Origin of the sequence: Streptomyces sp. NPDC013457 (assembly GCF_043089925.1) — a bacterium.
Taxonomy (GTDB): Bacteria; Actinomycetota; Actinomycetes; order Streptomycetales; family Streptomycetaceae; genus Streptomyces.
Genome location: NZ_JBICBL010000014.1, coordinates 1 through 56521 on the forward strand (window position 1 = coordinate 1; position 56521 = coordinate 56521).

Annotated in this window: 52 protein-coding genes (1 of these 52 cut by a window edge); 22 read left to right on the top strand and 30 right to left on the bottom strand. The window is 72.6% G+C overall.

Translation table 11 applies throughout. The features are described 5' to 3' along the window. A partial coding sequence (locus ACF1G2_RS30790) for a hypothetical protein (protein WP_361442438.1) occupies window positions 1–180 on the top strand: 180 nt, incomplete at its 5' end. Window positions 181–592: 412 nt separating this feature from the next. Beyond that, window positions 593–1591 (top strand): tryptophan--tRNA ligase, encoded by a 999-nt coding sequence (trpS, locus tag ACF1G2_RS30795; RefSeq protein ID WP_391801444.1) that lies wholly within the window; start codon window positions 593–595, stop codon window positions 1589–1591. Here the strand turns inward: trpS and ACF1G2_RS30800 are convergent. Continuing rightward, a complete protein-coding gene (locus tag ACF1G2_RS30800; RefSeq protein WP_391801445.1) occupies window positions 1558–2559 on the bottom strand; it encodes a GlxA family transcriptional regulator in 1002 nt (333 codons plus the stop codon). The two genes, trpS and ACF1G2_RS30800, sit on opposite strands and share 34 nt — an antisense overlap. A 75-nt stretch (window positions 2560–2634) precedes the next feature. Here ACF1G2_RS30800 and ACF1G2_RS30805 point away from each other — a divergent pair, with 75 nt between their 5' ends. Then, window positions 2635–3225 carry a cysteine hydrolase family protein gene (locus ACF1G2_RS30805; RefSeq protein WP_391801446.1) on the top strand — a complete coding sequence of 197 codons (591 nt, stop codon included), beginning with the start codon at window positions 2635–2637 and terminating at the stop codon, window positions 3223–3225. Between the two features lie 16 nt (window positions 3226–3241). Here ACF1G2_RS30805 and proC read toward each other — a convergent pair whose 3' ends face one another. The 6 genes from proC to ACF1G2_RS30835 form a co-directional block, all read right to left on the bottom strand. Beyond that, window positions 3242–4051 carry a pyrroline-5-carboxylate reductase gene (proC, locus tag ACF1G2_RS30810; RefSeq protein WP_391801447.1) on the bottom strand — a complete coding sequence of 270 codons (810 nt, stop codon included), beginning with the start codon at window positions 4049–4051 and terminating at the stop codon, window positions 3242–3244. A 135-nt stretch (window positions 4052–4186) separates the two neighbouring features. Then, complete coding sequence (locus ACF1G2_RS30815) at window positions 4187–4924, bottom strand: ABC transporter permease (RefSeq protein ID WP_391801448.1); 738 nt, start codon at window positions 4922–4924, stop codon at window positions 4187–4189. Continuing rightward, complete coding sequence (locus ACF1G2_RS30820) at window positions 4921–5712, bottom strand: ABC transporter ATP-binding protein (RefSeq protein ID WP_391801615.1); 792 nt, start codon at window positions 5710–5712, stop codon at window positions 4921–4923. The genes ACF1G2_RS30815 and ACF1G2_RS30820 overlap by 4 nt, the downstream gene beginning before the upstream one ends. Window positions 5713–5798: 86 nt before the next feature. Then, window positions 5799–6974: an NAD(P)/FAD-dependent oxidoreductase gene (locus ACF1G2_RS30825; RefSeq protein WP_391801449.1), complete on the bottom strand. Its 1176-nt coding sequence runs from the start codon at window positions 6972–6974 to the stop codon at window positions 5799–5801. Window positions 6975–7036: 62 nt separating this feature from the next. Further along, entirely contained in the window at window positions 7037–7570 is a 534-nt protein-coding gene (locus tag ACF1G2_RS30830; RefSeq protein WP_391801450.1) for a hypothetical protein, read from the bottom strand. 33 nt (window positions 7571–7603) lie between these two features. Then, window positions 7604–7915: a peptidase gene (locus ACF1G2_RS30835; RefSeq protein WP_391801451.1), complete on the bottom strand. Its 312-nt coding sequence runs from the start codon at window positions 7913–7915 to the stop codon at window positions 7604–7606. 153 nt (window positions 7916–8068) lie between these two features. On the opposite strand from ACF1G2_RS30835, the gene ACF1G2_RS30840 reads away from it, so the two are divergent. Continuing rightward, window positions 8069–10252: a PQQ-binding-like beta-propeller repeat protein gene (locus ACF1G2_RS30840; RefSeq protein WP_391801452.1), complete on the top strand. Its 2184-nt coding sequence runs from the start codon at window positions 8069–8071 to the stop codon at window positions 10250–10252. Between the two features lie 387 nt (window positions 10253–10639). On the opposite strand, the gene ilvD is transcribed toward ACF1G2_RS30840, so the two are convergent. The 4 genes from ilvD to ACF1G2_RS30860 all read right to left on the bottom strand — a co-directional run bounded on the left by ilvD (window position 10640) and on the right by ACF1G2_RS30860 (window position 15339). Continuing rightward, complete coding sequence (ilvD, locus tag ACF1G2_RS30845) at window positions 10640–12493, bottom strand: dihydroxy-acid dehydratase (RefSeq protein WP_391801453.1); 1854 nt, start codon at window positions 12491–12493, stop codon at window positions 10640–10642. 170 nt (window positions 12494–12663) lie between these two features. Further along, window positions 12664–13305: a TetR family transcriptional regulator gene (locus ACF1G2_RS30850; protein WP_391801454.1), complete on the bottom strand. Its 642-nt coding sequence runs from the start codon at window positions 13303–13305 to the stop codon at window positions 12664–12666. Next, entirely contained in the window at window positions 13302–14135 is an 834-nt protein-coding gene (locus ACF1G2_RS30855; RefSeq protein ID WP_391801455.1) for a sugar phosphate isomerase/epimerase family protein, read from the bottom strand. Before ACF1G2_RS30855 ends, ACF1G2_RS30850 begins: the two co-directional genes overlap by 4 nt. Before the next feature lie 271 nt (window positions 14136–14406). Beyond that, the gene (locus tag ACF1G2_RS30860; RefSeq protein ID WP_391801456.1) at window positions 14407–15339 is read right to left on the bottom strand and encodes a Ppx/GppA family phosphatase; all 933 of its coding nucleotides are present in this window, start codon (window positions 15337–15339) and stop codon (window positions 14407–14409) included. Between the two features lie 40 nt (window positions 15340–15379). On the opposite strand from ACF1G2_RS30860, the gene ACF1G2_RS30865 reads away from it, so the two are divergent. Further along, window positions 15380–16237 carry a hypothetical protein gene (locus ACF1G2_RS30865; RefSeq protein WP_391801457.1) on the top strand — a complete coding sequence of 286 codons (858 nt, stop codon included), beginning with the start codon at window positions 15380–15382 and terminating at the stop codon, window positions 16235–16237. 197 nt (window positions 16238–16434) lie between these two features. Here the strand turns inward: ACF1G2_RS30865 and ACF1G2_RS30870 are convergent, their stop codons facing one another. Next, window positions 16435–18156 (bottom strand): hypothetical protein, encoded by a 1722-nt coding sequence (locus ACF1G2_RS30870; RefSeq protein WP_391801458.1) that lies wholly within the window; start codon window positions 18154–18156, stop codon window positions 16435–16437. Window positions 18157–18329: 173 nt separating this feature from the next. On the opposite strand from ACF1G2_RS30870, the gene radA reads away from it, so the two are divergent. After that, window positions 18330–19733 (top strand): DNA repair protein RadA, encoded by a 1404-nt coding sequence (gene radA / locus ACF1G2_RS30875; RefSeq protein WP_391801459.1) that lies wholly within the window; start codon window positions 18330–18332, stop codon window positions 19731–19733. A gap of 335 nt (window positions 19734–20068) precedes the next feature. Continuing rightward, window positions 20069–21127: a DNA integrity scanning diadenylate cyclase DisA gene (disA, locus tag ACF1G2_RS30880; RefSeq protein ID WP_383222575.1), complete on the top strand. Its 1059-nt coding sequence runs from the start codon at window positions 20069–20071 to the stop codon at window positions 21125–21127. Window positions 21128–21244: 117 nt separating this feature from the next. On the opposite strand, the gene ACF1G2_RS30885 is transcribed toward disA, so the two are convergent. Continuing rightward, window positions 21245–22069 carry a hypothetical protein gene (locus tag ACF1G2_RS30885; RefSeq protein WP_391801460.1) on the bottom strand — a complete coding sequence of 275 codons (825 nt, stop codon included), beginning with the start codon at window positions 22067–22069 and terminating at the stop codon, window positions 21245–21247. Window positions 22070–22252: 183 nt separating this feature from the next. On the opposite strand from ACF1G2_RS30885, the gene ACF1G2_RS30890 reads away from it, so the two are divergent. The 6 genes from ACF1G2_RS30890 (at window position 22253) to cseC (ending at window position 27551) form a co-directional block, all read left to right on the top strand. After that, entirely contained in the window at window positions 22253–22906 is a 654-nt protein-coding gene (locus tag ACF1G2_RS30890; RefSeq protein ID WP_391801461.1) for a phosphatase PAP2 family protein, read from the top strand. Between the two features lie 33 nt (window positions 22907–22939). Beyond that, window positions 22940–23869 carry an A/G-specific adenine glycosylase gene (locus tag ACF1G2_RS30895; RefSeq protein ID WP_391801462.1) on the top strand — a complete coding sequence of 310 codons (930 nt, stop codon included), beginning with the start codon at window positions 22940–22942 and terminating at the stop codon, window positions 23867–23869. A 284-nt stretch (window positions 23870–24153) separates the two neighbouring features. After that, window positions 24154–24717: a SigE family RNA polymerase sigma factor gene (locus tag ACF1G2_RS30900; protein ID WP_383180754.1), complete on the top strand. Its 564-nt coding sequence runs from the start codon at window positions 24154–24156 to the stop codon at window positions 24715–24717. After that, window positions 24705–25412, top strand: a complete 708-nt coding sequence (locus ACF1G2_RS30905; protein WP_391801463.1) for a hypothetical protein — start codon at window positions 24705–24707, stop codon at window positions 25410–25412. The genes ACF1G2_RS30900 and ACF1G2_RS30905 overlap by 13 nt, the downstream gene beginning before the upstream one ends. A gap of 25 nt (window positions 25413–25437) precedes the next feature. After that, window positions 25438–26142, top strand: a complete 705-nt coding sequence (gene cseB, locus ACF1G2_RS30910; protein WP_391801464.1) for a two-component system response regulator CseB — start codon at window positions 25438–25440, stop codon at window positions 26140–26142. 92 nt (window positions 26143–26234) lie between these two features. Beyond that, window positions 26235–27551, top strand: coding sequence for a two-component system sensor histidine kinase CseC (gene cseC / locus ACF1G2_RS30915; protein WP_391801465.1), 1317 nt, complete (start codon window positions 26235–26237; stop codon window positions 27549–27551). 89 nt (window positions 27552–27640) lie between these two features. Here cseC and ACF1G2_RS30920 read toward each other — a convergent pair whose 3' ends face one another. Then, window positions 27641–29218, bottom strand: a complete 1578-nt coding sequence (locus ACF1G2_RS30920) for an MDR family MFS transporter (RefSeq protein WP_391801466.1) — start codon at window positions 29216–29218, stop codon at window positions 27641–27643. A 101-nt stretch (window positions 29219–29319) separates the two neighbouring features. Here ACF1G2_RS30920 and ACF1G2_RS30925 point away from each other — a divergent pair, with 101 nt between their 5' ends. Then, window positions 29320–29877, top strand: a complete 558-nt coding sequence (locus ACF1G2_RS30925; RefSeq protein WP_391801467.1) for a TetR/AcrR family transcriptional regulator — start codon at window positions 29320–29322, stop codon at window positions 29875–29877. Between the two features lie 13 nt (window positions 29878–29890). On the opposite strand, the gene ACF1G2_RS30930 is transcribed toward ACF1G2_RS30925, so the two are convergent. Then, a complete protein-coding gene (locus tag ACF1G2_RS30930; protein ID WP_391801468.1) occupies window positions 29891–30604 on the bottom strand; it encodes a M23 family metallopeptidase in 714 nt (237 codons plus the stop codon). Window positions 30605–31094: 490 nt separating this feature from the next. Here ACF1G2_RS30930 and ACF1G2_RS30935 point away from each other — a divergent pair, with 490 nt between their 5' ends. From ACF1G2_RS30935 to ACF1G2_RS30945, 3 genes are read left to right on the top strand one after another with little or no spacing between them, the layout of a single operon-like run. After that, window positions 31095–34202, top strand: coding sequence for an NACHT domain-containing protein (locus ACF1G2_RS30935; protein WP_391801469.1), 3108 nt, complete (start codon window positions 31095–31097; stop codon window positions 34200–34202). Beyond that, window positions 34199–34528 carry a trypco2 family protein gene (locus ACF1G2_RS30940; RefSeq protein WP_391801470.1) on the top strand — a complete coding sequence of 110 codons (330 nt, stop codon included), beginning with the start codon at window positions 34199–34201 and terminating at the stop codon, window positions 34526–34528. Before ACF1G2_RS30935 ends, ACF1G2_RS30940 begins: the two co-directional genes overlap by 4 nt. Beyond that, a complete protein-coding gene (locus tag ACF1G2_RS30945) occupies window positions 34525–37428 on the top strand; it encodes an NACHT domain-containing protein (RefSeq protein WP_391801471.1) in 2904 nt (967 codons plus the stop codon). The genes ACF1G2_RS30940 and ACF1G2_RS30945 overlap by 4 nt, the downstream gene beginning before the upstream one ends. Before the next feature lie 79 nt (window positions 37429–37507). On the opposite strand, the gene ACF1G2_RS30950 is transcribed toward ACF1G2_RS30945, so the two are convergent. Further along, complete coding sequence (locus tag ACF1G2_RS30950; RefSeq protein WP_352187788.1) at window positions 37508–40033, bottom strand: ATP-dependent Clp protease ATP-binding subunit; 2526 nt, start codon at window positions 40031–40033, stop codon at window positions 37508–37510. 462 nt (window positions 40034–40495) lie between these two features. On the opposite strand from ACF1G2_RS30950, the gene ACF1G2_RS30955 reads away from it, so the two are divergent. Next, window positions 40496–41146: an SCO3374 family protein gene (locus tag ACF1G2_RS30955; protein WP_391801472.1), complete on the top strand. Its 651-nt coding sequence runs from the start codon at window positions 40496–40498 to the stop codon at window positions 41144–41146. On the opposite strand, the gene ACF1G2_RS30960 is transcribed toward ACF1G2_RS30955, so the two are convergent. From ACF1G2_RS30960 to ACF1G2_RS31005, 10 genes are all read right to left on the bottom strand, one after another. Further along, complete coding sequence (locus ACF1G2_RS30960; RefSeq protein WP_147979058.1) at window positions 41125–41460, bottom strand: Lsr2 family protein; 336 nt, start codon at window positions 41458–41460, stop codon at window positions 41125–41127. The genes ACF1G2_RS30955 and ACF1G2_RS30960 overlap by 22 nt on opposite strands. A gap of 144 nt (window positions 41461–41604) precedes the next feature. Further along, window positions 41605–42132 (bottom strand): amino-acid N-acetyltransferase, encoded by a 528-nt coding sequence (locus ACF1G2_RS30965; protein WP_391801473.1) that lies wholly within the window; start codon window positions 42130–42132, stop codon window positions 41605–41607. Between the two features lie 9 nt (window positions 42133–42141). Further along, window positions 42142–42657, bottom strand: a complete 516-nt coding sequence (locus ACF1G2_RS30970; RefSeq protein ID WP_391801474.1) for a BlaI/MecI/CopY family transcriptional regulator — start codon at window positions 42655–42657, stop codon at window positions 42142–42144. Between the two features lie 109 nt (window positions 42658–42766). Further along, the gene (locus ACF1G2_RS30975) at window positions 42767–42943 is read right to left on the bottom strand and encodes a hypothetical protein (RefSeq protein ID WP_352187784.1); all 177 of its coding nucleotides are present in this window, start codon (window positions 42941–42943) and stop codon (window positions 42767–42769) included. 14 nt (window positions 42944–42957) lie between these two features. Then, window positions 42958–43527, bottom strand: a complete 570-nt coding sequence (locus tag ACF1G2_RS30980) for a hypothetical protein (RefSeq protein WP_391801616.1) — start codon at window positions 43525–43527, stop codon at window positions 42958–42960. Between the two features lie 138 nt (window positions 43528–43665). Continuing rightward, window positions 43666–44472: a type III pantothenate kinase gene (locus ACF1G2_RS30985; RefSeq protein ID WP_391801475.1), complete on the bottom strand. Its 807-nt coding sequence runs from the start codon at window positions 44470–44472 to the stop codon at window positions 43666–43668. Further along, window positions 44472–45491, bottom strand: a complete 1020-nt coding sequence (gene nadC / locus ACF1G2_RS30990; protein ID WP_391801476.1) for a carboxylating nicotinate-nucleotide diphosphorylase — start codon at window positions 45489–45491, stop codon at window positions 44472–44474. Before nadC ends, ACF1G2_RS30985 begins: the two co-directional genes overlap by 1 nt. Further along, entirely contained in the window at window positions 45488–47200 is a 1713-nt protein-coding gene (locus ACF1G2_RS30995; protein WP_391801477.1) for an L-aspartate oxidase, read from the bottom strand. Before ACF1G2_RS30995 ends, nadC begins: the two co-directional genes overlap by 4 nt. Next, complete coding sequence (panC, locus tag ACF1G2_RS31000) at window positions 47197–48231, bottom strand: pantoate--beta-alanine ligase (protein ID WP_391801478.1); 1035 nt, start codon at window positions 48229–48231, stop codon at window positions 47197–47199. The genes ACF1G2_RS30995 and panC overlap by 4 nt, the downstream gene beginning before the upstream one ends. Beyond that, on the bottom strand, window positions 48228–49142 hold the full coding sequence (locus tag ACF1G2_RS31005) for a Rossmann-like and DUF2520 domain-containing protein (RefSeq protein ID WP_391801479.1): 915 nt from the start codon (window positions 49140–49142) through the stop codon (window positions 48228–48230). The genes panC and ACF1G2_RS31005 overlap by 4 nt, the downstream gene beginning before the upstream one ends. A gap of 124 nt (window positions 49143–49266) precedes the next feature. Here ACF1G2_RS31005 and ACF1G2_RS31010 point away from each other — a divergent pair, with 124 nt between their 5' ends. Continuing rightward, the gene (locus tag ACF1G2_RS31010) at window positions 49267–50418 is read left to right on the top strand and encodes a threonine aldolase family protein (protein ID WP_391801480.1); all 1152 of its coding nucleotides are present in this window, start codon (window positions 49267–49269) and stop codon (window positions 50416–50418) included. Window positions 50419–50471: 53 nt separating this feature from the next. After that, on the top strand, window positions 50472–51560 hold the full coding sequence (locus ACF1G2_RS31015; protein WP_391801481.1) for a DUF5937 family protein: 1089 nt from the start codon (window positions 50472–50474) through the stop codon (window positions 51558–51560). Between the two features lie 11 nt (window positions 51561–51571). Here the strand turns inward: ACF1G2_RS31015 and ACF1G2_RS31020 are convergent, their stop codons facing one another. Next, complete coding sequence (locus ACF1G2_RS31020) at window positions 51572–52246, bottom strand: response regulator (protein ID WP_391801482.1); 675 nt, start codon at window positions 52244–52246, stop codon at window positions 51572–51574. A gap of 17 nt (window positions 52247–52263) precedes the next feature. Then, window positions 52264–53469: a sensor histidine kinase gene (locus ACF1G2_RS31025; RefSeq protein WP_391801483.1), complete on the bottom strand. Its 1206-nt coding sequence runs from the start codon at window positions 53467–53469 to the stop codon at window positions 52264–52266. 97 nt (window positions 53470–53566) lie between these two features. Here ACF1G2_RS31025 and ACF1G2_RS31030 point away from each other — a divergent pair, with 97 nt between their 5' ends. After that, a complete protein-coding gene (locus ACF1G2_RS31030) occupies window positions 53567–54562 on the top strand; it encodes an SAM-dependent methyltransferase (protein ID WP_391801484.1) in 996 nt (331 codons plus the stop codon). A 90-nt stretch (window positions 54563–54652) separates the two neighbouring features. Beyond that, window positions 54653–55795: an NADH-quinone oxidoreductase subunit D gene (locus ACF1G2_RS31035; RefSeq protein WP_391801485.1), complete on the top strand. Its 1143-nt coding sequence runs from the start codon at window positions 54653–54655 to the stop codon at window positions 55793–55795. A gap of 32 nt (window positions 55796–55827) precedes the next feature. On the opposite strand, the gene ACF1G2_RS31040 is transcribed toward ACF1G2_RS31035, so the two are convergent. Both ACF1G2_RS31040 and ACF1G2_RS31045 read right to left on the bottom strand, forming a co-directional pair. Next, window positions 55828–56307, bottom strand: coding sequence for a GNAT family N-acetyltransferase (locus ACF1G2_RS31040; protein ID WP_391801486.1), 480 nt, complete (start codon window positions 56305–56307; stop codon window positions 55828–55830). After that, window positions 56304–56521, bottom strand: partial view of a hypothetical protein gene (locus ACF1G2_RS31045; protein WP_391801487.1) — the end only. It continues 784 nt past the right edge of the window; the window shows 218 of its 1002 coding nt (coding positions 785–1002); its start codon lies off the right edge, out of view — the gene reads right to left on this strand; the stop codon is at window positions 56304–56306. The genes ACF1G2_RS31040 and ACF1G2_RS31045 overlap by 4 nt, the downstream gene beginning before the upstream one ends.

Below are 56521 nucleotides of genomic sequence, written 5' to 3' on the forward strand. Positions count from 1 at the left end.
CGTGTTTCCAGCTTAGCAGATCCGTTTTCCGTTTCTGCCACCCGCTGGAGCGGGCTGCCGGGCTGTTCTTCGCTTTCGCGTTTCCCTTTCCGGCGATTCCGACTCTATCAGATCCTTTCGGGCCTGATTCCCAGTCAGCGGGAGTTGTCTTCGCGGCTGTTGGGCCGTTCCGACGAGTGAGACTTTAGCGGATTCCGGGCCCCCGACGCTAATCGGGGACTTGCGTTCAAACCTTCGAACACGGATTCCTCATTTCGCAAAAACGCACGGAAAGCGTGACGGCACGACGAAGCACCATCAGCTGGTAGTGGATCTTGCGGAATGGTTGTCCGGGGCCGACCGGAGTCGGTGCTCACGTCGGACAACTCGGAGAACACTACGTATCGGGGAATCCCGTGTCAACCCCCGTCCTCTCCCGTAGCCTCTCCGTATGACCACGCATGCGCACACGAATCAGTGGTGGGCCGCCTGACAGGGCGGCCCCTACTGACGCATGCACTCAGCGGCCGCCGACTCGGCGGCCGTTCGCGTATCCCCCTCCGGGGCGTGCGGCCGACAGGTCGGCGTACAGGAGAGAGGGAGAACGGACGCGATGAAGCGGATCTTCAGCGGGATCAAGCCCACCGGGCATCTGACCCTGGGCAACTACCTCGGGGCCGTACGGCGGTGGGTCGAGGAGGACCAGCACCGGTCGGACTCGCTCTTCAGCGTCGTGGACCTGCACGCGCTGACCGTCGAGCACGACCCGGCCCGTGTGCGGCGGCTGAGCCGGCAGGCGGCCACGCTGTTGCTGGCGGCCGGCCTCGACCCCGGACTCTGCACCCTCTTCGTCCAGAGTCACGTGGACGAGCACGCCCGGCTGTCGTACCTGCTGGAGTGCACGGCCACCGACGGCGAGCTGCGGCGGATGATCCAGTACAAGGAGAAGGGCGCGCGGGCGCTGGCGGCGGGGCAGGGGGTCCGGCTGTCGCTGCTGACGTACCCGGTGCTGATGGCGGCGGACATCCTGGCCTATGGAACCGACGAGGTGCCGGTCGGCGACGACCAGACGCAGCATGTGGAGCTGACCCGGGATCTGGCCGTGCGGTTCAACCAGCGGTACGGGCATGTCTTCACGGTGCCGAGGGCGACGCGTCCCGCGGTGGCGGCTCGGGTCATGGACCTGCAGGACCCCGGTTCCAAGATGGGGAAGTCGCACGAGAACGCGGCGGGGATCGTCTATCTGCTGGACGACGAGACGACCGTGCGCCGGAAGATCATGCGTGCGGTGACGGACAGCGGACGGGATGTCGCCTACGACCGGGAGGGCCGGCCGGGGGTCGCGAATCTGCTCGATCTGCTGGCCGCCTCGACGGGTGGGAACCCGGAAGCCCTGGCCGGTGTATATGAGTCGTACGGATCCTTGAAGCGGGACACGGCGGACGCGGTGGTCGAGCTGCTGCGGCCGGTGCGGGAGCGGCACGCGGAGCTGGCGGCCGATCCGGGATATGTGGATCAGGTGCTACGGGACGGGGCCGAGCGGGCCCGGGGGATGGCGCGGCCGTTGGTGGACCGGGCCTATAGGGCGATCGGGTTGATGCCTGCCGTGTGACGGAAGGCGTTGCGGTAGTCGCGCGGGTTGGTGGCGAGGTGCGAGGCGAAGTGCTGGCGCATCGTGACCTCGCTGCCGAATCCGGCGCGGCGGGCGACTTCGGGGAGGGGGTGGTCGGTGAGTTCGAGGAGTTTCTGGGCGGCGGCGACGCGCTGGGTGATGAGCCAGTGCAGGGGGGTGGTTCCGGTCGTGGCGTGGAAGTGGCGGGCGAAGGTGCGTGGGGACATACCGGCGCGGGCGGCCAGGCCGGCGACGGTGTGCGGTTCGTCGAGGTGGGCGAGGGCGTAGGAGCGGACAGCGGCCAGGGCGTCGGCGTCGCGGTCGGCCCGGGGTGTGGGGCGTTCGATGAACTGGGCCTGGGTGCCGGTGCGGAAGGGGGCGGTGACCATCGAGCGGGCGATCGTCGCGGCGGCCTCGGCGCCGTGGGCGGTGCGGACGAGGTGGAGACAGAGGTCGATGCCGGCGGCGGTGCCGGCCGAGGTCCAGATGCCGGAGTCCTCGACGAAGAGGGCGTCGGGTTCGACGGTGATCCGGGGGTACCGGGCGGCGAGGGTCGGGGCGAGGTGCCAGTGGGTGACCGCGCGCCGGCCGTCGAGGAGTCCCGCCTGGGCGAGGACGAAGGCACCCGCGCAGAGGGAGGCGACGGGGGTTCCGGCGGCGTGGGCCCGGCGGACGGCTTCGAGGACGGGGGCCGGGGTCTCGTCGTCGGGGTTCTCGATGCCGGGGACGAGGACGAGGTCGGCCTGGGCGAGCCAGGAGAGGGGACGGTCGGGGGTGAGGGTGAGGCCGCCGCGGAGGGAGACGGGGGTGGCCGGGTCGGCTGCGACGCGGCGGAGTTCGAAGGGAGGGACGCCGCGGAGGTGGCGCTCGCTGCCCCAGACCTCGGTGATGACCGAGACGTCGAAGGCGCGGATGCCGGGGAAGGCCATCAGGGCGATGCGTCGGGGCTCTTCCGGGGCTGTCGGCATGGATGGCAGTAAACCATCGATCGCTGACTTCTCCCCCTCTGGGTGGGACTGGCCAGGGGCGGCAGCATCGGGGGTATGGAGATCGCGGAGAACGCAGCGCTGGTTGTCGTCGACGTACAGAAGGGCTTCGAGGAGGAGTTCTGGGGGAAGCGCAACAACCCTGCCGCCGAGGGGAACATCGCGGCACTGATCGACCTGTGGCAGGAGACGGGGCGGCCGGTCGTGTTCGTACGGCACGATTCGCCGGCCGAGTCGCGGTCGCCGTTGCGGGTCGGGCATGTGGGGAACGACTTCAAGGACTTCGTCGAGGAACGGAGGGGGAAGGGGCACGGGCCGGAGCTGCTGGTGACGAAGAGCGTGAACTCGGCGTTCTACGGGGAGCCGTCGCTGGACGTGTGGCTGAAGGGGCAGGGCATCGCGCAGATCGTGATCGTCGGGATCCAGACGAACATGTGCAACGAGACGACGGCGCGGATGGGCGGCAATCTCGGGTACGACGTGGTGTTTCCGCTGGACGCGATGCACACGTTCGACCTGGAGGGGCCGTTCGGATGGGCGGCGACGGCCGAGGAGCTGACCCGGGCGACGGCGGTGTCGCTGCAGGGCGGGCGGTTCGCCCGGGTCGTGTCGACGGAGGACGTGCTGAAGGGTGCTGCGGCCGGGTGAGGGGGCCGGGGGGCGTTCAGCCGTTGCCGGAGGCGAGCTCGCGGCTGCGGTCGCGGGCGGCTTCCAGGGCTGCGATGAGGGCGGCCCGTACGCCGTGGTTCTCCAGCTCGCGGATGGCGCTGATGGTGGTGCCGGCCGGTGAGGTGACGGCTTCGCGGAGCTTGACGGGGTGTTCGCCGCTGTCGCGGAGCATCACGGCGGCGCCGATGGCGGCCTGGACGATCAGGTCGTGGGCCTGGGCGCGGGGGAGGCCGAGGAGGATGCCGGCGTCGGTCATGGCCTCGACGAGGAAGTAGAAGTAGGCCGGGCCCGAGCCGGAGAGAGCGGTGGCGGCGTCCTGCTGGGACTCGGGGACGCGGAGGGTCTTGCCGACGCCGCCGAAAATCTCCTCGGCGTGGACGAGGTGGTCGGGGGTGGCGTGGCTGCCGCCGGAGATGACGGACATGCCTTCGTCGACGAGGACGGGGGTGTTGGGCATGACGCGGACGACGGGGGTGCCGGTGGTGAGCCGGTCCTCGATGAAGGAGGTGGGGATACCGGCGGCGGCGCTGATGACGAGACGGTCGGCGGCGACGTGGGGGGCCAGCTCGTCGAGGAGGCGGCCCATGTCCTGCGGCTTGACGGCGAGGATGAGGGTGTCGGCGCGCTTGGCGGCCTCGGCGTTGGTGACGGCCTCGACGCCGTAGCGGGCGCGCAGCTCTTCGGCGCGCTCGGCGCGGCGGGCGGTGACCACGAGGTTGGCGGGGCGCCAGCCGGCCCGGATCATGCCGCTGAGGAGCGCTTCACCGATCTTGCCGGTGCCGAGGACTGCGACGGTCTGGGTCATGGCTCTGTTCACCTCGCCGGAAGGGCATGTGCCGTGTCCATCCGTGTGGACGGTTCGTCCACACGCAGGGACATCCTCCCATCGTGCGGGTGGGGGCGGTGGGGGCGTCCGAGGGGCGGTACGCCCCCCGGCGCGTCAGGCGGTGCGGCGGCGGAGGGTGGCCGCGCCGAGGGCGAGGACGAGCACGGCGCAGCCGGCGACGACGAGGGCGTCGCGGACGAAGTCGCCGGTGATGTCGGGGTGGCGGAGGACCTCGTTCATGCCGTCGACGGCGTACGACATGGGCAGGGCGTCGGAGATCCCTTCGAGGACGGGTTGCATCTGGTCGCGGGCGATGAAGAGGCCGCAGAGGAGCAGCTGGGGGAAGATCACGGCCGGCATGAACTGGACGGCCTGGAACTCGGAGGCGGCGAAGGCCGAGACGAAGAGGCCGAGGGCGGTGCCGAGGAGGGCGTCGAGGAGGGCGACGAGAAGGAGGAGCCAGGGCGAGCCGACGACGTCGAGTCCGAGCAGGCCGACGGCGAGTCCGGTGGCGAGGGCGGACTGGACGATGGCGAGGAGTCCGAAGGCGAAGGCGTAGCCGCCGATGAGATCGCCCTTGCCGAGCGGCATGGCGAGCAGCCGTTCCAGGGTGCCGGAGGTGCGTTCGCGCAGGGTGGCGATCGAGGTCACCAGGAACATCGTGATCAGCGGGAAGATGCCGAGCAGCGAGGCGCCGATGTTGTCGAAGGTCTCCGGGCTGCCGTCGAAGACGTACCGGAGCAGGAGCAGCATCAGGCACGGAACGAGGATCATCAGGGCGATCGAGCGCGGGTCGTGGCGCAGTTGGCGCAGGACGCGGGCGGCGGTGGCGAGGGTGCGGGCGCTGCTCATCGCTGGTGCTCCTGGAGGGGTACGGCCGCGCGGGCGTCGGCGGCGTCGACGAGGTGGAGGAAGGCCTCTTCGACGGTGGTGGTGTCGTTGCGTCGCCGGAGGTCTTCGGGGGTGTCCTCGGCGAGGAGCTCGCCCTCGCGCATGAGGAGAAGCCGGTGGCAGCGCTCGGCCTCGTCCATGACGTGGGAGGAGACGAGGATCGCGGCCTCGCGCTCTTCGGCGATGCGGTGGAAGAGGTTCCAGAGGTCGCGGCGCAGGACGGGGTCGAGTCCGACGGTGGGTTCGTCGAGGACGAGGACCTCCGGCGTGCCGAGGAGGGCGACGGCGAGGGAGACGCGGCTGCGCTGGCCGCCGGAGAGGCGGCCCGCGAGGGAGTCGGCGTGGCTGCCGAGGTCGACGTCGTCGATGGCGCGGGCGACGGCGGCGCGGCGGTCTTCGCGGTGGGCGCGGCCGGGGAGGAGGACGGCGGCGAAGTAGTCGAGGTTCTGGCGGACGGTGAGGTCGTCGTAGACGGACGGCGCCTGGGTGACGTAGCCGATGCGGGAGCGCAGGGAGGCGTCGCCCGCCGGCCGGCCGAGGACATCGAGGGTGCCGGTGACGTGGGCCTGGGTGCCGACGATCGCACGCATCAGGGTCGACTTGCCGCAGCCGGAGGGGCCGAGGAGGCCGGTGATCCGGCCCGGGGGCACGGAGAAGTCGAGGCCGCGCAGGACGGTGCGGTCGCCTCGTACGACGGTGAGGCCGCGCGCCATGATCGCCGGGGCGGTGCCCCCTTCCGGGTAATTCATCATGCGTTGAATAATGCTCGCGGGGGGTCGGAGCGTCAAGCGGCGTGCCCCGGCCCCGTGGCCTTTTCGGCAGCGGTCCGTGAGGGTCAGCCGATACCGGGGATGTAGCGGACCAGCGAGGGCCGACGGGCCGCCAGGCGGAGGAAGCGGACCGTCGAGCGGACGACCTGCTCCTTCGTGGCGGCGGCGGCCCGGCCGGTGAGGAGGCGCTCGCGCGGGGAGTCGTCCGGGCGGACGAACTGGACCAGGCCGTCGTGGCGGCCGAGGCTGACGCACTGGATGAGATAGCCGAAGCCGAGAGGAGCCGGCTGCTCGCCCTTCAGCTCGCCGATGATCGACACCGCCGCGTGGGCGCCCGTCGGAAGCGCGGTCGCGCAGGCCATCCGGAGCGCTCCGGCGACGGGGGTGGTGGCGGCGCCCGCGTCTCCGGGGACGTAGATGTCGGGGTGCGAGACCGAGCGCAGGGAGGCGTCGACGGCGATCCGGCCGGAGGGCGCGAGGGCGAGGCCGGCGGAGGCGGCGAGTTCGGCGTTGGGCGCCAGGGCGGCGGCCCAGACGACCACGGCGGCGTCGACGTCCTCGGGGCGGGCGACCCGGTGGCCCTCCTCGATCCGCACCCCGCGGGCCCGCAGGACCGAGCGGACGTGGTCGGCGCCTCGGGACGCGAGGCCCTGGCCGAGGCGGTCGGCGGTCAGCAGGCGGACGGGCGTGCCTGCGGGACCGTAGGTCTCGGCGAGTTCGGCGGCCATCTCGATGCCGGTGAGACCGCCGCCGACGACGGCGACGGATCCGGGGCGGTCCCGCAGGTGCTTGTGGAGTTCGGGGGCCGTCTCGGCGGTGTAGGTGGCGGGGGCGGAGGCACCGAGCCCGGCGGAGGGGCCGCCGTCGGCCGCCCCGGCGCCGCCGCCCGGGAGGGCGGTGCGGCTGCCGAGGGCGTAGACGAGACGGTCGTACGGCAGGCTGCGGCCGTCGTCGGTCGTGACCAGCCGGGCCTCCGGATCGAGGGCGGTGGCCCGGGCGGCGATGTGCTCGATCCCCGTACCGCGCAGGAAGCCGGCGAGCGGGTGGGTGACGTCGGGGCGGCCGGCGGCGCGCTCGTGGAGCCGTACGCGTTCGGTGAACCGGTCGGCCGGGTCGACCAGGGTGACGTGGGCGTGCGGAGCCAGGCGGAGAGCGGCCATGAGACCGGCGTAACCGGCTCCGAGGACCAGGACGCGGCTGGCGGTGGCGTGCGGGCCGGGGTGGATCGGTGTCGTCTTCATGCACGGGGGACGGCCGGCCACCGCGGAATGTGACATGGGCGGGGCGTCGCCACCCCGCGCCGCTACCTGCGCTTGGGCTTGGGCTTCTTGCGGGCCGCCGGGTTGCCCGTCCGGGCGCCGCGCCGCTTCTCGTACTGACTGCGGGCCGTCTCGTACTCGGTGCGGTGCAGCTTCTCGCCCGGCGCCTCGACGAGGCTCCGGAAGAAGTAGGCCAGCAGCGAGCCGATGAAGCCGATCATCTTCAGGCTGCGCAGCGCGTCCTCACGGGCCGGGTCGGCCGGGCGGCGGACGAAGCCCTCCCAGGTCTTGCGGAACGCGATGGCGCTGCAGATCGCGAACATGAGCACCACGAGCAGGTTCACGAAGCCGCCGACCTCGGCGATCTCCAGACCCTGGTAGGCGAACCGCAGCACGAAGCAGCCCGCGGCCGCGGCGGCGAGCGCCCCGAGGGCGACACCGGCGCGGCGCAGGCCGTACTGCCCGTCGTGCTCCACCCAGGTCGTCCCGAAGAAACGGATCTCCTCGGGCTGCGGTCCGGCGGGGGTGGAGCCGGGCTCGGTGCTGCGGGGCTCGGCGGTCTGGTCTTCTTCGCTCACGAGGTCGATTATCCCCGGACGGCGAGGGAAGGGTCAGCCGCAGCGCGGGGCGACGTACCCGTCACTGCCCGTCTTCACATACGCGTCGGAGATGAACTCCCCGGACCCGATGTTGTCCCAGATGTTCGTCGTGCCGTACGGGCCGGTGATCGTCTGGCCGGGCGTCTGGCAGCGGATCGCCACCCAGGAGCCCGCGGGCAGGCTCCGCACCACCGCGTACTGCGTACCCGGGCCCGAGCGGACGTTGACGCGCGTCCCCGGGGCGATCGGGTACCGCACCCCGCTCAGCGCCGACACCGCGTCCAGTCCGGCGGTCGCCGCTTCCTTCGTGTCCTCCACGCCCATGGCGTCCTCCCCCGTGGAGCAAGCGCTCCGGTGCGATTCACTCCCTGCGACGCGCAGGCTAGCAAGCCCCACCGACATCCCAGGTGCCATCGACTAGGCTCCGTGCGTCGCGCACGCGCGCGAAACTCGACGGGGACCACACGGGGGTGGGCGATGCCGCCGTTGCGCAGGACCGGTGCCGACCGGGACGCGGAAGAGCCCGAGTACGCGGGCGAGTACCGCCTCCAGGCCGTCCTCGGCTCGGGCGGCATGGGCGTGGTCCATCTGGCCAGCTCCGCCTCCGGGCTGCGGCTCGCGGTCAAGGTGGTGCACGGACAGTACGCGGAGGACCCGGAGTTCAGGGCCCGCTTCCGCCAGGAGGTGGCCGCCGCGCGCCGGGTCAGCGGAGCCTTCACCGCGCCCGTCGTGGACGCGGACCCCGACGCCGAACGCCCGTGGATGGCCACGCTCTACGTCCCCGGCCCCACCCTCGCCGACCAGGTGAAGCGGAACGGACCCCTGTCCCCCGCCGAACTGCGCCGGCTGACGGCCGGACTCGCCGAGGCCCTGCGCGACATCCACCGGGCCGGTGTCGTCCACCGCGACCTCAAGCCGAGCAACGTCCTGCTCACCGACACCGGACCGAAGGTCATCGACTTCGGCATCTCCCGGCCGGTCGACAGCGATCTGCATACGGAGACCGGGAAGTTGATCGGGTCGCCGCCGTTCATGGCACCCGAGCAGTTCCAGCGGCCGCGCGAGGTCGGCCCGGCGGCGGACGTCTTCGCGCTCGGCTCCGTGCTGGTGCACGCGGCCACCGGGCACGGGCCGTTCGACTCCGACAGTCCGTACATCGTCGCCTACCAGGTCGTCCACGACGAGCCCGATCTGACGGGCGTCCCGGAGGCGCTTGCTCCGCTCGTCGCGCGCTGCCTGGCCAAGGAGCCGGCGGAGCGCCCGACTCCGGCCGAGATCATGGCGGCACTGCTGCCGCCCTCGTACGAGGCCGCGGCCTTCATACCCGCGCAGCGGCGGCCCACGCTGCCCGGCCGCCTCGCGAACCCTCCCGGCTCGGTCGTCGGATCCGGGGGCGGCGGGGCGCCGGCGGCGTGGGACGCGGACACGCCCGTACGCGCCCCGGCGCCGCGAACCCGCCGACGGCGGCGGTCGTCGGTCGTGGCCGCCGCCACGCTCGCCGTCCTCGCGGCGGGCGGCGCGTTCGTGGTCCTGCGCGCCGGCGGCGACGAGCCCGCGTCCCGGCCGGACCCGGCCCAGGCGGCCGTCGCCTTCGACGGCTGGCAGACCGTCCTGCGGAAAGACGGGGAGCCTTCCGCGCCGACCTGTGCCCATGGCGCCGGCGCCCTCTACTGCACGGGCGGGGGTACGGCCGCCGCCCGGCTCGACCCGGCGACCGGGCGCGTCCTGTGGTCGCACCCCGCCGCCGACAACGCCCCGTCCGCACCGCCCGTCGCGGCCCCGCCGTCCGTACTGCCGGGAGGCCTCGTCGCCGTCCCCTCGCCGAACGGCCCCCTGCGCACCTACGCGGCCACCGACGGCGCACCCGGCTGGCACACCGGCCCGGCCGTCGCCGAGCGGGTCGGGCCCGCCGGGACGGCCGTCGTCCTGTCCACCGGGACCGGCGGGATCCGGGCCGTCGACAGCTCCACCGGGCAGCGGCTCTGGAGCCACGGCCTCCCCGGTTTCACCGCGCCCCAGTTGGGGCCCTACGAGGCCAGCACCGGCCTTGTGACCGTCTCCGAGTCCTCCGCCGACGGAACCCGCACCCGCGTGGCCGCGCTGCGCCCCGCGACCGGCGAAGTGGTGTGGCAGCGGCGCCTGGAGGGCCACCTGACGCCGATCGGGAAGGCCGAGGACGGCGCGCTGGTCCTGGCGTCGCACCACCGCGGCATGGAGGTCGACGCCCTGGTCCGCTACGACCCCGCCGACCACTCCGTCCGCCGTACGGCTCTGCAGGTCCGGCTCTACGACGCGCGGTTCGCCGTGCGCGGCGACACCGTGTACGTCCTCGACCAGGCCGGTCACGTCACGGCCGTCGACACCGCCGCCGGCCCGTCCGGCCGTGTTCTGTGGGAGCTGGACACCGCGGCGGGATACGTCTCGGCGCCCGTCCTCGGGCCCGGCGAGCGGCTCTACCTCTCGGTGGCCGACGGGCGGTTGCTCGCCGTCGACACCGGGCGCGGGGCGCTGCTCGGGCAGACCGCGCCGCGTCTGCGGGACGGACGGCTCGGGTACACGACGACCGTGCCGGCGCCGGTCGTCGCCGGGGACAAGGTCTTCGGGACCGCGCCGGACGGGTCCGTGTTCGCCGTGGACGGGCGGGACCCCGCCGACTGGTGACGGCGGGCCGGCCGCCGTGCCTCACAGGGCCGGTGCAGCTGAACGTGACCGGGTTACGGGCCGCACGACGCGCTCCCCGTCCCGCGAACGGCGGGCGTGGGGAGCGGACGTCTCCGCCCCCTCCCCACGCCCGCCACCGCGTCCAGCCGACCGGCCCGAGACCGGCCAGGGACGACCGGGCCGCACGCCGCCGGTGCAGGCAGGGGTGCGGGCAGCGGTGCGGACCGCGATTCGTACCGTGGTTCGCACCGCGATTCGCACCTTGGTTTCGGGCTCCGGGCCGTGCCGGGCCGCCGGGCCGGGCACGGTCCGAGTCGGCCTCGTTTCGTCACGGCCCCGGGCTCACGGTGCAGACCGGTCCGGCCTGGGCGGGCCCTGGCCGGGCGGTCAGCCCAGCTTCGTCACGTCGCGCACCGCGCCCTTGTCCGCGCTCGTCGCCATCGCCGCGTACGCCCGCAGTGCCGCCGAGACCTTCCGCTGCCGGTTCTTCGGGGCGTAGACCCCGCCCAGGGCCTCACGGCGGGCCGCGAGCGTGGCGTCGTCGACGAGCAGTTCGATCGAACGGCTCGGGATGTCGATACGGATCCGGTCGCCGTCCTCGACCAGCGCGATCGTGCCGCCCGAAGCCGCCTCCGGGGACGCGTGACCGATCGACAGGCCCGACGTACCGCCCGAGAAGCGGCCGTCCGTCACCAGCGCGCAGGTCTTGCCCAGGCCCCGGCCCTTGAGGAAGGAGGTCGGGTAGAGCATCTCCTGCATGCCCGGGCCGCCGCGCGGGCCCTCGTAGCGGATGACGACCACGTCGCCGTCGGTGATCTGCTTGTTGAGGATCTTCTCGACGGCCTCGTCCTGCGACTCGCAGACGACGGCCGGGCCCTCGAAGGTCCAGATCGACTCGTCCACACCGGCCGTCTTCACGACACAGCCGTCGACGGCCAGGTTGCCGCGCAGGACCGCGAGTCCGCCGTCCTTCGAGTACGCGTGGGCCGCGTCGCGGATGCAGCCGCCGGCCGCGTCCGTGTCCAGGGAGTCCCAGCGCTCGGACTGCGAGAAGGCGGTCGCCGAGCGGACGCAGCCGGGCGCCGCGTGCCACAGCTCGACGGCCTCCTCGGAGGGGGAGCCTCCGCGCACGTCCCAGGTCCCCAGCCACTCCTTGATGGAGCGGGAGTGGACGGTGTGCACGTCCTCGTTGAGGAGGCCCGCGCGGTACAGCTCGCCCAGGATGGCCGGGATGCCGCCGGCGCGGTGCACGTCCTCCATGTAGTACGTGCCGCCGGGCGCGACGTTCGGCGCGACCTTGGCCAGACACGGCACGCGCCGCGAGACCTCGTCCATGTCGGAGAGGCCGTAGTCCAGCTCGGCCTCCTGGGCGGCGGCCAGCAGGTGCAGGATCGTGTTGGTCGAGCCGCCCATGGCGATGTCCAGGGCCATGGCGTTCTCGAAGGCCGCGCGGGTGGCGACCGAGCGCGGCAGGACCGAGTCGTCGTCCTCGTCGTAGTAGCGACGGGTGATGTCGACGACCGTGCGCGCGGCGTTCTCGTACAGCGCCTTGCGGGCCGTGTGGGTGGCGAGGACCGAGCCGTTGCCGGGGAGGGAGAGGCCGATGGCCTCGGTCAGGCAGTTCATCGAGTTGGCGGTGAACATGCCGGAACAGGACCCGCAGGTCGGGCAGGCGTTCTCCTCGATCCGGAGGATGTCCTCGTCCGAGATCTTGTCGTTGACCGCGTCGGAGATCGCGTCGACCAGGTCGAGCGTGCGGACCGTGCCGTCGACCAGCGTGGCCTTGCCGGACTCCATCGGGCCGCCGGAGACGAAGACCGTCGGGATGTTGAGGCGCAGGGCGGCGTTCAGCATGCCGGGGGTGATCTTGTCGCAGTTGGAGATGCAGATCAGGGCGTCGGCGCAGTGGGCCTCGACCATGTACTCCACGCTGTCCGCGATCAGGTCGCGGGAGGGCAGGGAGTAGAGCATGCCGCCGTGGCCCATGGCGATGCCGTCGTCGACGGCGATCGTGTTGAACTCGCGCGGGATGGCGCCGGCGGCCGTGATGGCCTCGGAGACGATCCGGCCGACGGGCTGGAGATGGGTGTGGCCCGGGACGAACTCGGTGAAGGAGTTCGCCACCGCGATGATCGGCTTCCGGCCGATGTCCGCGCCGGGTACACCGGAGGCGCGCATAAGGGCGCGTGCGCCCGCCATGTTGCGGCCGTGGGTGACAGTGCGGGACCTCAGCTCGGGCATCGTCGCTCGCTCCTCAGTGAAGGGTGTGCTTCTGTCGAGCGTACGCCGCGCGACCAAGATCTGGACGGCTTGTCCGCATGCCGGACACGCTGTTCAGCCTACGGTCAGGGTTCGGGTCGGTACTTCGGTACTTCGGTCAGCGTTCGGCTCAGGGTCGGGCCGGCGTCGGGTCACGACGTGGGTGACGGGTCCGTGAGGTAGCGCTGGAGCGTCGGGGCCACGTGGGCCACGATCTCCTCGGGGTCGGCCGAGGCCATCGGCTCGACCTTGATGACGTACCGCAGGATCGCGATCCCGATCATGTGGGAGGCGGCGAGTTCCGCGCGGAACTTCGGATCCGGTACGTCGAGATCCGCGGCGATCCGCTCCAGGAGCCGGCGCAGGACGAAGCCGCGCAGCACCTTGGCCGCCGCCTCGTGCGTCAGGGCGGAGCGGATGATCGCGAGGAGCGGGGCGCGGCTGACCGGGTTCTCCCAGACGCCGATGAAGTAGCGGGCGAGCCGCTCGCCGATGCCGTCGAGGGGGCCGCCGAGGATCGCGGGGAGGACGACGGCGGGCTCGAAGGAGACCTCGATCGCTGCGGCGAAGACCTCGTCCTTCGTACCGAAGTAGTGGTGCACGAGCGCCGGGTCGACGTCGGCCGCCTTGGCGATGCCGCGCACGGAGGTCTTGTCGTAGCCGCGCTCGGCGAACTGCGCGCGGGCGGCTTCCAGGATGCGCTCGCGGGCGCCGGGGCCGCTCTCCTCGTCGGTGCGGGAGGGGCGGCCGCGGCGGCGCGGGGCCGGGGCCGTTTTTTTGGCAGGTCCGGTCATGAGCGGGGCACTCGGGAGGACTTGGCGGCGGAGGCCAGGTGCAGGCGGGTGAAGGCGAGGGCCTCCGCGAGGTCAGCCTCGCGTTCCGCCGCGGACATCGCCCGCCGGGTGTTGACCTCGACGACCACGTGGCCGTCGAAGCCGTTGAGCGCCAGTCGCTCCAGGACCTCGGCGCAGGGCTGGTTGCCGCGGCCGGGGACCAGGTGCTCGTCCTTGGCCGAGCCCTTGCCGTCGGCGAGGTGGACGTGGCCGAGGCGGTCGCCCATCCGGTCGATCATCGCGAGGGCGTCCGTACGGGCGGTGGCAGTGTGGGAGAGGTCGACCGTGAAGTGGCGGTAGTCGTCCTTGGTGACGTCCCACTCGGGGGCGTACGCGAGCATCTCGCGGTCCTTGTACCGCCAGGGGTACATGTTCTCGACGGCGAACCGGACGTCCGTCTCGTCGGCCATCCGCCAGATGCCGTTGACGAAGTCGCGGGCGTACTGGCGCTGCCAGCGGAACGGCGGGTGGACGACGACCGTGGACGCGCCGAGCTTCTCCGCGGCCGCCTGGGCGCGCTGGAGCTTGACCCAGGGGTCCGTGGACCAGACGCGCTGCGTGATCAGCAGACAGGGCGCGTGGACGGCGAGGATCGGGACCTGGTGGTAGTCCGAGAGGCGGCGCAGGGCCTCGATGTCCTGGCTGACCGGATCGGTCCACACCATGATCTCGACACCGTCGTAACCGAGGCGCGCGGCGATCTCGAAGGCCGTCGCCGTCGACTCCGGATAGACCGAGGCCGTCGACAGGGCGACCTTCGCATCCGGGATGCGCACCACTGGTTCTGCCACGAAGGACAGCGTACGGGGCGGGGCGGGGGCCGGGGAGGTGGTTCCCGTCACGCTCGGTCGCGACAGGGGTGCGGGGGCACCGCGCGAGCCCCCACGCGCGCGTAGGGGCCGGGACTCCGTGGCGTACGGGCCGGGACACCGTGGCGTACGGGCCGGGACACCGTCGCGCACCGGCCCGGGCACCGTCCGGTACTGGTTCACGCGTGCGTGCGGCCCGGGCACCGTCCGGTACCGCTCCACGCGCGCGTGCGGCCCGGACTCCGTTCGGGGGCTACTCCTCCGGCAGGTGGTCCAGGCGGCGCAGGATCACGCCCTCGCGGAGCGCCCAGGGGCAGATCTCCAGCTCGTCCACGCCGAACAGGTCCATCGCGCCCTCCGCCACCAGCGCGCCCGCGAGCAGCTGGCGCGCGCGGCCCTCCGACACGCCCGGGAGGCCGGCGCGCTGGGCCGCGCTCATCGCGCTGAGCTTGGGAACCCACTCCTCCAGGGACGCGCGGGTCAGGACGCGTCGCAGATAGAGCCCCTTCTCGGAGCCGGCCGCTCCGGCGATCCGGGCGAGCTGCTTGAAGGTCTTGGACGTGGCCACGACATGGTCGGGCTTGCCGAAACGGCTGAATTCCCCGACCGTACGCGCGATCTGGGCGCGCGCGTGGCGGCGCAGCGCCCGTACGTCCTCCGCGTCGGGCGGGTCGCCCGGCAGCCATCCCGACGTCAGCCGGCCCGCTCCCAGCGGCAGCGAGACCGCCGTGTCCGGCTCCTCGTCGATGCCGTACGCGATCTCCAGCGAGCCGCCGCCGATGTCCAGGAGGAACAGCTTCCCCGCGGACCAGCCGTACCAGCGGCGCGCCGCCAGGAACGTGAGCCGGGCCTCCTCGTCGCCGGTGAGGACCTGGAGGTCGATGCCGGTCTCCCGCTTCACGCGGTCGAGGACCGCGTCGGCGTTGGTCGCCTCGCGCACCGCGGAGGTCGCGAACGGCAGCACCTCCTCGCAGCCCTTGTCCTCGGCGGCCTGCAGCGCGTCCCGGACGGTCGCGATGAGCCGCTCGACCCCGTCGGGGGCGATGGCGCCCGCCCCGTCGAGGAGCTCCGCCAGGCGCAGCTCGGCCTTGTGCGAGTGGGCGGGCAGCGGGCGGGCGCCGGGGTGGGCGTCCACCACCAGCAGGTGCACTGTGTTCGAACCGACGTCGAGGACTCCGAGTCTCATGGACGGAACGCTACTGCTCCCACCCGCATACGCTTGTCGTGTGCCAAAGACGAAAAAGGCGAAGCCGGGCAAAGACAGCACTGCCAAGGCTCAGAAGACCTCCAAGAAGCAGGGCGCGAGCTCCGGCCCGGGCGAACCGGACGAGAAGGGCCTCGACTTTCCGCGCGCCTGGGTCGAGTTTCCCGACCCGGCCGACGACGAGCAGGTCTTCCGCTGCGACCTGACCTGGCTCACCTCCCGCTGGACGTGCATCTTCGGCAGCGGCTGCCAGGGCATCCAGGCCGGCCGCGCCGACGACGGCTGCTGCACGCTCGGCGCGCACTTCTCCGACGAGGACGACGAGAAGCGGGTCGCCTCGCACGTGGACCGGCTCACACCCGAGCTCTGGCAGTTCCACGACGTCGGGACGGAGTCGGGCTGGGTGCAGCTCGACGAGGACGGCGACCGGCAGACCCGGCGCTGGAAGGGGTCCTGCATCTTCCAGAACCGCCCGGGGTTCGAGGGCGGCGCCGGCTGCTCGCTGCACATCCTGGCCCTCAAGGAGGGCAAGGAGCCGCTGGAGACCAAGCCGGACGTCTGCTGGCAGCTGCCGGTGCGCCGGACGTACGAGTGGATCGACCGGCCCGACGACTCCCGGATCCTCCAGGTGTCGATCGGCGAGTACGACCGCCGGGGCTGGGGCCCGGGCGGCCACGACCTGCACTGGTGGTGCACGTCGGCGACTTCGGCGCACGGGGCCGGGGAGCCGGTGTACGTGACGTACCGGCCCGAGCTGACCGAGCTGATGGGCAAGGCGGCGTACGACGTGCTGGTGGAGCTGTGCGAGGCGCGGCTGGCGGCCCAGCTGCCGCTGGTGGCTCCGCACCCGGCGGACCCGGCGGACCCGGTCGAGAAGTAGCCGGTAGTCGGGAGCCTGTAGCCGCGCCGACAGCCGGTAGCCGACAGCCGGCAACCGCGCCGGGCGGGCCGGCGGTCGCCGACCGCCGGCCCGCCCGGCAGCGGCCGTCCCGGTGCCGGGCAGCCGGTGTCCGGGCCGACGGCGAGTGGCGCCGGCTGCCGGTACGACCGACGGCCCCGGGCGGGAGCCGTGCGGCCCTAGGGCGGTGGCGGTGAGTCCGAGCCGCTGGGCGTGCCGGGGTCCGTGGACGAGGGCGGTTCGGTCGTCGGGGTGGGTTCCGTCGTGGGCGGAGGGGTCGTCGGCTCCTCCGTGGTCGGCGGCGGCTCCTCCGTCGTGGGCGGAGGGGTCGTCGGCTCCTCCGTGGTCGGTGGCGGCTCCTCCGTCGTGGGCGGGGGCTCTTCCGTCGTCGGGGGCGCCGGGGTCGTCCTCCCGTGGCCGTCGATCCGTACGACGGCGCCCGAGGGGTTGACCCCGACCCGGGCCGACCAGGCGCCCGCGGGCTCGCGCGCGGGGTCCACGGAGATCCGGACCGTCACGGACTCGCCGGGCCGCAGGGTGCCCGAGGCCTGGCTCACGTACAGCCAGGGCGCGTCCGACCAGAGCGACCAGTCGACCGGCGAGCCGCCGGAGGCGGTGAGGGTGAGCAGCGTCGTGGCGCCGTACCCCTGGGCCGTGACCGTGATCCGGCCGGGGCCGGCCTGACCGGGCAGCGACGGCCCCACGGGCCCACCGGGGCTGATCACCTCGACCGAGACGTCCGGGGACCTGCTGCCCCGGGTGAAGCGCGGATCGGGCGTGGTGCGGGCGTTGCCCGCGTTCTCGTAGTGGTCGTACGGAGTGCCGTCGAGGCCCGTGGGGTCGTCCGCCTCGCTGGCGCTGACCGGCGCGCCGGCGTGGTCGCCCTCCCCGACGGGGCCGCCTCGGTACGAGGCCCACAAGGCGAGCACCGGGGCCGCGACGACGGCCGCCACGACGGTCGTCGTCACCGCGCGGGCCCGCATCCGGTCGCGGCGGGCCGCGTGGTCCTTGGGGTCCAGGGGGAATCCGGCCGGCCCGAAGCGGGGGGCGACGGCACGCGCGCGTGGGACGTGCAGCATCGCCACGTACGCGGCCGCCCTCGGCGCCTCGACCAGCGGGAGCCGGGCCGGGGTGGGCGACGCCGCACCGGGCCACGGGCCGCCCGCGCCCGCCCGCTCGGCCGCCCGGCGGCAGCGCGGGCAGTCGTCGACATGGCGGACCAGCTCGGCCCGCAGGGTCGCGGAGAGCAGCACCTGGTGGTCGCCGGTGAGCCGGGCGACCGTGGGGCAGTTCCCGGTCTCGACGACCGCGAGCGCGGCGCGGGTGCGCTCGACCTCGCAGGCGGCCGAGGAGAGCAGCTCGCGGGCGGCGAGCGGGTCGAGGGAGAGCACGGCGGCGACCTCGCGGTGGCCGAGGCCGTGCCGGACGGCGAGTTCGAGCGCCTCGCGCTGCTCGGGCGTGGTGCCCGCGGCCTCCGGCCAGGCCAGCAGCGCCAGTTCGGCGCGGCGGCGCTCGGCGACCTCCTCGGAGACCCGGGGCGGCTGCGGCTCCTCGACGGCAGGGCGGCCGGTGTGCGCGCCCGGCCGGGTGCGGCGCTGCTCGGCGAGGCTGCGCAGACAGGCCCAGCGCGCGAGCGCGTACAGCCAGGCCTTGCGCCCGCCCTCGTCGGAGGGACAGCGGCCGCGGTGGCGCTCCGCGACGGCCAGGACGTCGCCGAGGACGGTCGTCGCGGCGTCGTGGTCGCAGAGCACGGAGAGGCAGTAGGTGAACAGACCGTCCAGATACGCCTCGTAGCGGGCGGGCGGGTGCTGACCGAGGGTGCGGGGACCTTCGGCCGCCCGCCGGTGCGCCCGGTGTGCGCCGGTGGTGTGGGTGGGGGGTTCCAGCCTGCTGCTCGTCACTGGGCGACCGTAGGCAAGGCAGGGCGGACTCTTCGTACCGGTTGAACACTTTTAATCCTTACGGGTGAAGGTATCGCTCGAAAGGGGACAGGAGCGGGCCATTCCGATGCCGTGGGGCCGGCGGGACTCCGGCCCGGCGTCCACTGTCAGTGGGGGCCGCTACGGTGTGGCGCATGGCTGCCCGTACGAAATCCGCCAAGGACCGGCCGTCCTACCGCTGCACCGAATGCGGCTGGACGACCGCCAAATGGCTCGGCCGTTGCCCCGAGTGCCAGGCCTGGGGGACGGTCGAGGAGTACGGCGCGCCCGCAGTCCGCACCACCGCCGCCGGCCGCGTCTCCACCGCCGCGCTCCCGATCGGCCAGGTCGACGGCCGGCAGGCCACCGCCCGCTCCACAGGCGTGGACGAGCTGGACCGGGTCCTGGGCGGGGGGCTCGTGCCCGGGGCCGTCGTGCTGCTCGCCGGCGAGCCCGGCGTCGGCAAGTCCACGCTGCTGCTCGACGTCGCCTCGAAGGCCGCGAGCGAGGAGCACCGCACGCTGTACGTCACGGGCGAGGAGTCCGCGAGCCAGGTCCGGCTGCGCGCCGACCGGATCAACGCCCTCAACGACCATCTGTACCTGGCCGCCGAGACGGACCTGTCCGCCGTCCTCGGCCACCTCGACGCCGTGAAGCCCTCGCTGCTGATCATGGACTCGGTGCAGACGGTCGCCTCGCCGGAGATCGACGGGGCGCCGGGCGGCATGGCCCAGGTGCGCGAGGTCGCCGGGGCGCTCATCCGGGCCTCCAAGGATCGCGGTATGGCCACGCTCCTCGTCGGCCATGTCACCAAGGACGGCAACATCGCCGGACCCCGGCTCCTGGAGCACCTGGTCGACGTCGTCCTGAGCTTCGAAGGAGACCGGCACGCGCGCCTGAGGCTCGTCCGCGGCGTGAAGAACCGGTACGGGGCGACGGACGAGGTCGGCTGCTTCGAGCTGCACGACGAGGGGATCACGGGTCTCGCCGACCCCTCGGGGCTCTTCCTGACCCGGCGCGACGTGGCCGTGCCCGGCACCTGCCTGACGGTCACCCTGGAGGGCCGCAGGCCGCTGGTGGCCGAGGTGCAGGCGCTGACGGTCGACTCCCAGATCCCGTCCCCCCGGCGGACCACCTCGGGCCTGGAGACCTCCCGGGTCTCGATGATGCTGGCCGTCCTTGAGCAGCGCGGCCGGATCAGCGCGCTCGGCAAGCGGGACATCTACTCGGCGACCGTGGGCGGCGTGAAGCTCTCCGAGCCCGCCGCCGACCTGGCGATCGCCCTCGCCCTGGCCTCCGCCGCCAGCGACACCCCGCTCCCGAAGAACCTCGTCGCGATCGGCGAGGTCGGTCTCGCGGGCGAGGTCCGCCGGGTCACGGGCGTGCAGCGCCGGCTTGCCGAGGCGCACCGGCTCGGGTTCACGCACGCGCTGGTCCCCGGCGATCCGGGGAAGGTGCCCGCGGGCATGAAGGTCACCGAGGTGGCGGACATGGGGGACGCGCTGAGGGTGCTGCCCCGCACCCGGAGACCCGCCGCCGCCCGCGACGAGCAGGGGTAGCGGGAGCGGCGGCGGGGTCCGCCGCCGCTCCCGGGCCGCGCCGGGGCCGCGGACGGCTCCCACCCGGGTGCCGCGAACGGCTTCGCTCCGGGACGGTGGGCGGCTCGGACCCGAGGTGCGGACGCCCTGGTTCCGGGGCTGCGGACGGCTCGGGACCGGGTGCGTGAACGGCGCCGGGGCGGGGTGGTGCGTGCGGGTCGCGCGGGGCGAGAAGCGGTGCGCTCCGGCGTGCGGCGGAGGGGCGCGGGGCGGTGTCGCTAGACTTTGCCCTGGTCTCGCCCATCCGTACGAGCCGGAGGAGAGCAGTGGCAGCCAAGGACGGGAACGAAGCGCTGATGCGCGCGGCCCTCAGCGCGGTCGCTCCCGGCACCGCACTGCGCGACGGCCTCGAGCGCGTCCTGCGGGGCAACACCGGCGGTCTGATCGTGCTCGGCATGGACAAGACGGTGGACTCGATGTGCACCGGCGGCTTCGTGCTGGACGTCGAGTTCACCGCGACCCGACTGCGCGAGCTGTGCAAGCTCGACGGCGGGCTCGTCCTCGACAAGGACATCTCCAAGATCCACCGGGCCGGTGTCCAGCTCGTGCCGGACGCCTCCATCCACACCGAGGAGACCGGCACCCGCCACCGCACGGCGGACCGGGTCTCCAAGCAGTGCAACTTCCCGGTCGTCTCCGTCTCCCAGTCGATGCGGCTCATCGCCATCTACGTGAACGGCGAGCGTCGCGTCCTGGAGGAGTCGGCCGCGATCCTCTCCCGCGCCAACCAGGCGCTCGCGACCCTGGAGCGCTACAAGCTCCGCCTCGACGAGGTCGCCGGCACGCTCTCCGCGCTGGAGATCGAGGACCTGGTGACCGTCAGGGACGTCACGGCCGTCGCCCAGCGCCTGGAGATGGTCCGCCGGATCGCCACCGAGATCGCCGAGTACGTCGTCGAGCTCGGCACCGACGGCCGGCTCCTCTCGCTCCAGCTCGACGAGTTGATCGCGGGCGTGGAGCCCGAGCGTGAGCTCGTCATCCGCGACTACGTGCCGGAGCCCACGGCGAAGCGTTCGCGCACGGTCCCGGAGGCGCTGACCGAGCTCGACGCGCTCACCCACGCGGAGCTCCTCGAACTCCCCATCGTGGCACGGGCCCTGGGGTACAGCGGCTCCCCCGAGACCCTCGACTCCGCGGTCTCCCCGCGCGGCTACCGGCTCCTCGCCAAGGTCCCGCGGCTGCCCGGCGCGATCATCGAGCGGCTCGTGGAGCACTTCGGCGGCCTGCAGAAGCTGCTCGCGGCCAGCGTCGACGACCTGCAGACCGTCGACGGCGTCGGCGAGGCCCGGGCCCGCAGCGTCCGCGAGGGCCTTTCCCGGCTCGCGGAGTCCTCGATCCTGGAGCGGTACGTCTAGCCGGAGCCACGTCCGGCAGCGGTACGTCCGGCAGCGGTACGCGGAAGGGGCCGTACGGAGAATCCCGTACGGCCCCTTCCGTGTACCGTCCGCCCTGGGCCCGTCAGCCCTGGGCCGTCAGTCCTTGGCCAGCGTGAACGAGGCCGGAGACACCTTCACGCCCGGCAGCGTCGCCTCCACCAGGTACGTCCCCGGTCCCACCGGGCCCGCCGTGGCGGTGGCGCACTGCGGGGCGCTGCGGGCGCGGTCCCACTCCACGGTGCGCGTGATCTCCGAGCCCGCCGGGACCCTGAGGAACACGGTGCCGGCCGGGCGCGGGCAGTCCTTGGAGGACCAGACGTCGTCGTCCTGATCGTCACTGACCGTCAGAACCGCGTTGCTGGGGCCGAGATCGGCCTTGCAGTCGGCGGCCGAGGTGTTCTTGGCGACCAGCTGGAAGCGCGGCTTCTCGTCCGGCGCGTACGAGACCTGAGCGCTGCGGAGAGTCAACTGGAGCGATCCGGGGGCGCAGTTCGGCAGCGGGGAGTCGGCCGGAACCTGCTGGCCCGCGCTCGCGCCCGCGCCGCCGTCACCGCCTCCGCCGTCGGTGTCGCCGTTCTTGCCGCCGTCACCGCCGCCCGCGTCACCGCCCGCGCCGGCGTCCGTACCGCCGCCACCGTCACCGCCGTCACCGCCGGAGTTCTCGCCGGACTCGCCCGACTCGTCGCGACCGCCCGGCTGTTCGCTGATCGCGGGACCGGATCCGGAGGGTCCGGGGGTGATCGAGGGCGCGGGAGAAGAGCCGTTGGCGGAGTCGTCGGGCTTCTTCCCGCCGCCTCCGCCGGAGGTGACGGCCCAGATGGCGATGAGCGCCATCAGGGCGATCAGGCACAGCGCGACCGCCCTCCGTCGCCAGTAGATGGAGGAGGGAAGCGGCCCGACCGGATTGCGCAGTGATCCCACGCCACGAACCTTACGAGAGATCGGCCCCAACTCCCGCCCCACCCGCCGCCCCAGGCATCAAGTTTTGCCGATGATCACATCCGGGGCACACGCCCCTCTCCGTAATCCCCCACTTTCGTCGGGGGTGGTGGGGGTCGTTCGCTCCGGGTGCCGGGCATCGGCCGCCGGTTAGCGTCGCCGACCATGAACACCATCTCCGACGATCTCTACCTCGATGTCACGGACTTCGCCCACGCCACCCCGCACTGGTTCCAGCAGCTCGCCGAGGCGTGGACGGAGGCCGGTCTGCTCCTCTTCGGTGTGCTGTTCCTCGCGGGATGGTGGCGGGCGAGATCCGGGACGGGCGGTGCGATGGCCCTCGCGCTGCTCGCGCCTCTGGCGACCGCCTGCGGGTACGCGGTGAGCGAGGCGCTCAAGTCGCTGGTGGACGAGGAGCGTCCGTGCCGGGCGCTCGCCGGCGCACCGGCCTCGCTCGTGCCGTGCCCTGCGGCCGGCGACTGGTCCTTCCCCAGCAACCATGCCGCGATCGCGGGCGCGGCGGCGGTGGCCCTCGCGCTGTCCTGGCGCGGGACCGTGTGGCTGACCGTCCCGATGGCGCTGCTCATGGCCTTCTCCCGGGTCTTCGCCGGCGTCCACTACCCGCACGACGTGGCCGTCGGACTGCTGCTCGGCGGCCTGGTGGCGTTCCTGGCCGTGAAGGCGGCGGACCGGCCCGTGCGGGCGGTGGTGGAGGCGGCGCGGTCGAGCCGGAAGGGCGCCGTGCTGTGGTGCGCGGGGCGCGGGCCGCGCCCGCGCGCCTCCACGCGCCCCGAGGGCGTCCGCCACGGCGCGTACTGAACGCGCGCCGGACGTGCCAGGATCGGGGGTGCGATGACTTCCACCGATGCCCCCATCCCTGTGTTCGACGCCCCGGCCGTCCCGGCACCCGCCGCCGCACTGCACGGGCCCGTCCTCGCCTGGTTCGACCGGCACGCCCGCGACCTGCCCTGGCGCCGCCCGGAGGCGGGCGCGTGGGGCGTGATGGTCAGCGAGTTCATGCTCCAGCAGACTCCGGTCGTACGGGTCCTGCCGGTGTACGAGCAGTGGCTGGCGCGCTGGCCGCGCCCGGCCGACCTCGCCGCCGACGCGCCAGGCGACGCCGTCCGCGCCTGGGGACGGCTCGGCTATCCGCGGCGCGCGCTGCGGCTGCACGCGGCGGCCGTGGCCATAACGGAGCGGCACGGCGGCGACGTGCCGAGCGAGCACGCGGCGCTGCTGGCGCTGCCCGGGATCGGCGAGTACACGGCGGCGGCGGTGGCCTCGTTCGCGTACGGGCAGCGGTATCCGGTGCTGGACACCAACGTCCGCCGGGTCTTCGCCCGGGCGGCGACGGGCGTGCAGTACCCGCCGAACGCCACGACCGCGGCCGAGCGCAGGCTCGCGCGGGAGCTGCTGCCGCAGGACGAGGGGACGGCGGCACGCTGGGCGGCGGCCTCGATGGAGCTGGGCGCGCTGGTGTGCACGGCGAAGAACGAGGACTGCGGGCGGTGCCCGATCGCCGACCGGTGCGCGTGGCGGCTGGCCGGGAAGCCGGCCCACGACGGGCCGCCGCGCCGCGGCCAGACGTACGCGGGGACGGACCGGCAGGTACGGGGCCGGCTGCTCGCGGTCCTGCGGGACGCGCCCGGCCCGGTGGCGCAGGCCGCCCTGGACGCGGTCTGGGACGAGCCGGTCCAGCGGGCCCGCGCGCTGGACGGCCTGGTGGCGGACGGCCTGGTGGAACCCCTGGAGAACGCGGAGTACCGCCTCCCCCAGTCCTGACGGGCCCGGCCTTCCCGGCCTCCACGGTCCCGGCGGGCGCAGCCCATGGCTCCTCCGGGTCCCGTACCCGGAGGAGCCATGGGCTGCGCCGGGTCCCCGTACCCGGAGGACGCCGGTCCCCGCCCACGGGAAGTCGCCTCTATACCCACTTCCGGCCCCTGTTACACAACCGATGGACAGCCGTGTGTCTGTCGACGGCCTGCTCGCACAGCCTCGTGACAAGCGCTCCGTAGCGTCATCTCCGTCAAGCGAACAAGCAGGTCACGGGGATGGAGGCGGTCGGTATGCCGCACGGCGAGGTGCTCGACTTCGAGGAGTACGTACGGACGCGCCAGGACGCGCTGCTGCGCAGCGCCCGTCGGCTCGTCCCCGACCCGGTCGACGCCCAGGACCTGCTCCAGACCGCTCTCGTCCGTACCTTCGGCCGCTGGGACGGCATCGCCGACAAGTCCCTCGCCGACGCGTACCTCCGCCGCGTGATGATCAACACGCGTACGGAGTGGTGGCGCGCCCGCAAGCTGGACGAGGTCCCCACCGAGCAGCTGCCCGACGCGTCCGTCGACGACGCCACCGAGCAGCACGCCGACCGCGCGCTCCTCATGGACATCCTCAAGGTCCTCGCCCCGAAGCAGCGCAGCGTCGTCGTCCTGCGGCACTGGGAACAGATGAGCACCGAGGAGACCGCGGCCGCGCTCGGCATGTCGACCGGTACGGTGAAGTCCACGCTCCACCGCGCACTGGCCCGACTGCGGCAGGAACTGGAGAGCCGCGGCGTCGAGGACGCCCGCGCTCTGGAGCGGTCGACCGTACGACGTGACGAACGGGGGCAGGACCGGTGCGCGGCCTAGGCGCCAGATACGACGGCGACGACGGGCCCGGCGGCCCGCGCCGTCGGACCCTCAAGGCGGTGAGCATTTCGGCGGTGGCCGTGCTCGCCGCCGTCGGCCTGTTCGTGACCGCCTGCTCCACCGGCGGTACGGGCTCCCGTGACGAAGGCGCGGCCCGCGCCGACGAGGTGGGTTCAGTGGCCCCCGCGCCGTCCCCGTCCGGTTCCGCCTCCGCAGGCCAGATGCCCGCCCAGCGGGTCGACCCGATCGCGCTGATCAAGGGTGACCCGAAGATCGGGGAACGGCTGAAGGCGGACCTCAAGCCCTGCGTCGCGGACGCGTACCCGGTGGACACGTCCTACGGGAACCTGACCGGCGGTACGAAGCCCGATGTGGTCGTGAACGTGATGACCTGCGGTGACGCCGTCGGCATCGGCACGTACGTGTACCGCGAGGACGGCGACGGGTACAAGAACGTCTTCATGGCCGAGGACGCGGCGGTGTACGCCACCATCGACCGGGGCGATCTGGTCGTGACCAAGCAGGTGTACGCCAAGGGCGACCCGGTCGCGTACCCCTCGGGCGAGGACGTGATCACGTACCGCTGGGCGGGAAGCAGGTTCTCCCAGCACGACTGGGTGCACAACGACTACAGCCGCGCGGTCGGCGACGGCGGCATCGACGGCGCCGCGACGCCCGCGCCGAGCGGCAGCTGAACGGAAGGTAAGGGAAGGGCGCGCGATGGCCGAGACCCATGTGCTGTTCGTCGAGGACGACGACGTCATCCGCGAGGCCACCCAGCTCGCACTGGAGCGGGACGGCTTCGTGGTGACCGCCATGCCCGACGGTCTGTCGGGCCTGGAAGCGTTCCGGGCGGACCGGCCCGACATCGCGCTGCTCGACGTGATGCTGCCGGGGATGGACGGGGTGAGTCTGTGCCGTCGCATCCGCGACGAGTCGACCGTCCCCGTGATCATGCTCTCCGCGCGCGCCGACTCCATCGACGTCGTCCTGGGCCTGGAGGCCGGGGCCGACGACTACGTGACCAAGCCGTTCGACGGCTCCGTGCTCGTGGCCCGGATCCGGGCCGTGCTGCGCCGGTTCGGCCACGCAGGCGGCCCGGGGCCCGGCGACCCGGCGGCCGACGGGGCGCCCGAGGGCGGCCTGCTGGTCTTCGGCGACCTGGAGGTCGACACCGAGGGCATGGAGGTCCGCAAGGCGGGGACTCCGGTGGGGCTGACCCCCACCGAGATGCGGCTGTTGCTCGAGTTCTCCTCGGCGCCCGGCACGGTCCTGTCCCGGGACAAGCTCCTGGAGCGGGTCTGGGACTACGGCTGGGGTGGCGACACCCGGGTCGTGGACGTCCATGTCCAGCGACTGCGCACGAAGATCGGCCAGGACCGGATCGAGACGGTCCGCGGCTTCGGCTACAAGCTCAAGGGATGACCACGTCCGATGCCTGAGAGTTCGACGCCTGAGAGCCTGATGCCCCGGAGCCTGGTGCCCGGAAGCCTGGTGCCCGGGACGCGGGTCCGCAGGTGAGGCCGCCCGCCCTCCGTACCGGTGTCCGCTGGAAGATCGCCGTCGCCATCGCCGCCGTCGGCGCCCTCATCGCGGTCACGCTCAGCCTGGTCGTGCACAACTCGGCGCGCGTCTCGATGCTCGACAACGCGCGCGAGGTGCAGATGGAGCGGCTGCTGTTCGCGCAGCGGTTGTACGAGAGCTCCAAGCCGAAGGAGCCGCGGTTCGGTACGAAGATCAACGACCCGATGCTGCCGCCCCAGCTCGACCAGCTGATGCGGGACAAGCGCCGCGGCACGTACGTACAGGAACACCGTCACGGCGGTCCGCCGGACGTCTGGGCGGCCGTGCCACTGGCCAACGGCGACGTGCTGTCCCTGCACATCCCGTTCGCCGACCGCAGTGCGACGATCATGAAGGATCTCGACCGGGCGCTGATCATCGGCTCGGTCTCGGTCGTCATGGGCGGCTGCGCTCTCGGTGTGCTCATCGGCGGTCAGCTCTCGCGCCGGCTGCGGAAGGCCGCCGCCGCGGCCGGCCGGGTCGCGCAGGGCAACACGGAGGTACGGGTACGGGACGCCATCGGCGGAGTCGTACGCGACGAGACCGACGATCTGGCCCGCGCGGTGGACGCCCTGACCGACGCCCTCCACGAGCGCATCGAGGCCGAGCGCCGGGTCACCGCCGACATCGCGCACGAGCTGCGCACCCCGGTGACCGGGCTGCTCACGGCGGCGGAGCTGCTGCCGCCCGGGCGCCCCACCGAGCTGGTGCGGGACCGGGCGCAGGCGATGCGGACGCTGGTCGAGGACGTCCTGGAGGTCGCCCGGCTCGACAGCGCGTCGGAGCGTGCCGAGCTGCAGGAGATCGCGCTCGGGGAGTTCGTGGAGCGACGGGTCCGGGCGCTGGACCCGGAGGCCGTGGTGCACGTGGTCCACGAGTCCTGGGTGAGCACCGACCCGCGGCGCCTGGAGCGGATCCTCATCAACCTGCTGGCGAACGCGGCCAAGCACGGGAAGCCGCAGGTCGAGGTGACGGTCGAGGGCCGGGTGGTACGCGTACGGGACCACGGTCCCGGCTTCCCCGAGGCGCTGCTCCGCGAGGGCCCGAGCCGGTTCCGTACCGGCGCGAGCGATCGTGCGGGGCAGGGGCACGGGCTCGGTCTGACGATCGCGGCGGGGCAGGCCCGGGTCCTCGGCGCCCGGCTGACCTTCCGCAACGCCGCTCCCGAGGGCACACCTCAGGGGGCGGGCGGCGCGATCGCGGTGCTCTGGCTGCCGGACCACGCGCCGACGAACACGGGCAGCTTCCCGATCATCTCCTTCGCGGACTGAGGACAGGGACGGGCGCGGCACAGCACGGCACGGCACGAAGGGCCCCGGCACACCTGGTGTGCCGGGGCCCTTCACGCTCACGAGACGGGTCAGACGGTCTCGGCGACCTTCGGCGCCTCCTCCGAGCCCTGCGGACCCTTCTCCGGTCCGGCGCCGCGCAGCGCGACCTCCTTGACCAGGAAGGCGAGGACGAAGGCGAGGACCGCGACTGCCGCGCCGACCAGGAAGGCGGAGTGGGTGCCGGCGGCCACCGCGTGCTGGTACGCCTCGCGCAGCGCGGCCGGCAGCTTCGCCAGCGAGGCCGCGTCCAGCTGGGCGGAGTGCAGCGTCAGCTCCGAGCCGCCGCGCTGCGCCATCTCGTCCTGGACGCGGTTCGTGAAGAGCGCGCCCATGATCGCGACGCCGAAGGAGGAGCCGAGGGTACGGAAGAGGGTCGTCGAGCTGGAGGCGACGCCCATGTCCTTCATCTCGACGCTGTTCTGTGCGACGAGCATCGTGATCTGCATCAGGAAGCCCATGCCGGCTCCGAGGAGCGCCATCCAGACGCCGGAGACCAGCCGCGAGGTGCCGGTGTCCATCGTGGAGAGCGCGAAGAGGCCGACCACCATCAGCGCGCCGCCGGCGATGGGGAAGATCTTGTACTTGCCGGTGCTGGTGGTGAAGCGGCCGACGAGCAGCGAGACGACCATCATCGACAGCAGCATCGGCAGGAGCAGCAGACCGGAGTTGGTGGCCGAGGCGCCCTGCACGGACTGCTGGAAGATCGGCAGGTAGAGGACCGCGCCGAACATCACGAAGCCGGTGATGAAGCCGATCAGGGACATCACGGTGAAGTTGCGGCTGCGGAAGATGTGCAGCGGCATGATCGGGTCGCTCGCCCGCGTCTCGACGTACAGGAAGGCGGCGAGCGCGACGGCTCCGCCGACCGCGAGGCCGACGATGGTGGCCGAGCCCCAGGCGTACTCCGTGCCGCCCCAGGTGGTGACGAGGACGATCGCGGTGATGCCGACGGTCAGGAGTCCCGCGCCGAGGAAGTCGATCCGGGTGCCGGTGGCGCGCTGCTTCTTCGGCAGGTGCAGGACGGTGGTGACCATGGCGAGGGCGACGGCGCCGAGCGGCAGGTTGATGTAGAAGGACCAGCGCCAGCCCCAGTGGTCGGTGATGGTGCCGCCGACGAGCGGGCCGCCGATCATGGCGAGGGCCATCACGCCGGCCATCATGCCCTGGTACTTGCCGCGCTCCCGGGGCGGGATGAGGTCGCCGATGATCGCCATGACGCCGACCATCAGACCGCCGGCGCCGAGGCCCTGGACCGTGCGGAAGCCGATGAGCTGACCCATGTCCTGGGCCATGCCGCTGAGCGCCGAACCGATCAGGAAGATCACGATCGAGATGAGGAAGACGCCCTTGCGGCCGAACATGTCGCCGAGCTTGCCCCAGATCGGGGTGGAGGCGGCGGTGGCCAGGGTGTAGGCGGTGACGACCCAGGAGAGGTGCTCCAGGCCGCCGAGTTCGCCGACGATCGTGGGCATGGCCGTGCCGATGATCATGTTGTCCAGCATCGCGAGGAGCATCGCGATCATGAGGGCGAGGAGTACGACGCGGACGCTGCGCGGTGGCGCCTCCGTCGCCTCGCTCGGCGTGGTGGTGGTCGACTGCGCAGCCATGTCATTCCCTTACTTGCCGCCCGGCTAGTTACTACACTGGGGACGGTAGACGTGTAACTTGCCGGTCGTCAAGTAAGTTTTGTGGAAAGTGGAGAGCAGCCATGGCCCGAGGCAACACCCGCCAGCGCATCCAGGACGTGGCCCTGGAGCTCTTCGCCGCACAGGGCTACGAGAAGACCTCGCTGCGGGAGATCGCCGAGCACCTCGATGTCACGAAGGCCGCGCTGTACTACCACTTCAAGACCAAGGAAGACATCATCATCGGCATCTTCCAGGACCTCACCCGGCCCATGGACGAGCTGATCGCCTGGGCGAAGGAGCAGCCGCGCACGCTGGAGGTCAAGGAGGAGATCATCCGCCGCTACCAGCAGTCCCTGGTCGGCGCGGCCCCGCTGTTCCGCTTCATGCAGGAGAACCAGGCGGCCGTGCGCGAGCTGAGCATCGGCATGACCTTCAAGGAGCGGCTGCTGGAGCTGAGCGGCCTGATCCAGGAGCCGGACTTCGCCGTGATCGACCGCGTGCGCTGCGTGAGCGCCATCTTCGCCCTGCACTCGGGCATGTTCTTCATGGACAACGTCGAGGGCGACCCCGAGGAGAAGCGTGAAGCCGTCCTCGAGGTCGCCCTCGATCTGATCACCCAGGCGCACAGCGCGCGGTGAGGCGTTCTTCAGGTCAGATGCTGACGCCCACCGAGCGCAGGAACACGGACGGGTTGAGGGCGGAACCGTAGTTCGGGGTCGTACGGATCTCGAAGTGCAGGTGCGGGCCGGAGGAGTTGCCGGTGTTGCCCGAGAGGGCGATCTTCTGACCGGCGCCGACCTTCTGGCCGATGTGCACGTTGATCTTCGACAGGTGGGCGTACTGCGAGTACTTGCCGTTGGCGTGCTTGACGACGATGGCGTTGCCGTACGCGGGGCCGTCGCCGCCGCCGTTCGGGCCGGCCTTCACGACGGTGCCGGCGCCGGCGGCCTTGACCGGGGTGCCGACCGGGACGGCGAAGTCCTGGCCGGAGTGCTTGTGGGCCCACATGGCGCCGCCCTGGTTGAAGCTGGCGCTCAGCGTGTAGCGGCTGACCGGCTTGACCCAGGAGGGGGCCTTCTTGGCGGCGACCGGGGCGGCCTTCGCGGCCTTCGCGGCCTTGGCGACAGCAGCCTTCTTGGCGGCGGCCTGCTTGGCGACGGCGGCCTTCACGGCGGCCTGGGCCTGGGCATCGGCCTGCGCGGCGACGGCAGCGGACGCACCGGTCGCGGCAGTCGCGATGGTGGCGGCCTTGCCCTCGGCGGCGAAGGCGGACCCTGCACCGGCCACCAGCGACACTCCCAGACCCGCGGTGGCGAGAGCGACGGCGGTGGTACGGACGGCGGGGTTCATGACGCGCTTCGACATACGGGGGAAAACCTCCGGACAGAACGGGACCCGACGCGATCGCTGCGCCGGGCGGGCTGTTGCTCATCCTTGGTAACCCGGACCCCCATCCGGCGTAAACCACCCCATCTACGACATTGCGTCGTAGCGACGGGCCGGGAAGTTCAGCTCTTGACGACCGGGATCTCCACCTTCGAAATCGGACATACCGGCACCAATGAACTGGTTTATCCGCACGTCGGACCCGCCCGAAACGGACCTACAGGCCACTTCCCGTACGGTTCGACCCCTCTCGGGACCAAAGTCCCACCACTGGCGCCCTGAACGTCCCGAATGAACACCTATCGGTGTCACTATCCCGGTTAGTACCCCTCAAAAGGCCTGTGCGCCTTGTCACGGCGCACCCGCCCCCGATGCGACCTGGGTCACGCGAATCAGGGCCTTCAGAACCCCGTCCCCGACTACGGTGTGCAGGAGTTGGACTTGTTCGGACGACGTTCGGGGGACGTACGTGGAACCGGCTCTCATCGGCACCCGTCTCGCATCGGCGGCGATCGGCCCGCTCCTGCGAAAACTCCTGGTCAAGGACGGTCCGGGGGCCGGTCTCACCGGCGCACGCAAGCCGATCAGGCTCTCCCGGCTCGTCTCCTTCCGGGGTGAGCAGCGGACGCTGGGCGAGCGGGACGTCCGGAAACTGGCCGCGACCCTCGTCGAGCGCGCCGCCACCGGCCCCGGGGAGCCTCCGTTCCCCGCCGACGAGACCGAGGCGCTCACCGACACCCTGGCCGCGACGCTCCTCGCCCTCGGCGACCTGGACATGGACGACGTGCAGGCGGTGAGCCTCGGCGCCCCGGCCCTCGCCCGCGCCCTGCGCGCGGCGGCCCCGGCCCCGGACGGCCTGTCGACGGACTCCGTCCTGTTCCTCGACTCGCTCACCTCGTGGGCCTGCCTGCACATCCTGGAGTTCTTCACCCAGCGGTCCACGTTCGTGGCCCGCTCACTCGTCGAGCAGACCCGCGGCCAGGCGGAGCTGACGGCCAAGGTCGACGAGGTGATCCGCCGTACGCCACGGGTGGACGCGCGGGACGCGGAGTTCGAGCGCCGCTACCGGGCGTACGTGGCGAAGAAGCACGGCAGCCTCACCATCTACGGGGTCGACCTGCGGGACGCGCCGGAGAGGTGGCCCCTGGACGTGGCGTACCTGTCACTGGAGGCGACGGCGGCGGACTTCGCCCTGCGGGCCGAGGCTGGAAGGTGGCCAGTCGCCCCGGTCGGGGAGGGCGCAGACCACCCGGCCGGGACAGCGGGCGCCTTCACCTCCGCCCTGGCGGCGTCCCGCGCCGTCCGGCCCGGAGGCGCCCCCTATACGTGGGTGGTGGGCACGCGCCCGCAGGACATGGGCGGCCGCGCCGACCTCGCACTCGCCCGGCACGACAAGGTGCTGCTCCGTGGCCTCGCCGGCTCCGGCAAGACGACCCTCGTCCAGTGGCTGGCGGTCTCCGCCGCACGGGACGCGCAGCCCGACGCCATGGCGTACCTCCGCGACCGCATCCCCTTCGTCCTCCCCCTCCGTACCCTCACCCGCCACGGAGAGCGGCTCCCCTCCCCCGACCGCTTCCTCTCCGCCGTCGGCTGCCCGCTCTCCCCGCCCGAGGGCTGGGCCGACCGAGTCCTGGGCGCCGGCCGCGGCCTCGTCCTCGTCGACGGCATCGACGAGATCCCCGAGGTCGAACGCGACCGCGCCCGCCGCTGGCTCCGCGAGCTCCTCGACTCCTACGAGGGCAACCGCTGGCTGGTGACCTCCCGCCCCACCGCCGTACGGGACGACTGGCTGGGTTCCGACGGCTTCGCCGAGCTCACCCTCTCTCCCATGTCCACCGCCGAGGTCACCACCTTCGTCCGCCGCTGGCACCAGGCCGCCGGACCGGAGGCCGCGCCGTACGAGCAGCCCCTCCTCGACGCCCTGCGGACCACCTCCGACGTCGCCCAGCTCGCCACCAACCCCCTGATGTGCGGTCTGATCTGCGCCCTGCACCGCGGCCGCCGCGGCTTCCTGCCCCGCGGCCGCAAGGCGCTGTACGACGCGGCGCTCTCCATGCTCCTCTCCCGCCGGGACCGCGAACGGGACATGGGCATGCCGTACGGGGTCGAGCTGGGCGAGGCCCCCCAGATCCAGCTGATCCAGCGGATCGCCTACTGGCTCACACTCAACGGCCGGACGACGATGGACCGCCCGCACGCGGCCTCGGTCGTACGGGAGGCGGCGCCCGCGATCACGGAGGCGGCCGGGGTCGACCCCGACGCGATCTTCCTGCATCTCCTCCACCGCAGCGGCCTGCTGCGCGAGCCGACCGCGGACACGGTCGACTTCGTGCACCGCACCTTCCAGGACTACCTCGCGGCGAAGGCCCTGGTGGACCGCTGGGACATCGGCGTCCTGGTCCGGCACGCGGCGGACGACCAGTGGGAGGACGTCATCCGCATGGCCGTCGGCCACGCCCGCCCGCGCGAATGCGCCGAGATCTTCGAGGAGTTGCTGAAGGCGTCGGACGCGGCACCGGACCGCCGTACGCAACTGCGGATCCTGGTCGTGGCGGCGACGGCGCTCGACCACGCGACGGAGGTGTCCCCGGATGTCCGGGCACGTGTCCGGGCGCGGACGAGGCAGGTGATCCCGCCGCGCGGCCCGGCGGAGGCGCGCGAACTGGCGTCGGTGGGACGCACCGTCCTGGACCTCCTGCCGGGCCCCGAGGCGCTGACCGACCAGCAGGCCCTGGACGTGGTGACCACCGCCACCCACATCACGGACGACGCCGCGCTGCCGTACCTCGCCCGGTTCACCCGGCACCCGACCCTGGCGGTCCGATCCCAGCTGATGTGGGGGTGGACCCGGTTCGACACCACCCGGTACGCCGAGGAGATCATCGCCCTGCTCGACCCTTCCGAACTCGACTTCACGATCACCTCCGACGCCCAGGCCACCGAGATCGCCCGGCTCGGACTGCGCCCCAGAAGCCTCGACATCCGCCCCGGCGTCTCCGACCACGGGACGGCCCTGCTCCGGGAACTGATCGACGCGTCGTGGAATCTGCGGCTTCCCGGGCCCCTCGCCCGGGTCCTGGAGTCGCTCCCCGCCGAGAACGAACTGGCGACCCTCGCCTTGAACGAGTACCCCGACGGGGGGTTCGGCGTGCTCCGCCGGCTGAGCGGTCTCAAGGTCCTCACGGTCGAACGGGTCGCCGGGATGAGCGAGGAGGACTGGCAGGCTGTCGCCGGCCTGGACGGCCTCTCGTTCGTCTCCCTGCCGGCGGTGGGCCTGCGGACCGTCCCCGATGCCGTACGGATGCCGGGGGTCGAGATGGTGTACCTGTTCTGCGACCGCTCCGCCGCCCCGCTGGACGCCGTCGCCCGCACCTTCCCCGGTCTGCGGCGACTGCGGCTGCTGGGCAGCGTCGGCGGACTGGTCCACGACCTCACACCGCTGGCGGCCCTGGAGCGGCTCGAATCCGTCAACAGCCTCGGCGCGACGTTCGCCGGCGCCGAAAACCTGCCGTCCGAGGTGGTTGTTCACGTAGGAGCGGACGCCGCGGGCCCCCCGCCGGTACGTTCACGATCATGACGGAGATAGAACTCGCCGACGCCATCGAATCCGTACGCGATCAACTCGTCGACGCCGCCACCCGCGCCACCGGGAAGGCCGTCGCCTTCGAAGTGGGAGACATCGAGATGGAGTTCACGATCGAGCTGCGCAAGGAGGTGAAGGGCGGGGCCAAGGTCAAGGCCTGGGTCGTCGAGGCCGGGGCCGACGCATCCCGGACCCGCGGCGACACCCACCGCGTCCACTTCACTCTCAAGCCCCGCAACGCCGCCACGGACGGCCCCTGGCTCGTCGGCAACGAGGACGCCGGCGACACCTCCGACTTCGGTGGCGGGCCGGGGCGTTGACCACCACGTTCCCACGCGGTTCGTTGCGGGCCGCCGTCGTCGTCCGTTCCGAGCCGCACGAAACACAGGGCAGCGGAGTCCTGCTCACCACCGAGACCGTTCTCACCAGCGCCCATGTCCTGCGGAACGCCCACTCGGCCTGGGTGTCCTTGCCCGGCCGCGGCAAGTCCGTCCTCTGCCAGGTGGTCTGGTCGGACCAGCGGCTCGACGCGGCGCTCCTCCAGGCCCGCGAGAGCCTGATCGGCAGGCGGGGCTACCGCACCCAGATCGGCCGGGTGGCCACCGACCGGCCCGTGCCCGGTTGCGAGATCCTCGGATTCCCGCGGGTCCAGCGGTACGGGGACGGCCGCAAGCTGGAGAGCGACCAGTACCGCGGCACCCTGCTCCCGCTCGCGGGGCTCATCCGCCGCACGATGGTCGTCGAACTCGACGCGACGCCGGCCACCGAGCCCAGCGACGGGAGCTCGCCGCTCGCCGGGCTCTCCGGCGGGCCCGTCTTCGCCGGTGCCGAGCTGCTCGGGATCGTGCGCGAGATACCGAGGGGCCGCGGCCACCGGCGGGTGGAGTGCGTGCCGCTCGAGGCCCTCGCCGCCGATCCCGGCTTCCTCGTCGCCTACACCCAGGCCACCGGCCACGGCTTCCCCTCGCTCGTTGCCCTCACCACGCACAGCTCCAGTGACGCGCCGTACGAGCAGGAGTACGGAGAGGCCGTCGCGGCCGCCTACCGCCGCACCCGGATCTTCGGCCTCGACGAACTCAGCCGGCGGGCCGCCGAGTGGGACCTGGACACCGCCTACCTCTCCCTGGAGGCCACCTCACGGGACCCGGACGCCACTCCTTTCCCCCAGCGCATCGACGACCTCCTCGCCTCCCGCCCCCGCGTCCTCCTGCGCGGGGACGCGGGCGCGGGCAAGACCACCCTCATCTGGTGGCTCGCCGCCCACGCCGCCGCCGGCACCCTCGGCCCGCGGCTCGCCGAGCTGAACGGCCTCGTGCCCTTCGTCGTCCCCCTTCGGGCCCTCCGCGCCCGGGGCGCCGCCCTACCCTCCCCCGCCGAACTCCCCGGGGCGGCGGGCCTGATGGTCGACGCCGCGCCGGACGGCTGGGCCGGGCGCGTCCTCGCCGCAGGCCGCGCGCTGCTTCTCGTCGACGGTCTCGACGAGGTGCCGCAGGAGGATCGCGAGGCCGTCCGTTCCTGGCTGTCGGGGCTCCTCGCCCGCTATCCCCGAATCCGCTGCGTGGCGGCCGTACGGCCGCTCGCCGTCGAGCTGGACTGGCTGGGCGCGGAGGACTTCGAGGAGCTCACCCTGCTCCCGCTACGGGACGAGGACATCGCGGCCTTCGTCACCGCCTGGCACGACGCCGCCCGGCTGGACGCCGACGACGAGCCGCTCGATGCGCTCGAACGCGACCTGCTCCAGCAGTTCCGCCACAACCCGGCCCTGGCCGACCTGGCCCGAACACCGCTGCTGTGCGCGGTGATCTGCGCTCTCCACCGCCTACGGGAGGGGTTCCTTCCGGAGACCCGCTGGGCGCTCTACGACTCCGCACTGAGGCTCATGCTCGGGAGCCGCGACGACCGGCGCCGGATCGACGCCCCCGACAGCATCCGGATGTCGGTGGAGGAGCACCAGCAGCTCCTCCAGCGGCTCGCGGCCTGGCTCGTCCGCGGCGGGCAGACGGAGTTCACCCGGGAGCAGGCGCTGCACCAGCTGAGCCGGACGCTGCCGGGGATGCCGCGGGTCGCGGCCCAGGGCACCGCGGAGGAGATCCTCACCCACCTCCTGAACCGCACCGGGCTTCTCCACGAACGGACCGACTCGGTCTTCCAGTTCGCCCACCGCACGTTCCAGGACTTCCTGGCGGCCAAGGAGTTCGTCGAGGACGACCTCGTACCCGAACTGCTGCGGCACGCGCGCGAGCAGCAGTGGCACGACGTCCTGCTCCTCGCCGCGGGCCACTGCTCGCGCCGTGACCTGCCCGTCCTGGTGGAGGGACTGCTGGCGGCCGGCTCGGGGAGCCGGAACAAGGACCTGAAGACGACCCTGTACGTGCTTGCGGCGCTCTGCGCCCAGCACGCGGCCTGGCTCTCGGAGGGGCTCCACGCGCGCGTGCGGAAGGCGGTCGCCTCGGTCCTGCGCGTGCAGAGCGGCACGCAGCTGAAGACGCTCGCCCGGCTGGGGGACTTCGTCCTGCCACTGTTGCCCCCTCCCGGTACCGAGAGAGGGGACGATCCGTTCGGGATGCTCAACCTGATCTGCGCGATCGGGGGCTCGGCCGCCCTGCCGTACGCCCGCTCCCACGCCGACGAGGCGCACACCGGCCTGCTGGCCCTCAGCTGGTCGAACTTCCCGGCGGAGGCGTTCGCCCGCGAGGTCCTGGCGCACCTTCCGCTCGACCGGATGGCGCTCTTCGTCAGGAACCGGGACCAGCTCGCCCAGCTGCCGCTGCTCAGGCACGCACCCGACGTCATCATCCAGGGTGACTTCTCCCTCGAGGAGGTGACGGCCGCGCTCCGCGACCACCCCCTGAGCGGGCTCACCTTCGCCGACAACCCGCAGCTGACGGATCTCTCCCCGCTGACGCCCTTCGCGGCCACCCTCGACGCCCTGGCGGTGCAGCGGTGCGCGGAACTGCGGAACCTCACGGCCCTGGGCCGTCTCGACCGGCTGGAGACGCTGCTGCTCGACGGCGTCCCCCTCGGGGCCGCCGAGCTGGAGGCGATCGGCGGGCTGCGGCTCCTGCGCGACCTCACCCTGCGGCCCCACCCGGACGTGCCGCGGCTGGACCTGACCCCGCTGCACTCCCTCACCGGGGTCAGAGTGCGGGTCGAGGGCCTCGCCAAGCGGCAGGTCCACGGCCGCAAACCGTTCGGCGACCGCCTCGTCCTGGAACCGTGACGGCGCTGCGGGCGCGAAAAGGGGCGGCCCCGGACTCTTCCGAGTCCGGGGCCGCCCCTGTCACACACGCTCCGGACGCTTACGCGTCCTTCGAGAGGTTCGGGCCCGCTCCGCCCGTCGCCTGCTCGATCGGCGGGACGTCCGGCAGGGCCGACTTCTCCTCGCCGCGGAAGGTGAACTTCTTCTCCTCACCCTCGCCCTCGGTGTCCACGACCACGATGTGGCCGGGACGCAGCTCGCCGAAGAGGATCTTCTCGGAGAGCGAGTCCTCGACCTCGCGCTGGATCGTCCGGCGCAGCGGCCGGGCGCCCATGACCGGGTCGTAACCCTTCTTGGCGAGCAGCTCCTTCGCGGACTGGGAGAGCTCGATGCCCATGTCCCGGTCCTTCAGGCGCTCGTCCACCCGGCTGATCATCAGGTCGACGATCTGCAGGATGTCGTCCTGGGTGAGCTGCGGGAAGACGATGATGTCGTCCACACGGTTCAGGAACTCCGGGCGGAAGTGCTGCTTCAGCTCGTCGCTGACCTTGGCCTTCATCCGCTCGTAGTTGGACTTCGTGTCGCCCTGGGCGGCGAAGCCCAGGTTGAAGCCCTTCGAGATGTCCCGGGTCCCGAGGTTGGTCGTCATGATGATGACCGTGTTCTTGAAGTCCACGACCCGGCCCTGGGAGTCGGTCAGACGACCGTCCTCCAGGATCTGGAGAAGGGAATTGAAGATATCGGGGTGGGCCTTCTCGACCTCGTCGAAGAGGACGACGGAGAACGGCTTGCGGCGCACCTTCTCGGTGAGCTGGCCGCCCTCTTCGTAGCCCACGTATCCGGGGGGAGAACCGAAGAGACGGGAAACCGTGTGCTTCTCGCTGAACTCCGACATGTCGAGGGAGATCATCGCGTCCTCGTCGCCGAAGAGGAATTCGGCGAGCGCCTTGGACAGCTCGGTCTTACCGACACCGGACGGGCCGGCGAAGATGAACGAGCCACCGGGACGCTTCGGGTCCTTCAGACCGGCACGCGTACGACGGATCGCCCGCGAGAGGCCGATGACGGCGTCCTTCTGGCCGATGACGCGCTTGTGGAGCTCGTCCTCCATGCGGAGCAGGCGGCTCGACTCCTCCTCGGTCAGCTTGAAGACCGGGATGCCGGTGGCGGTCGCGAGGACCTCGGCGATCAGCTCGCCGTCGACCTCGGCGACGACGTCCATGTCGCCGGCCTTCCACTCCTTCTCCCGCTTGGCCTTCGCCGCCAGCAGCTGCTTCTCCTTGTCGCGGAGAGACGCCGCCTTCTCGAAGTCCTGGGAGTCGATCGCGGACTCCTTGTCCCGGCGGACGCCGGCGATCTTCTCGTCGAACTCGCGGAGGTCCGGCGGCGCGGTCATCCGGCGGATGCGCATCCGGGATCCGGCCTCGTCGATCAGGTCGATCGCCTTGTCCGGCAGGAAGCGGTCCGAGATGTACCGGTCGGCCAGGGTCGCGGCCTGGACGAGGGCCTCGTCGGTGATGGAGACCCGGTGGTGCGCCTCGTACCGGTCACGCAGACCCTTGAGGATCTCGATCGTGTGCGGCAGCGACGGCTCGGCGACCTGGATGGGCTGGAAGCGGCGCTCGAGGGCCGCGTCCTTCTCCAGGTACTTGCGGTACTCGTCCAGCGTCGTCGCACCGATGGTCTGGAGCTCACCACGGGCCAGCATCGGCTTGAGGATGCTGGCGGCGTCGATCGCGCCCTCGGCGGCACCCGCACCCACCAGGGTGTGGAGCTCGTCGATGAACAGGATGATGTCGCCGCGGGTGCGGATCTCCTTGAGGACCTTCTTCAGGCGCTCCTCGAAGTCACCGCGGTAGCGGGAGCCGGCGACCAGCGCGCCGAGGTCCAGGGTGTAGAGGTGCTTGTCCTTGAGGGTCTCGGGCACCTCGCCCTTGACGATGGCCTGCGCCAGGCCCTCGACGACGGCGGTCTTGCCGACGCCGGGCTCGCCGATGAGAACCGGGTTGTTCTTCGTACGGCGGGACAGCACCTGCATGACCCGCTCGATCTCCTTCTCGCGCCCGATGACCGGGTCGAGCTTGGATTCGCGGGCCGCCTGGGTGAGGTTGCGGCCGAACTGGTCGAGGACCAGGGACGTCGAGGGGGTGCCCTCGGCAGGACCGCCGGCCGTGGCGGCTTCCTTGCCCTGGTAGCCGGAGAGCAGCTGGATGACCTGCTGCCGCACCCGGTTGAGATCGGCGCCCAGCTTCACGAGGACCTGGGCGGCGACGCCCTCGCCCTCGCGGATCAGGCCGAGCAGGATGTGCTCCGTGCCGATGTAGTTGTGGCCGAGCTGGAGGGCCTCGCGGAGCGACAGCTCCAGGACCTTCTTGGCACGCGGGGTGAAGGGGATGTGACCGGACGGAGCCTGCTGGCCCTGCCCGATGATCTCCTCAACCTGCTGGCGGACCGCCTCGAGCGAAATCCCGAGGCTCTCCAGGGCCTTAGCGGCGACACCCTCACCCTCGTGGATAAGGCCCAGGAGGATGTGCTCGGTGCCGATGTAGTTGTGGTTGAGCATCCGGGCTTCTTCCTGAGCCAGGACGACAACCCGCCGCGCGCGGTCGGTGAACCTCTCGAACATCGTTAATCGCTCCTCAGAGCGGTCAGTCAGTTAGGGGTCGATCCCCTCCCTGTCCTTCCGCAGCTTAGTCCCGCAAGCGGGGACCGCTCATTCCAACTGCCGACATCCGTCCGGATCACCCCCTTGTCCCTGGGGAGACCTGCTGCCGAACAGCCGACAAATGCTCCAACTCGATGGTGCGAGACGATGTTCCCGCAGGCCAAGCAGTTACCCGTGCCTTCAGTACGCCGATGGCGAACGTGAGACGCGAAAGCCCGCGAGTCGCCCCTCCTCACTAGGAATGTCTTACCCGTCCGCACTGACACTCCATGCGGCAGACCCCGGTTCCCTCCGCTACGGGCGAACATCCTCGCGCTGCCGAATGCACCCGTACGCCCCCATCACGGACACCGTGCGCAGTGGAACGACGACGCAGGGTCGCCGGCGGCGTAACCAAGGGAGCCCCGAGGGCGTTGCCCGGACATGCCCTCCACCGCACCGCGCGTGCCGCCGCCCCGCTCGCCGGTCGACGGCGGCCCGGCGCGCTGGTACGAGGAGGGACTCGGCTGGGCGACGGTGACCGGCCCGCCGGTGGGCCTGGTGACGGGTCTGCGCTTCGACGTCCTCGACATGCCCGCCGAGGCCGGCCGGGCGGTGCTGCTCCGGACGGGCCCGGGTGCCACCGGGCCGGTGGCCCTCACGGGGCGGAGGATGCGGCTACTGGTGGCCGAGGGAAGCGCGGAGGAGCTGCCGGGGCTGCTCGACTGGCTGGAGTGGGGCGGGATCGCGCTGGATCTCGTCGCCCTGGGCGCCGGCAGCCGGATGACCGCCCCTGTTCCCCCAGGATGGAGCGGTTCCGGCGCGCCGGGCGCCGCGGTGTGGCTGCGCGCCCCCGTGCCGGGCCGCGACGTGGAGCCGTCGCTGCCGGCCCTGCGGAGCGCGGAGCGGGGTGGTGCGGCCGCCCCCTGTCTCGTACGGCTCGTGGCCGCCGCCGCGGCGGAGTGCCATCGGGTACGGCTGCTGAGTGCGCGGTCCCGGGAAGGCCTTCCGGGGCGCCCCGGAGGGCGGCCGGTGGAGCGTTCCGCGAGGCCGGTCGCTCAGCAGCTGGCTCCTCAGCGGTTCGCGTCCTCGTAGGCCGCCTTGATCTCCGCCGGAACGCGACCGCGGTCGTTCACGTTGTAGCCGTTCTCCTTGGCCCACGCGCGGATCTTCGCGGTGTCCGGGCTGCCGCCGGCGGCGACCCGGCCCTTGCCGCGCGTACCGGCGCTGCGGCCACCGGTGCGCCGACCGCTCTTGGTGTACGGCTCGAGCAGGCCACGGAGCTTGTCCGCGTTGGCGGTGGTGAGGTCGATCTCGTAGGTCTTGCCGTCCAGCGCGAACGTCACGGTCTCGTCCGCCTCGACGCCGTCGAGGTCGTCGACAAGAAGGACCTGAACCTTCTGTGCCACCGGATTTCCTTTCATCGAAAATGCAGTACGCGGAAAGGAAACCGCTTTTCCCGGAAAAACACAAACCCCTGGGAGAGGTTCAGAAGCCCGGCAGTGCGGGAAACGTGCGCGATTCGGACATAGGGTTCCGCGCGCCCGTCAGGATCACAGATGCAGAAGCATCCGGCTGTTGCCCAAGGTGTTCGGCTTCACTCGTTCGAGACCCAGGAACTCGGCGACACCCTCGTCATAGGAACGCAGGAGCTCGCTGTACACATCTCCGTCGACCGGAGTCTCGCCGATCTCGACGAAGCCGTGCTTCGCGAAGAAGTCGACTTCGAAGGTCAGGCAGAATACGCGGCGCACCCCGAGCCAACGGGCGGTGTGCAGCAACTTGTCGAGCACGTGATGTCCGACACCGGCACCCTTGAACTCGGGATCGACGGCGAGAGTACGGACTTCGGCGAGGTCTTCCCACATCACGTGGAGTGCCCCGCAGCCGACGACGACGCCGTCCTCGTCGCGTTCGGCGACCCAGAACTCCTGGATGTCCTCGTAAAGCGTCACGTCGGCTTTGTCGAGCAGGATGCCCCGGCGGGCGTACGGGTCGACAAGGCGGCGTACGGCGGCGACGTCGCCGGTACGGGCGCGGCGGACGGTGACGGCTTTCGAGGCGGCGGGCGACGACGGCATGGGGGGACGTTATCGTCCGTCGCCCTCGGATTCCGAAGCAGCCTCTCCGGCGCCCGGAGGCGGCCCCCCGGCCGCGCCCTCGTCCGGCGTCCCACCTGCGCCCTCGCGGGCGCCCCCGGGCGCCGGGGCGGGGGGCTCGGGCACGGGCGCGGGGGCCTCGGGCAGGGTGGGACCGACGATTCGGATCGCGTCGGTGAGGGCTTCTCGCTGCGCGCTCGACATCATGCCGAAGAACGCGACAAGAGCGGCCGCCGGGTTGTCGCTCTGGGCCCACGCCTCGTTCATCAGCGCTGCCGAGTAGGCGGCCCGGGTGGAGACCGCGGTATATCGATAGGCGCGGCCGTCGACTTCCCTCCGTACCCAGCCCTTCTGATGGAGATTGTCCATTACCGTCATGACGGTGGTGTAGGCGATGGACCGTTCCTGCTGGAGATCCTCCAGGACTTCCCGGACGGTCACCGGACGGTTCCATTGCCAGACGCGTGTCATGACGGCGTCTTCCAGCTCTCCCAATTGGCGGGGCACACCGCCACCATAGTCGGCGAAGCGGGAATGGCCGGCTATTGACGGATGAAACGCAACAAAAAGGACGTACGACCTGAAAGCTGTCGTACGTCCTTCGGTGCGGGTGGCGCTACGGGGCGTTGCCGTCCGCCTGACGGGTGGCCTCGGCACGGGCGAGAGCGGCATCCACGGCCGCGTCTTCCTTGGCCTTGTTCGGGCCGCCCTGGCTCTTGACGATCGTGACGACGAGCGCCGTGAAGAACAGGGCCATCACGACGGGCGGCAGGAGCGCGGATACGTAGTCCATGCCGACCAGAGTAGCTATCCGGCGGCGCGTTCCTCGGGCGGGGGCGGCGCTACGGGACGCCGGCGCGGCGGGAAGACCTCGGACGGCTTCGGGGCCGGGCGCTTCGTCGGCGCGGGCGGCTGCTTCGGGGCGGGCGGCTTGGGCTCGTCGGCGGCGCGGCCGCCGGGAAGGGCCAGCAGCCGGGCTCGGGGCGCGGGGGCCACGGCCTGGGAGACGCGGGCGAGGCGGGCGCGTACGGACCGTTCGGCGAGGACCTGGCAGCGCTCCAGGAGGCCGGCCGCCCGGGGGTGGACCCGCAGTGCGCGCAGGGCCGTGAGGTCGTCGACCCCTGGGTCGTACCCGGCTCCGAGGGCCTCTTGGAGCAGGTCCAGGTAGCCGGCGCGCGAGCCGGGCAGGGCCTCGCGGTACCGGGTCAGGTCGGCGAGGAGGAAGGCACGCAGCCGGCCGGCCTCACGGACGGCGTCGTCCACGGACGCGGCGAGCCGCAGGCAGTCCTGGACGTCCTCGTCCTGAAGGGGGGCGGGGTTGAGGGCGGTGGCAAGGGCGCGTCGGAGCACACGCAGCTCGTCCGCACTGAACGCCATGCCGCCGCGGGATCCGTATGGCGTGGGCATGAGGTGACAATACGCGCTAATCGGACAAATTTCGTTTACCGATCAGCTCGGTGTGGCGGCGGCGGCGCCTCCGGCCGGTCCGGCGCCGCCCACGCGAGACGCGCCCCGCTACATGCGCGAGACGTTGCGCTCGTACACCAGGCGCAGGCCGATCAGCGTCAGCCACGGCTCGTGCTCGTCGATCTGCGTGGCCTCGCCCAGCACCATCGGCGCCAGGCCGCCCGTGGCGATCACCGTCACGGTCGACGGGTCGCCGTCGCGGCCGACCAGCTCGCGCTTCATCCGGGCCACCACCCCGTCGACCTGGCCGGCGAAGCCGAAGACGATGCCCGACTGCATCGCCTCGACCGTGTTCTTGCCGATCACGCTCCGCGGCCGGGCGAGCTCGATCTTGCGGAGCTGGGCACCGCGGACACCCAGCGCCTCGACCGAGATCTCGATGCCGGGTGCGATCGCGCCGCCCGCGTACTCGCCGCGCGCGGTGATCGCGTCGTACGTCGTCGCCGTGCCGAAGTCGACCACGATCGCCGGACCGCCGTAGAGCTCGACCGCCGCGACCGCGTTGATGATGCGGTCCGCGCCGACCTCCTTCGGGTTGTCCGTGAGGATCGGGACGCCCGTCTTGACGCCGGGCTCGACCAGGACGGCCGGCACGTCGCCGTAGTACCGCCGGGTCACCTCGCGCAGCTCGTGCAGCACCGAGGGGACCGTCGCGCAGATCGCGATTCCCTCGATGCCGTCGCTCAGCTCGACGCCCAGCAGCGGGTGCATGCCCATGAGGCCCTGGAGCAGGACCGCCATCTCGTCGGCGGTGCGACGCGGGTCGGTCGAGATGCGCCAGTGCTCGACGATCTCGTCCCCGTCGAAGAGCCCGAGGACCGTGTGCGTGTTGCCGACGTCGATGGTGAGCAGCATCAGGCCCGCACCTCGCGCAGGTCGAGGCCGATGTCGAGGATCGGGGAGGAGTGGGTCAGCCCGCCGACCGCGAGGTAGTCCACGCCCGTCGCCGCGTAGGCCGCCGCGTTCTCCAGCGTGAGGCGGCCGGAGGACTCCAGGACCGCGCGCCCGGCGACCAGGGCGACGGCCTCCTCGGTCTCCAGGGGCGTGAAGTTGTCCAGCAGGATCAGGTCGGCGCCCGCGTCCAGGACCTCGCGGACCTGGTGCAGCGTGTCGACCTCGACCTCGATCGGCACGTCCGGGAACAGCTCCCGTACGGCCTTGAAGGCCTGCGCCACACCGCCGGCGGCCACCACGTGGTTGTCCTTCACCAGCGCCGCGTCCGACAGCGACATGCGGTGGTTGACGCCGCCGCCGCAGCGCACCGCGTACTTCTCCAGGGCGCGCAGCCCCGGCGTGGTCTTGCGGGTGTCCCGGACGCGGGCCTTGGTGCCCTCCAGGGCGTCCGCCCACGCGCGCGTGGCGGTGGCGATGCCGGAGAGGCGGCACAGGATGTTCAGGGCACTGCGCTCACCGGTGAGCAGGTCGCGGGTGCGGGTGGTGACGCTCAGGAGCTTCTGGCCGGCCTCGACGCGCTCGCCGTCCTCGACGTGCCGCTCGACCTCGAACGTCTCGGTGCAGACGATGGAGAGCACCGCCTCGGCGACCCGCAGACCGGCCACGACACCCGCCTCACGGGCGGTGAAGTCGGCGGTGGCGACCGCGTCCTCGGGGACCGTCGCCACGGTCGTCACGTCCACGCCGCCGTCGAGGTCCTCCTCGATGGCGAGGTGGGCGATGTCCTCGACCTGCACGGGGTCGAGCCCGGCGTCGGCGAGGAGCTGCGCGAGCGCGGGGTCGAGACCGCACTCGTAGACCTCGTCGCCGTCGGCGCAGCCGCAGCCGTCACCGCAGCCGCCCGCCTCCTCGGCCGGGGCGCTGATCTGGATCAGAGGGACGTCCACGGGCTGCGGACGTGCTTCTTCGGGCGTGCTCACGACTGCGGCTCCCTGGTTGCGTCGGCGGTTACGGGCGGAAAGTCTGCGGTGGCGGTACGGCGGACCACGAGCCGCCGGTCCGGGGTGAGGCGCACGATCAGATGGCGCCGCCAGTCCTCGTCGCGCTCGGGACGGTCCTCTCGCCAGTGGCAGCCGCGGGTCTCCCGGCGCTCCTGGGCGGCGGCGACCAGCACCCGGGCGACGCACAGCAGGTTCGTCGTCTCCCAGGACTCGACGCCCGGCTCGGCCGCCTTGCCCCGGCGGTCCTCCGCCGCCGAGAGGCTCAGCGCCTCCAGCGCGTCGGCGGCGTTGCCGAGGCTCTCGGCGGAGCGCAGCACCCCGGCGTCCGCGCTCATGATCCGCTGGATCCGGACCCGGGTCTCGGGTGCGAGCAGCGGCAGCACGGCCGGGGTGGCGGGCACGGCCGGGGTGGCGGGCACGGCCGGCAGGCCCTCGCGGTGCGGGCCGCGCGTGGCGATGTCGTCGGCGATCCGCTCGGCGAAGACCAGGCCCTCCAGGAGCGAGTTCGACGCCAGACGGTTGGCGCCGTGGACTCCCGTGCAGGCCACCTCACCGCACGCGTAGAGGCCCGGGACGGTGGTCCGGCCCGTCAGGTCGGTGCGGACGCCGCCGGAGGCGTAGTGGGCCGCGGGGGCGACCGGGATCGGCTCGGTGACGGGATCGATGCCGTGGGCGCGGCAGGCGGCGAGGATGGTGGGGAACCGGGTCTCCCACATCTCGGCGCCGAAGTGCCGGGCGTCCAGGTACATGTGCTCGGCGCCCCGCTCCGTCATCCGGCGCATGATCGCCTTGGCGACGATGTCGCGCGGGGCGAGCTCGGCCAGCTCGTGCTGCCCGACCATGAAGCGGACCCCGTCGGCGTCGACGAGGTGGGCGCCCTCGCCCCGTACCGCCTCGGAGACCAGCGGCTGCTGACCCTCGGAGTCGGAGCCGAGGAAGAGCACCGTCGGGTGGAACTGGACGAACTCCAGGTCGGAGACCTCGGCCCCGGCGCGCAGGGCGAGCGCGACGCCGTCACCGGTGGAGACGGCCGGGTTCGTGGTGGCCGAGAAGACCTGGCCCATGCCGCCGGTCGCGAGGACCACGGCGGGGGCGTGGACGGCGCCGACGCCGTCGTGCTGGCCCTCGCCCATGACGTGCAGGGTCACGCCCGCCGTGCGCCCCTCGTCGTCCTTGAGGAGGTCGAGGACGAGGGCGTGCTCGATGGTCCGCAGCCCGCCGTCCCGTATCGCCTCCACGAGGGCGCGGGAGATCTCCAGGCCGGTGGCGTCGCCGCCGGCGTGGGCGATCCGGCGGCGGTGGTGACCGCCCTCGCGGGTCAGGGCGATCTCGCCGTCGTCCGTCTTGTCGAAGTCGGCGCCGGTGGCGATCAGCCGGCGGACGGCGTCGGGGCCCTCGGTGACCAGGAGCCGGACGGCCTCGGTGTCGCAGAGCCCGGCGCCCGCGACGAGGGTGTCGTCGAGGTGCTGCTCGGGGGTGTCGCCCTCGCCGAGCGCGGCGGCGATGCCGCCCTGCGCCCAGCGGGTGGAGCCGTCGTCCAGGCGGGCCTTGGTGACGACGACCGTCCGCAGTCCGGCGGCGGTGCAGCGCAGGGCCGCGGTCAGCCCCGCCACACCGGAGCCGACCACGACGACGTCGGCGTCGATGGACCAGCCCGGCGCGGGGGCGTGCAGCCGTATTCCGGTCACTTGGTGGCTCCGAAGGTCAGCGGGATGTTGTCGATGAGGCGCGTGCTGCCCACGCGGGCGGCGACGGCGAGGATCGCGTCCCCGTCGTGGTCGTCGCCGACCTCGGTGAAGTCGGCCGGGTCGACCAGCGCGAGGTAGTCGAGGACGAGCGGCGGCTCGGTCTTCGCCGCCTCGTCGAGGACCGCGCGGGCCGCGGCCCGTACGGCGTCGGCGCCGCCGCACTCGGACGCCTGGGCGACCGCGTGCGCGTCGGCCGCGGCGCGGGCCTCGCCGAGCCGGGAGAGCGCCTCGGCGCGGGTCTCGGCCCGGCCCTGGGAGGCGGGCAGGGAGGCGGCACGCGCGCGGAGCGCGTGCTGGGCGGCCAGCCGGTCGCCCGCGGCGAACAGGGCGCGGGAGAGGGCGAGGGCGGTACGGCGCTCGCCGTCGGAGAGGTAGCGGTTGCGGCTGGACAGGGCGAGACCATCGGCCTCGCGGACCGTCGGCACGCCGACGATCTCCGCGGGGAAGTTCAGGTCGCGGGCCATCCGCCGGATCAGGGCCAGCTGCTGGGCGTCCTTCTGGCCGAAGAAGGCCAGGTCGGGGCGGGTGAGGTGGAGCAGCTTGGCGACGACCGTGAGCATGCCGTCGAAGTGGCCGGGCCGCGAGGAGCCTTCGAGGCGCCCGCCCATGGGGCCCGCGGTGATCCGGACCTGGGGTTCCCCACCGGGGTAGACCTCGTCGACGGAGGGCGCGAACACGGCGTCGGCGCCCGCCTCCTCGGCCGTCCGGAGGTCGGCGTCCAGCGTGCGGGGGTAGCGGTCGAGGTCCTCGCCCGCGCCGAACTGGAGCGGGTTGACGAAGACGGTGACGACGACGAAGCCGTCGGGTCCGACCTGGGCGCGGGCGGTACGGACGAGGGTGGCGTGCCCCTCGTGGAGCGCGCCCATGGTCATCACGACGGCCGTACGGCGGTTTCCGGCCAGGCCCGGGGCGGGGGCGAGGGCGTGCAGCTCGGCGGCCGTGCGGACCAGGGCGAAGGTCGTCGATGTCATCGGTCGGTCTCCCCGTCGGCGAGCACGCCCAGCAGGTCCTCGGCCAGCTCGGGCTTGAGCAGACCGTGCGCGAGCGCCCGGTCGGCGGTCGTGCGGGCCATCGCCAGATAGCCGGCGACGGTGCCCGGCGCGTGCTTGCGCAGCTCGGCGACGTGCGCGGCGACCGTGCCCGCGTCACCGCGCGCCACGGGGCCGGTGAGGGCGCCGTCGCCGGACCGCAGCGCGTTGTCCAGGGCGGCGCCCAGGAGCGGGCCGAGCATCCGGTCGGGGGCGGAGACGCCCGCCGAACGGAGCAGGTCCATGGACTGGGCGACGAGGGTGACCAGGTGGTTAGCGCCGAGGGCGAGGGCCGCGTGGTAGAGCGGGCGGGCCTCCTCGGCGATCCACTCGGGCTCGCCGCCCATCTCGATGACCAGGGCCTCGGCGGCCAGCCGCAGCTCCTCGGGCGCGGTCACCCCGAAGGAGCAGCCGGCCAGGCGCTGGACGTCGACGGAGCTGCCGGTGAAGGTCATGGCGGGGTGCAGGGCGAGCGGCAGCGCGCCGGCCCGGCGGGCGGGGTCCAGGACGTTCACGCCGTACCGCCCCGAGGTGTGCACGAGCAGCTGCCCGGGCCGTACGGCCCCGGTCTCGGCGAGGCCTTCGACCAGGCCGGGCAGGGCGTCGTCGGGGACGGTCAGCAGCACCAGCTCGGCACGGGCGAGCACCTCGGCGGGCGGCACGATCGGCACGTCCGGGAGGAGGGTCCCGGCGCGTCGCACGGACGCGTCGGAGACCGCGGAGACGGCGACGGGGCGGTGTCCCGCGAGCTGGAGTGCGGCGGCGAGGGTGGGTCCCACCCGGCCGGCTCCGACGACTCCGACGGTGAGTCGCGCGGGACGGTCTTCCGCTCGGGGTTCTGCTGGTCGATTCACGCGGCAACGGCCTTCCGTTCCAGTCCGCGGGGGGTACCGGACGATTTCTGGTCATGCTACGCCAGCGTTTCGCGCTCCTCCGTGACTGTCCACAGGGTGTGGGTGGTGGTGTGATGATCGGCCCATGGACGAAACGGAATCGCGGCTGCATCGGGCGAAGGTGTGGGGCGGTGCGCGGCGCGCGCTCTGGCACTCGCCGGTCGAGGGCACGGTCGGGGAGCGCCTGCGGGAACTGGCCGACTGGGCGGGGGCGGCGGAGAACGACGGCGGCCCCGTCGACATGTACGGGGACGGGCCGGTCGAGCGGCTCGAACAGCGGGTGGCCGAGGAGCTCGGCCACCCGGCCGCGGTGTTCTTCCCGACCGGGACCATGGCCCAGCAGGTGGCTCTGCGCTGCTGGGCGGGGCGGACCGGGAACCGCGTCGTCGCCCTGCACCCGCTCGCCCACCCCGAGGTCCACGAGGGCGGGGCGCTCGCGGCGGTGAGCGGGCTTCGGACGGTCCACCCGGCGGACGGCCCGAGGCTTCCGACGGCCCAGGAGGTACGGGAGCACCCGGAGCCCTTCGGGACGCTGATGCTGGAACTGCCGCTGCGGGACGCCGGGTTCGTGCTCCCGACCTGGGACGAGCTGGTCGAGGTCGTGGAGGCGGCCCGGGAGCGGGACGCAGTGGTGCACGTCGACGGCGCGCGGCTGTGGGAGTGCGCCCCGCACTTCGGGCGCGGGCTGCGGGAGATCGCGGGGCTCGCCGACAGCGTGTACGTGTCGTTCTACAAGTCCCTGGGCGGTCTCTCGGGAGCGGCGCTGGCCGGCCCGGAGGACGTCATGGAGGAGGCCCGGGTGTGGCGGCACCGGTACGGGGGCCAGGTCTTCCAGCAGTACCCGGCTGCGGTGTCGGCGCTGCGGGGCCTGGAGCGGGAGCTGCCGAGGCTGCCGTCGTACGTGGACCACGCGCGCGTGGTGGCGGCCGGGCTGCGGGCGGGGTTCGAGGAGGCGGGCGTGCCATGGTTCCGGGTGCACCCCGAGGAGCCGCACACCCACCAGTTCCAGGTCTGGCTGCCGTACGACCCCGACGCCCTCACGGCCGCCTCCCTGTCGCTCACCGAGGCGACGGGCACGGTCCTCTTCCGCCGCTGGGGCGGCCCGGGCGCGGGCGGCCCGCCGGGCGTGGCCGTGACCGAGGTGACGGTGGGGGAACCGGGGCTCGCGTGGACGCGGACCGATGTCCGCGACGCGGTACGGGAGTTCCTGACCCACCTCGCACGGCCCGCCGATTGACGGACGGCGTCAAACGGTTCGACCGCCCCCGGGCCGCCCCGCACCATAGGGGGGTGAGCCTGACCATCGACATCACCGGACTGCCGCACGAGCGCATCTCCTTCGGCCCCTCGCCGCTGGCCGAGCTCGGCGCCGCGCTGCACGCGCTGTCCGAGCCCGGCCACCACCCGGGGCTGCACGGCTGGGCCACGACCACCGGCGCGGCGCTCAAGCCCGAGCTCGCCGACCGGCTGCACGAGGCCGACTTCATGTGGCGGTCCACCCGCTCCGACTTCCTGCTGCCCGCCCGGCCGCGCGAGACGCTCGCCGAGGAGCTCGACGACCTCGACCGGATGGACGACGAGACCTACGTCGGGGCGGCGCTGGAGATCTCCTGCAGCACCCAGTACGCGGACGGGCTGCCCTCCCCGCTCGTCGACCCGCACTCCCGCTGCCGCGCCCTCGACCTGGCCGCCGCGCGCGGCCCGCGGCAGTACGCGTTCGTGGAGCGGACGCTCGCCGACCCCACCGGCACGCGCGCGTGGATCCGCAGGCTCCTGGAGGACTGCGACGAGGCCTTCTTCGCCGACACCTGGCGCCGGGTCCGGGTCCAGCTCGCCGCCGACGCCCGGCACAAGACCGAACTCCTGCGCCGCAAGGGCCTCGCCGAGGCCGTGGCGGCCGTCTCCGGGGCGATGAGCCTGGAGGAGGACGCCGACGGCTCCCGGATCGTCATCGACAAGCTGGTCCACGGCCGTACCCACACCGAGGGCTCGGCGCTCACCTTCCTGCCGACCGCCTTCGGCCGGCCGCACCTGATCGCCCTGCACGCCCGGGGCTGGCAGCCGGTGATCCAGTACCCCGTCTCCACCGGCGAACTCGCCGGCTCCGCACCCGTGGAGACGGTCAAGCTCCGCCTGGAGGCCGTCGCGCACCCCATGCGGATGCGGATGTGCCGCAACCTCGCCCGTGCCTCGTACACGACGAGCGAGCTGGCCGACGCCTACGGCATCAGCGCCCCCGAGGTCTCACGCCACCTCGCCGTCCTGAAGAGGGCCGGTCTGCTCACCACCCAGCGCCGCGGCCGCTACGTGCTGCACCAGCTCGACGTCACCGTCGTCGCCCGCCTCGGCAGCGACTTCCTCGAGGCCGTCCTGCGCTGACGCGCGGCGGCTCAGACCGCGCCGCCGCCCGCCCGCACCAGGCCCGTCTCGTACGCCAGGACCACCACCTGCACCCGGTCCCGCAGGTCCAGCTTGGTCAGGATCCGGCCGACGTGCGTCTTCACCGTCGCCTCCGACAGCACCAGCCGGGCGGCGATCTCACCGTTCGACAGACCCTGGGCGACCAGGAGCATCACCTCACGCTCGCGGCCGGTGAGCCGGTCCAGCTCCTTGTGCTGCGGCTCGCGGCCCGAGGACGGCAGCATCGGCGAGAAGCGGTCGAGGAGGCGGCGGGTCGTGGACGGGGCCACGACGGCGTCACCGCTGTGCACGGACCGGATCGCGCCGAGCAGCTCGGCCGGCGGCACGTCCTTCAGCATGAAGCCGCTCGCGCCCGCCTTGAGCCCCGAGAAGGCGTACTCGTCGAGATCGAACGTGGTCAGGATCAGCACCTTGGGGGCATCCGGCTCCGAGCAGATCCGCCGGGTCGTCTCGACCCCGTCGAGCTTGGGCATCCGGACGTCCATCAGCACCACGTCCACGGCCGTGGAGCGCAGCACCTCCAGCGCCTCCACACCGTCCCCCGCCTCGGCCACGACCTCCATGTCCGGCTGGGCGGCGAGGACCATGCGGAAACCGGTGCGCAGCAGCACCTGGTCGTCGACGAGCATCACGCGAATGGACATCTGGTTCCTTCGGATCGTCAGTGGGCGGGCTTCAGGGGGAGCAGGGCGCTGATGCGGAAGCCGCCCCCGGGGCGCGGTCCCGCGTCCAGGGTGCCGCCGACCATGCCGACCCGCTCCCGCATGCCGATCAGGCCGTGGCCGCGGCCGTCGGCGCCCCCGTCCTCGTACATCTCGTGGGTCGCGCCCCGCCCGTCGTCCTCGACGAGCAGCCCGAGACCGTCGTCGAAGTAGACCAGGCGGACGCTGGCCCCGGCGTCCGGGCCGCCGTGCTTGCGCGTGTTGGTGAGGGCCTCCTGCACGATCCGGTACGCCGTCAGCTCGACGCCGCTGGGCAGCGGGCGCGGCGTGCCCTCGATCCGGAAGTCCACGGTCAGCCCGGCCCCGCGCACCTGCTCGACCAGGTCCTCGATCTGCTCGACGTCCGGCTGGGGCACGTACTCCCCCGCCTCCTGGTGCTCGCCGGTGCGCAGGATGCCGAGCAGCCGGCGCATCTCGGCCAGCGCCTGACGGCCGGTCGAGGAGATCGTCTCCAGGGCCTGCTTGGCCGTCTCCGGCGAGGAGTCCAGGACGTAGGCGGCGCCGTCGGCCTGGACGACCATCACGGAGACGTTGTGGGCGACGACGTCGTGCAGCTCGCGGGCGATCCGGGCGCGCTCGGCGGCGACGGCCACCTTGGCCTGCGCCTCGCGCTCCTTCTCCAGGCGGGAGGCGCGCTCCTCCAGCTGTGCGAAGTAGGCGCGGCGGGTGCGCAGGGAGTCGCCGAGGACCCAGGCGAGTGCGAACGGCACGGTCATGATCACCGTGAAGAAGACATGTGTGAGGGCCGAGCCCGGGCTGGTCTCGGACGGCCATCTCAGGCTGGAGAGCGTGGCGGCGCTGAGACCGCCGGCGAGCGCGAGACGGGACGCCCAGCGCGGTCCGTCGTGCGCGGCGACGGTGTAGATGATCACCAGCATGGCGAAGTCCGCGAAGAACGGCTGGAGCCCGAGGGTCAGCTGGGCGAGGCCCAGCACGACGGTGAGGACGAGCATCTTCTCGGGCTCGCGGCGGCGCAGCGCGACGACGAGGCTGAACAGCGCGGCGACCAGTCCGTACGCGGCGGGGTGGCCGGGCCCCGGGGAGGCCGACACCACCCACAACAGGGAGAACCCGAAGAGGACGACGGCCCAGAAGGTGTCGACGCCCGTCGGGTGTCTGCGGAGGAAGTCGTAGAGGCGCTGCACGTAACCCAGCGTAGGGAAGGTGGATAGGTGCAGGGGTCAACCGTGGGGTCGATCCTTGACGCGAGGACCGTACTCCGCAAGGTGGAGACTGGCCTGTGTGGCGGATGAGACGTGTCAGTGGCAGGGGTGGCGTGAGGCCACGGAGCGGGCGCTGTACGGCCCCGGCGGCTTCTTTCTGCGCCCCGAGGGTCCGGCCGGGCACTTCCGCACCTCGGTGCACGCCTCGCCGCTCTTCGCGGGGGCCGTCGCACGGCTGCTGACCGAGGTGGCGCAGGAGCTGGAGACGGACGAGGTCGACTTCGTCGACGTGGGCGCGGGCCGCGGCGAACTGGTGACGGGCGTCCTGGCCGCCGTACCGGCGGGGCTTGCGGTACGGGCGTACGGCGTCGAGCGCGCGGAGCGGCCCGCGGGGCTCGACCCGCGGGTGGAGTGGACGGACCGGGTGCCGGACGGGGTCCGGGGCCTGCTGTTCGCGAACGAGTGGCTCGACAACGTGCCGGTGGACGTCGCGAGCGTCGACGAGGCGGGGGTCGTGCGGTACGTCGAGGTGCGGGCGGTGGACGGTGCCGAGCGGCCGGGGGGACCCGTCGAGGGGCCGGACGCGGAGTGGCTGGAGCGGTGGTGGCCGCTCGCGGAGCCCGGCGAGCGGGCGGAGATCGGGCGGCCGCGTGACGAGGCCTGGGCGGCGGCGGCCGGCTCGCTGGCGGCGGGGACGGCGGTGGCGGTGGACTACGGGCATGTACGGGAGTCCAGGCCGCCGTTCGGGACGCTGACCGGGTTCCGGGCGGGGCGGGAGGTGCCGGCGGTGCCGGACGGCTCGTGCGACGTCACGGCGCATGTGGCGATGGACGCGTGCGCCCGGGACGGCGGGGAGCTGGTCACGCAGCGGGAGGCGCTGCGGCGGCTGGGGGTGAGCGGGGAGCGGCCGCCGCTGGCGCTGGCGTCGAGCGACCCCAGGGCGTACGTCCGGGCGCTCGGCGCGGCGGGCGAGGCGGCCGAGCTGACCGCGCGCGGGGGGCTCGGGGACTTCCTGTGGCTGACGCGGAGGGCGCCGGGGCCGAGCGGCCCGGGCACCGGGGGCGGCCGGTCCTGACGGGGCACCGCGCCCGGGGGCTGTGCCCGCCTGTTCCGCCCTGCGGAACAGGTGCCCACAACGGTTGCGGCGCAGGGGATACTGGCGTCCATGACGGAGACGACGGTCGGAATCGGCGGGGCGGCGGAGAGCACCGACATGGTGCTGAACATCGGGCCGCAGCATCCCTCGACCCATGGCGTGCTCCGGCTGCGGCTGGTCCTGGACGGTGAGGTCATCCAGCGGGCCGAGCCGGTCATCGGGTACATGCACCGCGGTGCCGAGAAGCTCTTCGAGGCGCGCGACTACCGCCAGATCGTCATGCTCGCCAACCGGCACGACTGGCTCTCCGCCTTCTCCAACGAGCTCGGTGTCGTCATGGCCGTCGAGCGCATGCTCGGCATGGAGGTCCCCGAGCGGGCCGTCTGGACGCGGACGCTGCTCGCCGAGCTGAACCGCGTCCTCAACCATCTGATGTTCCTCGGGTCGTACCCCCTCGAACTGGGTGGTATCACCCCGGTCTTCTACGCGTTCCGGGAGCGCGAGGAGCTCCAGGCCGTGATGGAGGAGGTCTCCGGCGGCCGGATGCACTACATGTTCAACCGCGTCGGCGGGCTGAAGGAGGACCTCCCCGCCGGGTGGCTCGGCCGGGCGCGGGCGGCCGTCGCCGACGTGCGGTCGCGGATGGACGTGTACGACAAGCTGGTCGTCGGCAACGAGATCTTCCGGGGCCGTACGCGGGGCGTCGGCGTCCTGACCGCGGAGACGGCGCACGCGTACGGCGTCTCGGGCCCCATCGCCCGTGCCTCCGGCGTCGACTTCGACCTGCGCCGCGACGAGCCGTACCTGGCCTACGGGGAGCTCCAGGACACGCTCAAGGTCGTCACCCGCCAGGAGGGCGACTGCCTCGCCCGCTTCGAGTGCCTCCTCGACCAGACCCACAACTCCCTGGATCTCGCCGACGCCTGTCTCGACCGGCTCGGCGAGCTGCCGCCGGGCCCGATCAACCAGCGGCTGCCGAAGGTGCTCAAGGCCCCGGAGGGCCACACGTACGCCTGGACCGAGAACCCGCTCGGCATCAACGGCTACTACCTGGTCTCCAAGGGCGAGAAGACGCCGTACCGGCTCAAGCTGCGCTCGGCGTCGTTCAACAACATCCAGGCGCTGACGGAGCTGCTGCCGGGCACCCTCGTCGCGGACATGGTGGCGATCCTGGGCTCGCTCTTCTTCGTCGTCGGCGACATCGACAAGTAGCCGGACGGTGCGCGGCCGACCGGAGCGCGGGGTCAGTCCCGGCGCATGACCACGAAGTCCCTGGGGTCCTTCTCCGGGCGCCGGCGCTGCACCACGCGCCAGTCCCAGCGCTCGTAGCGGCCGCGCAGCTCGGGCACGTCGAGGGTCATCAGCAGCCGGGGCACGGAAGCCTCCGCGAGAAGCGTGTCGTGCAGCGCGCGGCCGAGGCCGTGGCCCTGGTGGGCGGGGGCGACGACGAGTTCGCCGAGTTCGAACGCCTCCGGACCGCCCGAGAGCGCGGTGTCACGCCAGCCCGCGGCGAACCCGGTCAGGGCGCCCTCCGGGTCGTACGAGGCGACGCAGCGGAAGCCGGGCTGTCCCGCGGAGAGCCGGCCGAGCAGCCGGTCCACCGTCCGCAGGGCCCCGCGCGGGGGCTCGTGCCAGGGCGGGCCGCAGAACGCCTGCGCGCAGAGGGCGATCAGCTCGTCCCGAACCGCCGTGACCTCCCCGGCGGCGAGCGACCTGATCGTCACGAGCCGACGGCGCCGCGCAGCTCCGCCACGTCGATCTGCTCGGTCTCGTCGTGCGCGGTCAGGTCGATGACCTTGCCGATCGCCCGCTGTTCGGGGGTGCGGCGCGCGATGGTCGCCAGGACCTCCTCGCCCACCACGTCCGCGAGGTCGGCGTCCTGGACGGCCTCGATGGCGGCCGCCTCCTTCTGCGTACCGAAGAAGTCGAAGCCTCCCT

What these genes read in the sequence shown, in the direction of transcription:
- radA (WP_391801459.1), top strand. Translation starts at nt 18,330, where the DNA reads ATGGCTGCCCGTACGAAATCCGCCAAGGACCGGCCGTCCTACCGCTGC.
- ACF1G2_RS30975 (WP_352187784.1), bottom strand. Translation starts at nt 42,943, where the DNA reads ATGGACTACGTATCCGCGCTCCTGCCGCCCGTCGTGATGGCCCTGTTC.
- ACF1G2_RS30815 (WP_391801448.1), bottom strand. Translation starts at nt 4,924, where the DNA reads ATGAGCAGCGCCCGCACCCTCGCCACCGCCGCCCGCGTCCTGCGCCAA.
- ACF1G2_RS30985 (WP_391801475.1), bottom strand. Translation starts at nt 44,472, where the DNA reads ATGCTGCTCACCATCGACGTCGGCAACACGCACACGGTCCTCGGGCTC.
- panC (WP_391801478.1), bottom strand. Translation starts at nt 48,231, where the DNA reads ATGACATCGACGACCTTCGCCCTGGTCCGCACGGCCGCCGAGCTGCAC.
- ACF1G2_RS30860 (WP_391801456.1), bottom strand. Translation starts at nt 15,339, where the DNA reads ATGAGACTCGGAGTCCTCGACGTCGGTTCGAACACAGTGCACCTGCTG.
- ACF1G2_RS30840 (WP_391801452.1), top strand. Translation starts at nt 8,069, where the DNA reads ATGCCGCCGTTGCGCAGGACCGGTGCCGACCGGGACGCGGAAGAGCCC.
- ilvD (WP_391801453.1), bottom strand. Translation starts at nt 12,493, where the DNA reads ATGCCCGAGCTGAGGTCCCGCACTGTCACCCACGGCCGCAACATGGCG.
- ACF1G2_RS30900 (WP_383180754.1), top strand. Translation starts at nt 24,154, where the DNA reads ATGCCGCACGGCGAGGTGCTCGACTTCGAGGAGTACGTACGGACGCGC.
- ACF1G2_RS30895 (WP_391801462.1), top strand. Translation starts at nt 22,940, where the DNA reads ATGACTTCCACCGATGCCCCCATCCCTGTGTTCGACGCCCCGGCCGTC.
- ACF1G2_RS30925 (WP_391801467.1), top strand. Translation starts at nt 29,320, where the DNA reads ATGGCCCGAGGCAACACCCGCCAGCGCATCCAGGACGTGGCCCTGGAG.
- disA (WP_383222575.1), top strand. Translation starts at nt 20,069, where the DNA reads ATGCGCGCGGCCCTCAGCGCGGTCGCTCCCGGCACCGCACTGCGCGAC.
- ACF1G2_RS30930 (WP_391801468.1), bottom strand. Translation starts at nt 30,604, where the DNA reads ATGTCGAAGCGCGTCATGAACCCCGCCGTCCGTACCACCGCCGTCGCT.
- ACF1G2_RS30980 (WP_391801616.1), bottom strand. Translation starts at nt 43,527, where the DNA reads ATGGCGTTCAGTGCGGACGAGCTGCGTGTGCTCCGACGCGCCCTTGCC.
- ACF1G2_RS31010 (WP_391801480.1), top strand. Translation starts at nt 49,267, where the DNA reads ATGGACGAAACGGAATCGCGGCTGCATCGGGCGAAGGTGTGGGGCGGT.
- ACF1G2_RS30890 (WP_391801461.1), top strand. Translation starts at nt 22,253, where the DNA reads ATGAACACCATCTCCGACGATCTCTACCTCGATGTCACGGACTTCGCC.
- ACF1G2_RS30800 (WP_391801445.1), bottom strand. Translation starts at nt 2,559, where the DNA reads ATGCCGACAGCCCCGGAAGAGCCCCGACGCATCGCCCTGATGGCCTTC.
- ACF1G2_RS31035 (WP_391801485.1), top strand. Translation starts at nt 54,653, where the DNA reads ATGACGGAGACGACGGTCGGAATCGGCGGGGCGGCGGAGAGCACCGAC.
- ACF1G2_RS30940 (WP_391801470.1), top strand. Translation starts at nt 34,199, where the DNA reads ATGACGGAGATAGAACTCGCCGACGCCATCGAATCCGTACGCGATCAA.
- ACF1G2_RS30965 (WP_391801473.1), bottom strand. Translation starts at nt 42,132, where the DNA reads ATGCCGTCGTCGCCCGCCGCCTCGAAAGCCGTCACCGTCCGCCGCGCC.
- ACF1G2_RS30820 (WP_391801615.1), bottom strand. Translation starts at nt 5,712, where the DNA reads ATGAATTACCCGGAAGGGGGCACCGCCCCGGCGATCATGGCGCGCGGC.
- ACF1G2_RS30955 (WP_391801472.1), top strand. Translation starts at nt 40,496, where the DNA reads ATGCCCTCCACCGCACCGCGCGTGCCGCCGCCCCGCTCGCCGGTCGAC.
- ACF1G2_RS30950 (WP_352187788.1), bottom strand. Translation starts at nt 40,033, where the DNA reads ATGTTCGAGAGGTTCACCGACCGCGCGCGGCGGGTTGTCGTCCTGGCT.
- proC (WP_391801447.1), bottom strand. Translation starts at nt 4,051, where the DNA reads ATGACCCAGACCGTCGCAGTCCTCGGCACCGGCAAGATCGGTGAAGCG.
- ACF1G2_RS31020 (WP_391801482.1), bottom strand. Translation starts at nt 52,246, where the DNA reads ATGTCCATTCGCGTGATGCTCGTCGACGACCAGGTGCTGCTGCGCACC.
- ACF1G2_RS30825 (WP_391801449.1), bottom strand. Translation starts at nt 6,974, where the DNA reads ATGAAGACGACACCGATCCACCCCGGCCCGCACGCCACCGCCAGCCGC.
- ACF1G2_RS30850 (WP_391801454.1), bottom strand. Translation starts at nt 13,305, where the DNA reads ATGACCGGACCTGCCAAAAAAACGGCCCCGGCCCCGCGCCGCCGCGGC.
- ACF1G2_RS30920 (WP_391801466.1), bottom strand. Translation starts at nt 29,218, where the DNA reads ATGGCTGCGCAGTCGACCACCACCACGCCGAGCGAGGCGACGGAGGCG.
- cseB (WP_391801464.1), top strand. Translation starts at nt 25,438, where the DNA reads ATGGCCGAGACCCATGTGCTGTTCGTCGAGGACGACGACGTCATCCGC.
- trpS (WP_391801444.1), top strand. Translation starts at nt 593, where the DNA reads ATGAAGCGGATCTTCAGCGGGATCAAGCCCACCGGGCATCTGACCCTG.
- ACF1G2_RS30835 (WP_391801451.1), bottom strand. Translation starts at nt 7,915, where the DNA reads ATGGGCGTGGAGGACACGAAGGAAGCGGCGACCGCCGGACTGGACGCG.
- ACF1G2_RS30805 (WP_391801446.1), top strand. Translation starts at nt 2,635, where the DNA reads ATGGAGATCGCGGAGAACGCAGCGCTGGTTGTCGTCGACGTACAGAAG.